This window comes from Microcoleus sp. PH2017_24_DOB_U_A, from assembly GCF_020738205.1.
In the GTDB taxonomy this organism is placed as follows: Bacteria; Cyanobacteriota; Cyanobacteriia; order Cyanobacteriales; family Microcoleaceae; genus Microcoleus.
Genome location: NZ_JAEQCT010000087.1, coordinates 1 through 57,671, shown reverse-complemented (window position 1 = coordinate 57,671; position 57,671 = coordinate 1). Strand labels below are relative to the sequence as shown.

At 45.5% G+C, this 57,671-nt stretch carries 54 protein-coding genes; 28 read left to right on the top strand and 26 right to left on the bottom strand.

Going from position 1 to position 57,671, the window contains the following annotated elements:
- Positions 1-131: 131 nt before the first annotated feature.
- Positions 132-266 carry a hypothetical protein gene (locus tag JGK07_RS23600; RefSeq protein ID WP_293180234.1) on the bottom strand — a complete coding sequence of 45 codons (135 nt, stop codon included), beginning with the start codon at positions 264-266 and terminating at the stop codon, positions 132-134.
- 667 nt (positions 267-933) lie between these two features.
- The gene (locus JGK07_RS23595; RefSeq protein WP_293198533.1) at positions 934-1,098 is read right to left on the bottom strand and encodes a hypothetical protein; all 165 of its coding nucleotides are present in this window, start codon (positions 1,096-1,098) and stop codon (positions 934-936) included.
- A 171-nt stretch (positions 1,099-1,269) separates the two neighbouring features.
- Here JGK07_RS23595 and JGK07_RS23590 point away from each other — a divergent pair, with 171 nt between their 5' ends.
- Positions 1,270-5,214: a PAS domain S-box protein gene (locus JGK07_RS23590; RefSeq protein ID WP_293180228.1), complete on the top strand. Its 3,945-nt coding sequence runs from the start codon at positions 1,270-1,272 to the stop codon at positions 5,212-5,214.
- A gap of 13 nt (positions 5,215-5,227) precedes the next feature.
- Here the strand turns inward: JGK07_RS23590 and JGK07_RS23585 are convergent, their stop codons facing one another.
- Both JGK07_RS23585 and JGK07_RS23580 read right to left on the bottom strand, forming a co-directional pair.
- Complete coding sequence (locus tag JGK07_RS23585; RefSeq protein WP_293225979.1) at positions 5,228-5,374, bottom strand: hypothetical protein; 147 nt, start codon at positions 5,372-5,374, stop codon at positions 5,228-5,230.
- 218 nt (positions 5,375-5,592) lie between these two features.
- The gene (locus tag JGK07_RS23580) at positions 5,593-10,041 is read right to left on the bottom strand and encodes a tetratricopeptide repeat protein (RefSeq protein ID WP_293225977.1); all 4,449 of its coding nucleotides are present in this window, start codon (positions 10,039-10,041) and stop codon (positions 5,593-5,595) included.
- A 208-nt stretch (positions 10,042-10,249) separates the two neighbouring features.
- On the opposite strand from JGK07_RS23580, the gene rpiA reads away from it, so the two are divergent.
- Positions 10,250-10,966, top strand: coding sequence for a ribose-5-phosphate isomerase RpiA (gene rpiA, locus JGK07_RS23575; protein WP_293180219.1), 717 nt, complete (start codon positions 10,250-10,252; stop codon positions 10,964-10,966).
- Between the two features lie 182 nt (positions 10,967-11,148).
- Here the strand turns inward: rpiA and JGK07_RS23570 are convergent, their stop codons facing one another.
- The gene (locus JGK07_RS23570; RefSeq protein ID WP_293219155.1) at positions 11,149-11,322 is read right to left on the bottom strand and encodes a hypothetical protein; all 174 of its coding nucleotides are present in this window, start codon (positions 11,320-11,322) and stop codon (positions 11,149-11,151) included.
- A gap of 30 nt (positions 11,323-11,352) precedes the next feature.
- Here JGK07_RS23570 and JGK07_RS23565 point away from each other — a divergent pair, with 30 nt between their 5' ends.
- Together JGK07_RS23565 and JGK07_RS23560 are read left to right on the top strand one after the other, a co-directional pair.
- Complete coding sequence (locus tag JGK07_RS23565) at positions 11,353-12,498, top strand: aldo/keto reductase (protein WP_293225975.1); 1,146 nt, start codon at positions 11,353-11,355, stop codon at positions 12,496-12,498.
- Between the two features lie 473 nt (positions 12,499-12,971).
- Entirely contained in the window at positions 12,972-13,727 is a 756-nt protein-coding gene (locus JGK07_RS23560; RefSeq protein ID WP_293192834.1) for a Fe-Mn family superoxide dismutase, read from the top strand.
- Between the two features lie 58 nt (positions 13,728-13,785).
- On the opposite strand, the gene rsmG is transcribed toward JGK07_RS23560, so the two are convergent.
- Together rsmG and JGK07_RS23550 are read right to left on the bottom strand one after the other, a co-directional pair.
- On the bottom strand, positions 13,786-14,511 hold the full coding sequence (rsmG, locus tag JGK07_RS23555) for a 16S rRNA (guanine(527)-N(7))-methyltransferase RsmG (RefSeq protein WP_363319733.1): 726 nt from the start codon (positions 14,509-14,511) through the stop codon (positions 13,786-13,788).
- A gap of 102 nt (positions 14,512-14,613) precedes the next feature.
- Complete coding sequence (locus JGK07_RS23550) at positions 14,614-15,285, bottom strand: ABC transporter ATP-binding protein (protein WP_293147764.1); 672 nt, start codon at positions 15,283-15,285, stop codon at positions 14,614-14,616.
- A gap of 389 nt (positions 15,286-15,674) precedes the next feature.
- Between JGK07_RS23550 and JGK07_RS23545 the strand changes: the two genes are divergently transcribed.
- From JGK07_RS23545 to JGK07_RS23535, 3 genes are all read left to right on the top strand, one after another.
- Positions 15,675-16,691 (top strand): Sll0314/Alr1548 family TPR repeat-containing protein, encoded by a 1,017-nt coding sequence (locus JGK07_RS23545; RefSeq protein ID WP_293225973.1) that lies wholly within the window; start codon positions 15,675-15,677, stop codon positions 16,689-16,691.
- Positions 16,692-16,762: 71 nt separating this feature from the next.
- Positions 16,763-17,215: a DUF3531 family protein gene (locus JGK07_RS23540; RefSeq protein ID WP_293180204.1), complete on the top strand. Its 453-nt coding sequence runs from the start codon at positions 16,763-16,765 to the stop codon at positions 17,213-17,215.
- Between the two features lie 239 nt (positions 17,216-17,454).
- Complete coding sequence (locus JGK07_RS23535; RefSeq protein WP_293192863.1) at positions 17,455-17,907, top strand: NUDIX domain-containing protein; 453 nt, start codon at positions 17,455-17,457, stop codon at positions 17,905-17,907.
- A 507-nt stretch (positions 17,908-18,414) separates the two neighbouring features.
- On the opposite strand, the gene JGK07_RS23530 is transcribed toward JGK07_RS23535, so the two are convergent.
- From JGK07_RS23530 to JGK07_RS23520, 3 genes are all read right to left on the bottom strand, one after another.
- Positions 18,415-18,780 (bottom strand): phage holin family protein, encoded by a 366-nt coding sequence (locus tag JGK07_RS23530; protein WP_293147768.1) that lies wholly within the window; start codon positions 18,778-18,780, stop codon positions 18,415-18,417.
- A 26-nt stretch (positions 18,781-18,806) separates the two neighbouring features.
- On the bottom strand, positions 18,807-19,898 hold the full coding sequence (gene ychF / locus JGK07_RS23525) for a redox-regulated ATPase YchF (protein WP_293180201.1): 1,092 nt from the start codon (positions 19,896-19,898) through the stop codon (positions 18,807-18,809).
- Between the two features lie 270 nt (positions 19,899-20,168).
- Positions 20,169-20,393: a gamma-aminobutyric acid A receptor, epsilon-like protein gene (locus JGK07_RS23520; RefSeq protein WP_293206303.1), complete on the bottom strand. Its 225-nt coding sequence runs from the start codon at positions 20,391-20,393 to the stop codon at positions 20,169-20,171.
- A gap of 364 nt (positions 20,394-20,757) precedes the next feature.
- On the opposite strand from JGK07_RS23520, the gene JGK07_RS23515 reads away from it, so the two are divergent.
- The 3 genes from JGK07_RS23515 to JGK07_RS23505 all read left to right on the top strand — a co-directional run bounded on the left by JGK07_RS23515 (position 20,758) and on the right by JGK07_RS23505 (position 24,363).
- Complete coding sequence (locus JGK07_RS23515) at positions 20,758-22,302, top strand: aminotransferase class I/II-fold pyridoxal phosphate-dependent enzyme (RefSeq protein ID WP_293206306.1); 1,545 nt, start codon at positions 20,758-20,760, stop codon at positions 22,300-22,302.
- Between the two features lie 120 nt (positions 22,303-22,422).
- The gene (cbiT, locus tag JGK07_RS23510; RefSeq protein ID WP_293147744.1) at positions 22,423-23,016 is read left to right on the top strand and encodes a precorrin-6Y C5,15-methyltransferase subunit CbiT; all 594 of its coding nucleotides are present in this window, start codon (positions 22,423-22,425) and stop codon (positions 23,014-23,016) included.
- A 429-nt stretch (positions 23,017-23,445) separates the two neighbouring features.
- Positions 23,446-24,363: a phosphatidate cytidylyltransferase gene (locus JGK07_RS23505; RefSeq protein ID WP_293192839.1), complete on the top strand. Its 918-nt coding sequence runs from the start codon at positions 23,446-23,448 to the stop codon at positions 24,361-24,363.
- Between the two features lie 516 nt (positions 24,364-24,879).
- Here JGK07_RS23505 and JGK07_RS23500 read toward each other — a convergent pair.
- Positions 24,880-25,671 (bottom strand): DUF2993 domain-containing protein, encoded by a 792-nt coding sequence (locus JGK07_RS23500; RefSeq protein WP_293192841.1) that lies wholly within the window; start codon positions 25,669-25,671, stop codon positions 24,880-24,882.
- Positions 25,672-26,018: 347 nt separating this feature from the next.
- The gene (locus JGK07_RS23495) at positions 26,019-26,159 is read right to left on the bottom strand and encodes a hypothetical protein (RefSeq protein ID WP_293180186.1); all 141 of its coding nucleotides are present in this window, start codon (positions 26,157-26,159) and stop codon (positions 26,019-26,021) included.
- 112 nt (positions 26,160-26,271) lie between these two features.
- Here JGK07_RS23495 and JGK07_RS23490 point away from each other — a divergent pair, with 112 nt between their 5' ends.
- Positions 26,272-27,066, top strand: a complete 795-nt coding sequence (locus JGK07_RS23490) for a pseudouridine synthase (RefSeq protein ID WP_293180183.1) — start codon at positions 26,272-26,274, stop codon at positions 27,064-27,066.
- A complete protein-coding gene (locus tag JGK07_RS23485; RefSeq protein WP_293180180.1) occupies positions 27,063-27,932 on the top strand; it encodes a RodZ domain-containing protein in 870 nt (289 codons plus the stop codon). Before JGK07_RS23490 ends, JGK07_RS23485 begins: the two co-directional genes overlap by 4 nt.
- 141 nt (positions 27,933-28,073) lie before the next feature.
- On the opposite strand, the gene malQ is transcribed toward JGK07_RS23485, so the two are convergent.
- The 6 genes from malQ to JGK07_RS23455 form a co-directional block, all read right to left on the bottom strand.
- Positions 28,074-29,582 (bottom strand): 4-alpha-glucanotransferase, encoded by a 1,509-nt coding sequence (gene malQ / locus JGK07_RS23480; RefSeq protein WP_293180177.1) that lies wholly within the window; start codon positions 29,580-29,582, stop codon positions 28,074-28,076.
- 617 nt (positions 29,583-30,199) lie between these two features.
- The gene (locus JGK07_RS23475; protein ID WP_265235804.1) at positions 30,200-30,325 is read right to left on the bottom strand and encodes a photosystem II protein Y; all 126 of its coding nucleotides are present in this window, start codon (positions 30,323-30,325) and stop codon (positions 30,200-30,202) included.
- A gap of 206 nt (positions 30,326-30,531) precedes the next feature.
- Positions 30,532-31,290, bottom strand: a complete 759-nt coding sequence (locus JGK07_RS23470; protein WP_293147654.1) for a MinD/ParA family protein — start codon at positions 31,288-31,290, stop codon at positions 30,532-30,534.
- A 556-nt stretch (positions 31,291-31,846) separates the two neighbouring features.
- Positions 31,847-32,041 carry a zinc ribbon domain-containing protein gene (locus JGK07_RS23465; protein ID WP_293291067.1) on the bottom strand — a complete coding sequence of 65 codons (195 nt, stop codon included), beginning with the start codon at positions 32,039-32,041 and terminating at the stop codon, positions 31,847-31,849.
- Between the two features lie 14 nt (positions 32,042-32,055).
- Positions 32,056-32,940 carry an RNA-guided endonuclease TnpB family protein gene (locus JGK07_RS23460; RefSeq protein WP_293291065.1) on the bottom strand — a complete coding sequence of 295 codons (885 nt, stop codon included), beginning with the start codon at positions 32,938-32,940 and terminating at the stop codon, positions 32,056-32,058.
- Positions 32,941-33,009: 69 nt separating this feature from the next.
- Positions 33,010-34,782, bottom strand: coding sequence for a CHASE2 domain-containing protein (locus JGK07_RS23455; protein ID WP_293192843.1), 1,773 nt, complete (start codon positions 34,780-34,782; stop codon positions 33,010-33,012).
- Positions 34,783-35,093: 311 nt separating this feature from the next.
- Here JGK07_RS23455 and JGK07_RS23450 point away from each other — a divergent pair, with 311 nt between their 5' ends.
- The 8 genes from JGK07_RS23450 to JGK07_RS23415 all read left to right on the top strand — a co-directional run bounded on the left by JGK07_RS23450 (position 35,094) and on the right by JGK07_RS23415 (position 40,974).
- Positions 35,094-35,261, top strand: a complete 168-nt coding sequence (locus JGK07_RS23450) for a DUF928 domain-containing protein (protein WP_293147650.1) — start codon at positions 35,094-35,096, stop codon at positions 35,259-35,261.
- Positions 35,242-35,385, top strand: a complete 144-nt coding sequence (locus JGK07_RS23445) for a DUF928 domain-containing protein (RefSeq protein ID WP_293147648.1) — start codon at positions 35,242-35,244, stop codon at positions 35,383-35,385. Before JGK07_RS23450 ends, JGK07_RS23445 begins: the two co-directional genes overlap by 20 nt.
- A gap of 258 nt (positions 35,386-35,643) precedes the next feature.
- Positions 35,644-36,381, top strand: a complete 738-nt coding sequence (locus JGK07_RS23440; protein WP_293180167.1) for a DUF928 domain-containing protein — start codon at positions 35,644-35,646, stop codon at positions 36,379-36,381.
- Between the two features lie 143 nt (positions 36,382-36,524).
- The gene (locus JGK07_RS23435) at positions 36,525-37,259 is read left to right on the top strand and encodes a DUF928 domain-containing protein (protein WP_293147644.1); all 735 of its coding nucleotides are present in this window, start codon (positions 36,525-36,527) and stop codon (positions 37,257-37,259) included.
- Positions 37,260-37,534: 275 nt separating this feature from the next.
- Positions 37,535-38,275, top strand: a complete 741-nt coding sequence (locus JGK07_RS23430; protein ID WP_293225680.1) for a DUF928 domain-containing protein — start codon at positions 37,535-37,537, stop codon at positions 38,273-38,275.
- Between the two features lie 47 nt (positions 38,276-38,322).
- Positions 38,323-39,117 carry an HAD family hydrolase gene (locus JGK07_RS23425; protein ID WP_293198125.1) on the top strand — a complete coding sequence of 265 codons (795 nt, stop codon included), beginning with the start codon at positions 38,323-38,325 and terminating at the stop codon, positions 39,115-39,117.
- 393 nt (positions 39,118-39,510) lie between these two features.
- Complete coding sequence (locus tag JGK07_RS23420; protein ID WP_293180158.1) at positions 39,511-40,728, top strand: DNA double-strand break repair nuclease NurA; 1,218 nt, start codon at positions 39,511-39,513, stop codon at positions 40,726-40,728.
- A 27-nt stretch (positions 40,729-40,755) separates the two neighbouring features.
- Positions 40,756-40,974 (top strand): hypothetical protein, encoded by a 219-nt coding sequence (locus JGK07_RS23415; protein ID WP_293180155.1) that lies wholly within the window; start codon positions 40,756-40,758, stop codon positions 40,972-40,974.
- Positions 40,975-41,150: 176 nt separating this feature from the next.
- Here JGK07_RS23415 and JGK07_RS23410 read toward each other — a convergent pair whose 3' ends face one another.
- A complete protein-coding gene (locus JGK07_RS23410; protein WP_293180152.1) occupies positions 41,151-43,196 on the bottom strand; it encodes an ABC transporter ATP-binding protein in 2,046 nt (681 codons plus the stop codon).
- A gap of 202 nt (positions 43,197-43,398) precedes the next feature.
- Here JGK07_RS23410 and JGK07_RS23405 point away from each other — a divergent pair, with 202 nt between their 5' ends.
- The 4 genes from JGK07_RS23405 (at position 43,399) to JGK07_RS23390 (ending at position 47,002) form a co-directional block, all read left to right on the top strand.
- Positions 43,399-43,932, top strand: coding sequence for a GNAT family N-acetyltransferase (locus JGK07_RS23405; RefSeq protein ID WP_293180149.1), 534 nt, complete (start codon positions 43,399-43,401; stop codon positions 43,930-43,932).
- A gap of 31 nt (positions 43,933-43,963) precedes the next feature.
- On the top strand, positions 43,964-44,149 hold the full coding sequence (locus JGK07_RS23400) for a GNAT family protein (protein ID WP_363319739.1): 186 nt from the start codon (positions 43,964-43,966) through the stop codon (positions 44,147-44,149).
- Positions 44,150-44,155: 6 nt separating this feature from the next.
- A complete protein-coding gene (locus tag JGK07_RS23395) occupies positions 44,156-46,258 on the top strand; it encodes a VWA domain-containing protein (RefSeq protein WP_293180146.1) in 2,103 nt (700 codons plus the stop codon).
- Between the two features lie 222 nt (positions 46,259-46,480).
- Complete coding sequence (locus tag JGK07_RS23390; protein WP_293192853.1) at positions 46,481-47,002, top strand: GNAT family N-acetyltransferase; 522 nt, start codon at positions 46,481-46,483, stop codon at positions 47,000-47,002.
- 159 nt (positions 47,003-47,161) lie between these two features.
- On the opposite strand, the gene JGK07_RS23385 is transcribed toward JGK07_RS23390, so the two are convergent.
- Complete coding sequence (locus JGK07_RS23385; RefSeq protein WP_293198117.1) at positions 47,162-48,481, bottom strand: lipopolysaccharide assembly protein LapB; 1,320 nt, start codon at positions 48,479-48,481, stop codon at positions 47,162-47,164.
- A 33-nt stretch (positions 48,482-48,514) separates the two neighbouring features.
- On the opposite strand from JGK07_RS23385, the gene JGK07_RS23380 reads away from it, so the two are divergent.
- The 4 genes from JGK07_RS23380 (at position 48,515) to hisC (ending at position 52,811) form a co-directional block, all read left to right on the top strand.
- Entirely contained in the window at positions 48,515-49,804 is a 1,290-nt protein-coding gene (locus tag JGK07_RS23380; RefSeq protein ID WP_293242912.1) for an esterase-like activity of phytase family protein, read from the top strand.
- 301 nt (positions 49,805-50,105) lie between these two features.
- Positions 50,106-50,960 carry an alpha/beta hydrolase gene (locus tag JGK07_RS23375; RefSeq protein ID WP_293242909.1) on the top strand — a complete coding sequence of 285 codons (855 nt, stop codon included), beginning with the start codon at positions 50,106-50,108 and terminating at the stop codon, positions 50,958-50,960.
- Complete coding sequence (locus JGK07_RS23370; protein WP_293242906.1) at positions 50,957-51,670, top strand: glycerophosphodiester phosphodiesterase family protein; 714 nt, start codon at positions 50,957-50,959, stop codon at positions 51,668-51,670. The genes JGK07_RS23375 and JGK07_RS23370 overlap by 4 nt, the downstream gene beginning before the upstream one ends.
- 94 nt (positions 51,671-51,764) lie before the next feature.
- Positions 51,765-52,811, top strand: a complete 1,047-nt coding sequence (gene hisC, locus JGK07_RS23365) for a histidinol-phosphate transaminase (RefSeq protein ID WP_293242904.1) — start codon at positions 51,765-51,767, stop codon at positions 52,809-52,811.
- Between the two features lie 104 nt (positions 52,812-52,915).
- On the opposite strand, the gene JGK07_RS23360 is transcribed toward hisC, so the two are convergent.
- The 6 genes from JGK07_RS23360 to JGK07_RS23335 all read right to left on the bottom strand — a co-directional run.
- Positions 52,916-53,383 carry a type II toxin-antitoxin system VapC family toxin gene (locus JGK07_RS23360; RefSeq protein ID WP_293203445.1) on the bottom strand — a complete coding sequence of 156 codons (468 nt, stop codon included), beginning with the start codon at positions 53,381-53,383 and terminating at the stop codon, positions 52,916-52,918.
- Entirely contained in the window at positions 53,377-53,694 is a 318-nt protein-coding gene (locus JGK07_RS23355) for an antitoxin family protein (RefSeq protein ID WP_293203443.1), read from the bottom strand. Before JGK07_RS23355 ends, JGK07_RS23360 begins: the two co-directional genes overlap by 7 nt.
- A gap of 345 nt (positions 53,695-54,039) precedes the next feature.
- Positions 54,040-54,840, bottom strand: coding sequence for a class I SAM-dependent methyltransferase (locus JGK07_RS23350; protein WP_293180119.1), 801 nt, complete (start codon positions 54,838-54,840; stop codon positions 54,040-54,042).
- 138 nt (positions 54,841-54,978) lie between these two features.
- Positions 54,979-56,619, bottom strand: coding sequence for a 2-isopropylmalate synthase (locus tag JGK07_RS23345; RefSeq protein WP_293180116.1), 1,641 nt, complete (start codon positions 56,617-56,619; stop codon positions 54,979-54,981).
- 214 nt (positions 56,620-56,833) lie between these two features.
- A complete protein-coding gene (locus tag JGK07_RS23340; RefSeq protein WP_006633075.1) occupies positions 56,834-57,355 on the bottom strand; it encodes an NYN domain-containing protein in 522 nt (173 codons plus the stop codon).
- A gap of 128 nt (positions 57,356-57,483) precedes the next feature.
- The coding region (locus tag JGK07_RS23335; RefSeq protein WP_293180113.1) for a hypothetical protein at positions 57,484-57,671 on the bottom strand (188 nt) is incomplete at its 5' end.

The following is a 57,671-nucleotide window of genomic DNA, read 5'->3' as shown; positions in this document are numbered from 1 at the left end:
TCAAGATAATTTGCAAATGAGTGCAATCTTGTCTATTGCCGATCGCCTTTTAGCTAACGGGCGCGGGAATCCCTCGCGCGATATCGTTTACAGATAGGTGTCGATCGCCTGCCAAGCAGTTTTGAGGTCTCCTACTCCCCAAAGCTACGGCACTCATCTGACCCAACAATTGCGATCGCCGCCCGGTTCATCCGCAGCCAGGGCAAATATCCCCAGCCGAAACCTAAGTAAGTCAGTCCCAACAGTAGATATTTGAATGTTATCATAGATACGTGACATACCCGACACTCATTATTGTAAACAAATAGAGTGCGGGCTTCCTCTTTCAACGGGAGAGCCTCGACGCGAGCAATCTCTAAGCTGGTCCGGCAGACTCCCTGTGTCCCAAGGAGTAGAATTGTTGATTTTTTCACCCATCCATCAGCTCTTTTACGGCAAGAAAGGGATTTTGGGGCTACCAGTCAGAAACTGATAGGTGGTGTCTAGCATTTATACAACGGAAAGTTCGCCCACCACGGCTACTCTTATCATCCCCGCTTATTTCGATTCTATCATGGATTCGCTATCGCTCAATTTGCTTGCTGCTCGTTTTCATCCCGTCACTCATCCTGTAAACGGATAGAGTGCGGGACTTCCCACTCGTATTAGTTAAAACAATTGATTGCCAATTTTTTCCATTGTCGGGGATACTACAAGTACACAGGGGGTAATTGCTGTTTTAACTGCTGACACGGCAACGCCACAGGAAATATCTCCCGCACGCAGACGGTCTAGCAACTACTGCAACCGCTAAGAGGGTTAAGATGTTCTTAATTGCCGAAACCCTTGTGGTTGATTGCAATGAAAGGTCTTCCCTCGAACGTCTTCCCTCGAACGTTTTCCGTCTTCCCTCGAACGTTTTCCGTCTTCCGTCTTCCTTCTTTCGGTCAACTATCAACTATCAACTATCAACTGCCAACTGCCAACTGCCAACTGCCAACTGCCAACTGCCAACTGCCAACTGCCAACTATCAACTGCCAACTGCCAACTGCCAACTGCCAACTGCCAACTGCCAACTGCCAACTGCCAACTGCCAACTGCCAACTGTCAACTGTCAACTCTTCCTTCTATACAAACACAGGGGTTGCATCGGAAGCGAAAACCAGCGCGCTGGAAAAGCTGTAATTTTGTTACAAGTTGTAACTTTTTCAAATAACAGGTTAAATTTAGTTTCACAAGAAAGTTAAATTCCAGAAAGTAAAATTAATTACAGTCGAGTTAAGCTAAAAGTGTTTGCTAAAAAAAATCATTCAAGGAACCCAGAAACCAACAATTCTCACTTGACAGGTACGGGGGACGATCTCGCGGCCACGAAAGTTTCGTCCACCAAACAACAAGTCGAACAGGATTGGTATCGAACTGTCTACGATAATTTTCCGGGCATTTACTTCGTCCTAGACGCTTTGGGAAGAGTTTTTTCCCTCAATCAATTCGGCGAATCTCGCCTCGCCTACAGGTCGCAGGAATTAATTTGTCATTCAATTTTTAACATATTTTACTGCCAAGATCAAGGGAAAATGCAGTCAGAATTTGCGAGATTGGTTCACCCGACAAAAGGTACGTCAAATCCAAAAGTCGCCTGTTGGGAAGGCTGTTTGACTCGCAAAGACGGCAAAATTATGTGGGTAAAAGCAACGGCGCGCGCTTTGCCTGCGGTAGAATGGAAAATAGACGAAAATACCGATAGTCACTCAGTTGCCAATTTCCAACGGCCGGTGGTACTGTTAGTTTGCGAAGAAATTAAGGCCGCTGCGCCGGTAGCACCGCCGCCAAATTCTCAGGACAATTGGCGCCGTTCAACTTTGGCGATCGCAAAATTAGCCAAAAGTCAACTTAAAGAACGCAACAATATAGAAGAATTCATCCGCGAAGTCACGGAAACCGCTGTCAGTATTGTCAACTGCGATCGAGCCAGTATTTGGCTGTACGGGGAAGACAAAACCCAGCTTCACTGTATCGACTTTTACGAACAAAATACCAAACTCCATTCCGTACAAATAATCATCACAGCGGCCGACTGTCCGGCGTATTTTCAAGCCTTAAAATCCGTAAATGCGATCGCAACGGTGGCAGCCGAAAATGACCCGAGAACGCGAGAACTGGCAAGTCTTTATTTTGCAGATCGGGGTACGACTGCCCTGTTGAATGTACCGATTTTGCTGGCTGGTCAAATGGCTGGAATAGTCAGCGCTGAACGCCGGGGTTCCAGCATCCAGTGGACGGAAGAAGAACACGAATTAACTACAATCTTAGCAGAATTTGTATCGTCAAGTTTGTTGGCTAGCGAAAGCTTAAAATTAGAAGCTATGCGGCGCGAACAGCAGCAAAATATGCTGAGTCAATACTACGACCAACTAGAAGAAAGAGTAGAAAGACGCACGGCAGAACTTAAAAAAGCTAACAAAAAACTGGAACAAGAAATAATTAAAAGAAAACAAGTAGAAGCAGAAATGCGCCGCCAGCACCAAGAACAGCAAATTATTTTTGATTCGGTGCCGGCGATGATTTGGTACAAAGATACGGACAGCCGCTTGTTGCGAATTAATCAAGCCGCCGCTGCATCGAGAGGTTTGCCCGCAAATCAACTAGAAGGCAAATCTTTTTATGAAATCTATCCAGACGAAGCAGAACAATATTATTTAGAAGATTTAGAAGTCATCAATTCTGGCGTTCCCAAATTGGGAAAAGTCCAACTGCTGCCAACTGCCACCGGTCACAAATGCTGGGTGCGGACAGATACAATACCTTACCGCGACGAATCAGGTCAAGTGGCTGGCGTTATCGTGTTTGCAGTAGATATTACAGATTTAATTAGAGTCGAAAGAGAACTGCGAGAAAATCGCGCTCGCCTTACTGAAAAAGTTGAGAAACGTACTGCTATGTATCGGCAGGCAATGGCCGCTCTGTATTCGGCAAATACGCAAATGCAACAGCTAATGAACAACAGCTATGCCGGGGAACACGGTAGCAGCACAGCAGCACAATTGCTCGAATGCGAAGCTTATTTTGAAGCAGTTGCCGTGGCTGATCGCGACACAATTTTGAGCGTCAGCAGGGATTTTGCCGAACTGTTCGGTTACGAACCTGCGGAAATGGTGGGAATGAGTTTGCTGGAACTGCTGTCGCCAAAATCTTACAAAATGGCACCACAAATGATTTCTGCACCCAGCAATACAGTCTGCGAAACGATTTTTCTCAGGCGGGACGGGACTGCTTTTCCTGCTGACGTGCGTAGCAAATTTGTAGTTTGCGAAGGTCGTTTGGTGCAGGTTAAAGCAGTGCGAAATCTCACGGAACGCAAATTAATGGCAGCAGAATTAGAACGATCGCGCTCTTTGTTGCACGCTACTATGGAAGCGACGGCAGACGGCATTCTGGCTGTTACTAATGCCGGAGAATTGATTAGTTTTAATGAAAAGTTAGTTCAAATGTGGGGGATTCATGAAGAAGTTAGAAACTCACTGGATAGAACGGTGCGGCTGACGTTTCTCACTAAGCAAGTTAAAGATCCGAGGGATTTTTTACAGAGAGTGAGAGAAATTTATAGCGATGCGGAGTCCGAAGGCTGCGATATTCTCGATTTTAAAGACGGCCGGACTTTTGAGCGATACACGCAGCCGATTCGAGTCGGACAAAATATTATTGGCAGGGTGTGGCGCTTCCGCGATATTACTTCTCGCGAAAAGGTGACGGCAATGTTGGGAGATTCTCAACGGCGCTTTCGGGCAATTTTTGATTCTTCTTTCCAATTTGTTAGCTTGCTAAAACCGGATGGCATTTTGCTGGAATCTAACCAAACTTCTCTAGATTTCGCGGGAATTAAGCTGCGGGATGTGGCAAATCGACCGTTTTGGCAGGGGCCTTGGTGGGGAGTTTCTCCGGAAGTTCGGGAACAGTTGCAAGAGGCGATTTCTCGATCGGCAAAAGGTGAATTTGTCCGCTATGAAGTGGAGGTTCAAGGGGTAAACCGCACGGCAACTATCGATTTTTCTCTCAAACCGGTGGCAGACGAAACTGGTAAAATTGTCTTGCTGCTACCGGAAGGTCGAGATATTACTGAAAGCAAGCAGGTGCAAGTGGCTCTGCGCCAGCAAGTTGAGCGGGAACGCCTGATCGCCGAAATTCAATCTCGCATCCGTTCTTCTCTGGATCTCAAAGATATTCTTAAGACTACAGTAGCGGAAGTGCGGGAGTTTTTGGCGACGGATCGGGTGATTATTTTCCGCTTCCGGCCAGATTGGAACGGGGATGTGGTGGTGGAGTCGGTGGGCGCAGGATGGATGCCGCTGATGGGGATGGCGATCGAGGATTGCTGTTTTGCTAATACTTATGTGGGACAGTATTTAAAGGGCAGAATTCGCGCTGTAGAAAACATTCAGGCTTCTAATTTTGCCGAGTGCCACGTCAATTTTTTGGCCGAGTGTCAGGTGAAGGCGAATTTGGTGGTGCCCATCGTGCAGCAGGGAATCGAACACCGTGACGGCAATCCTTCTTGTCAAGTGCCGAAGTTGTGGGGTTTGTTGATTGCCCACCACTGTTCGGCGCCCCGCGAGTGGCAGCCGTTTGATATGGATTTGCTGAGTGAGTTGGCTACTCAAGTGGCGATCGCGATCGAACAATCTTTACTTTACCAGCAGTTAGCTGCTGCTAACCAGCGGTTGGACGGGTTGGCGAATTTGGACAGTCTGACTCAGCTAGCTAACCGCCGTCGGTTTGACGAGGTGATTAATCGGGAATGGGAGCAGTCGAGCACTGCGGAACCGCTATCTTTGATCATGTGCGATATTGACTGTTTTAAACTTTATAACGACAATTACGGCCACCAAGCTGGGGATGCTTGTTTGCAACAAGTCGCGCGGGCGATCGGGGATGCTTGCGCCCACGCACCCGCAGAACGCCTTTATTTAGCTGCTAGGTACGGTGGCGAGGAATTTGGGGTAATTTTGCCAAATACGGATATCGCCGCTGCACAGGCTTTTGCTGAGGGAATCCGCAGGCGCGTCAAAGCTTTGGCAATTCCCCACCTCAAGTCTGTTGTCACCGATTGTGTGACTCTCAGCATGGGGGTGGCGACGATTGCTGAAGGTCAAAATTCGCCGAAGATGCTGATTGAAGCTGCTGATAAGGCGCTGTATCGGGCTAAGTCTGGCGGGCGCGATCGAGTTAACAGTTGACAGTAGTCAGTAGTCAGTTGGCAGTTGGCAGTTGGCAGTTGACAGTTGGCAGTTGACAGTTGGCAGTTGGCAGTTGGCAGTTGGCAGTTGAGGAATTACAAAAAAACGATCGCGCCAACCGGCATAAGGTTAGGGCGATCGCGGTACTATGAATCAGCATTTATATATCGGACTCGGCGCGGAATTTTTACGCATTTTCACGGATTTTGTTACAAAAATTTACTGAAGGTTGCGTACAAATATCTTGAAATCGCTTTTCTCTACCTGATATCTCTTTTTTTTTGAACCGCAGAGGGCGCAGAGGACACAGAGGAAGAGAAGGGAGAAAGAGTTCACAACTAATGACAACTGTCAACTGTCAACTGTCAACTGACTAACCTATTTAGCTAATAGTTTCTGAAACACCTCATACATATCTTTAGCCAACTGTTTGGGATTCCACAAAGGCGCAAGATTTTCAGACTGCTTAGACTTAATTAAATGCTCTTTCACCGCATTTCTCAAACCAGCATCGCGCCCAAACTTAACTCCCCACTGCGTGTATTCTTCCCAACTCCAAGCTGCACCCACATCGAGATTTGCACTTTTGAGAAAAGCATAACCCATTCGTGAAAGATATTGGTCGCCGGATCTCGTTACTACTGGCAAATTCGCCCACAAAGCCTCTAAATTGTGAGTCCCGCCGTTGTAAGGATAGGAATCTAACAACACGTCGGCTACATAATAAATAGCGCGATGTTCTTCTTCACTTCGGGTTTGGCCGATAAACTTAATCCGTTCAAAATCTACTCCCTGAATATCGCATTCTTCGCGGTATGTGCTATGAATTATATCCGGATCGCCTTGACCTTTGCGAATCAACATACTATCTGGTACTTGCTTAAGTATTCTAACTTGAGCTTGCACCATTTCAGGATTAGTTTTTCTGCCCGGAGCGACACAGAGATAAGCCATTTGATCCAAGCCAATCCCGAGGGCATTTCTAATCGCCTCTCGATTCACAGGAATGCTTTGCAGTTCGCCAATTGCTACCGAACAATTAGGCAATCTCACTAACTGTTCTAAGTAATTTTTGTCAACACCTGGGGGATGAGTGTGTTCGTCGCACAGAAAGTAGTGATTCTCCGAAATGTATGGCGCGTCGAACCCCAGCCAAGAAACGCAAATCCCCGCCGGATATTGGTACAAAACTTCGACATTTGTCGGTACTGTCATCGAGTCTAAGTCTATTAATACATCCAAATCGTCTTGGACTACTTCGGCGAAGATTTCGCCACCGTCAGCAAAACCGTTGGGATATTTTTTCGGCCAGTAAAACTTGCCGGCCATTTCTTCAAACCGCTGTGTAACTTCGTCTCGGTTGAGTTTACCTGTCACGTAAAGATGAACGTGGGGAGTGATGCGACTTAATTCGCGGATTAAGGCTTCGCTGCACCAGCCTACGGAGTGGCGGCGGAAGTGTTTGGAAAGGAAGCCGATTTTTAATGGCTGTTGTTTGGTTAAATAATTTGCGGATTTGATTCTGTTGGCTTGCTGTCGCTGCGGGACGGCTTTTTGGTAGTATTCTTTGGCAATTAGTCGGTAGAAACTGGCATTTTTTTCGCGGTTGTCTCGGAGGTGGGAAACTGCAAACAGGAAGATTTCGTAAAGCAGTTTGAGTTCGATGACGCTAAAGGTTTCGACTTTTTCGTAGCAGAGTTGTTCGATTTCTTCGAGTTTCTCAATTGCCTGTTTGCTGACTCCTGATTGGAGGTAGGAAAAGACGTAGGCTGTGGCTGACATGACTGGGGCATTTTCACCGCAGAATTCGCAGTATTTGTCGGCGACGCTGCGGGCTCTGGCTAGGTTGGTGGAGTGGCTTAGCAAGTCGCACAGTTGTTGGTGGGCTTCGCTGTATTTGGGGTTGCATTCGATCGCCTTTTCAAAATATGCGATCGCCTCCAACGGCTTATCTTGCTTCTGAATGTGTCCCATCCGGCAGTAAACCTCTGCCCAATCCGGTTTTAAGGCCAAAGCTTGCTGATAGCTGGCTAAAGCTTCTTCCAGCAGGCCCTGCATGGACAAACAACTGCCGATGTTAGCGTGAACTTCCGGCCAATCGGGCTTGATTTTCAGAGTATTTTGATAATTAGCAATCGCTGCTTCGTAGTTGTATTGCTGCATGAAAGAATTGGCTAAATTGAAGTGCAGCACTTCTAATTCGGGTTTTAAAGCAACAGCTTGCTGGTATGCGACGATGGCAGCATCGAGATTTCCTTGCTGCGATCGCGCGCTGGCGATGTTACCATAGGCCTCTGCCCAATCCGGTTTAATGGCGATCGCCTTTTGGTAGCTTTCGATGGCTTCGTCGCGCTTACCTTGACTAAACAGTCGGTTTCCTAAGTTGAAGTGGAAGTCGGCGCCGACAAGCTGCGGGTTGAGTTCGGATGTTCTCTGAAAACAGGCGATCGCAGCGTCGATGTTGCCATGTTTGTGATATACTTTGCCTAAATTCCAGTGAGCGCCCGCTAAATCTGGACTCAGGGCGATCGCTTGTTGGTAATGGGCGATCGCCTCTTCCAAACGACCCATTTTGAAATACATACTGCCGATGTTGGCGCGCACTTCCGCAAAATTTGGCTGCAATTCTAAGGCTTGAGAATACGATCGAATCGCAGCTTCCATTTTACCAACCGCTTGCAAAGCATTGCCTAAAGTTACATAAGCATGGGTATAATCAGGTCTAATTTTGATAGCTTGGTGGCACGCTGCGATCGCCTCTTGAATTTTCCCTTTAACTAAAAAGTTTTCTGCCAGTTTTTTGTACTGTTCTACTTCTTGAAAATTAGCAACTTGTGTGATATCTGGAACATTCAGCGAGGTAACTTGTTCGGAAACTTCAGCAGGGTTGGTAAACGGAGTATTTAAATTTTCAGGATTAGGTGCTGGTGGCAAATTGATACTCGAAGGCTGCAATCCATAGCCTTCATCTTTGTTGACAGATACTGGTTGTTGCTCGTCAGATTCTGTTTCTAATGCGAGAAATTTGCTATCGGTAGTTTCTTGCTGTTTTTGTGCGGTTAAACTGGATAAAATTTCCGCAGCGCTGGCATTTTCCGGTTGCAGTTGCAGCACTTTTTGACAGCAAGCAATAGCCGCATCTAACTTTCCTTGCTGCTGCAAAACGCTGGCTAGCATCAAATTCACCGAGCACAAACCGGGATTAATAGCAAGAGCTTGTTGGTAAGCCTTTGCCGCCTGTCCCAATTGCCCTAACTTGTAATACATACTGCCAAGATTCGCGCTGGCTTCTGCTAAATCCGGCTGAAGTTTTAAAGCTTGCAAATAAGCTTGAATTGCCATTTCTAGCTGGTTTTGGCCGTGCAGGGCATTGCCCGCTGTCAGGTACGCGGGAGCAAAATTCGGTTGAAATTTGATGGCGAGGTTGCATTGGGCGATCGCGCGATCGAATTCTCCTTGCAAAACATAAACTTCCGCCAACTTTTTATGAACTTCCGCATCTTTGGGATTGCACTCTAAAGCTTTCTGATAACTCTCGATGGCGCCACCGAGATCTCCTCTATCTTTCAGGCGATTTCCCTTGACAAAATATGTTTGAGCTGATTCTAAATCCACCAAAAACTCTTGGATCATTTGCTCTGCCACTCTTACAGGTTTTACACTAATACTATTCAGCCATTCTACCCACTCTCGGGCTCGCACAGACCAAGTAGACCCTCGATTGATATATTCTACCTGCTGTCTCAGATGAGTTTCAGCAATTGCACCGCCCGTACCCGTAAACTCTTTTAAAACTTCGACTGTCGCATCTAAAAACCGCCTTGTATATCCCTCCCAATCCGGTGTACCTGCACGCTTCCAATCAGTTACCGATGCCAAATTTTCCACCCCTGACATAGAAACTAGACGCGCAAATCCAGCCGTTGTTTCCGGCAAAGCTGCCAATTCACTCGTCACAATGCGGCAACCGCTAGCCATCGCCTCCATCACCGCAATCGATGACGTTTCTAAATAGCTATTCGGGTAAGCTAAAACCGCGACTGAACGCAGTTGCCGGACAAGTTCGGGTTGCGGTACAGAACCGACATACTCGACACCTTCTATTTCCTGACACTCTTCGTAAAGTTGATCGAAACAAAGCTGATTATCATTGTCGTCTATTTGGTGTACTTTCATGCTAGAAAATACTTTTAATCTGGTTCCGGGGACAGCTTGACGAATTTCGGGAAAAACATTTAATAAAATATCCAGTCCGCGAAATGGAGTGCTAGTGTAAGCTAGAATGGGCGGTCGAGATTTTTGAGATTGGATCGAAATATTATCGGCAAAAATGTTAGCAAAACAAGGTGCAATCGCATTTCTGAAAACATAACTGCGCTTGGAGTCAATCCCAAAACGAGTGTGAAATTGCTGGCGCTGCCACTCGCTGACAAAAACCAAAGCATCACAAGCATTAATTTCTAGCTCATTCTTGAAATCCTTAAGAAAAACAAAGCCTGGTTCGTTATGAATCCACAAAATCAATTTAGTGTGCGCGCCCAAAAAAGGCTTAATTTCCAGTGCCTTACCAACTATATTGACTACAACCAAAAAATCGAGCGATCGCAATAATTCCAAATTAGCACTGTCCGCCACCCGCAGCCTGCAATCAACCCCGCGCCACATCCCCGGTTCCGAAGTATTGTTGAGTAGAAATACCTCATTTCCCAGGGCTGCCAACGCCTCAGCTAAATAACAAATAGCCGACTGAGTGCCGCCCAAAGGTTCGCGGTAAGGAGTTTCAATGTTGTAATCCCAAGTGTAGGTATCGAGAAATCCGATTTTCATTATGGCAATTATCCGCCGATTTGTGAACTAGATTTTTTAACCACAGAGGGCGCAGAGGGCGCAGAGAAGAAAGAGAGAATTTCCCACTTGAAACAATTTGCGAGTGCCGTCTCTTCTGCTTTTTCCTCTCTGCGTTCTCTGCGCTCTCTGCGGTTAAATAAATCCATAATAAATGGTATAATCTTAAAGCTATTGAGGATTACCGAACATGACCACAGAACAAGACCCCGTAAAATTGATGAAACAGCAAGTTGGCTTTGCTGCTGCCGATCGCGTAAAATCTGGTATGATTGTCGGACTCGGCACGGGGTCAACTACAGCTTATACTATTCAAGCATTGGGCGATCGCATAAAATCAGGCGAACTCAAAGATATCAAAGGAGTTCCCACATCCTTTCAATCAGAAGTATTAGCCAAACAGTACGGAGTACCGCTGACAACCCTCGACGAAATTGACAGAATTGACGTAGCCATTGACGGCGCTGACGAAGTAGATCCGCACCTCAACTTAATTAAAGGTGGTGGCGCCGCCCACACCCGCGAAAAAGTAGTCGATTGTCTCGCTGCTCAGTTTATTGTAGTAGTTGACAGTTCCAAAATGGTAGATAAATTGGGTTCGACTTTTCGCGTCCCCATCGAAGTTATACCGATGGCAATTACCCCCGTTACTCGCGCCATTGAAAAATTGGGCGGCAAACCAGAACTCCGCATGGGAATCAGAAAAGCAGGCCCGGTAATTACCGACCAAGGTAATATGGTAATCGACGTTCAATTTGATAACCTTGACAATCCTGCGGAATTAGAAAAAACTTTGAATAACATTCCAGGCGTGTTAGAAAATGGCTTGTTTGTCAATTGTACAGATTTGGTTTTGGTTGGCGAAATTAAGGACGGCAAACCTGTAGTGCGGGAAATTTCTAAATAGTTATAGTAGGGTGAATCAGGAAGGAAAAGTTTAGCAGTCTACTCAAGAATATTCAGCCTGAAGCACCCTACGGTTAATTAGCTACTCAAGCTTTTTATATCATGTCCGATCGATTAACCGCATTAAAATTCGTTCGTAGTGCGGACTTAAGTCCGTACTACAAACCGTTTTTGTTATGGCAATCAAGAGGACATGATATTACCAATTCCCAATTCCCAATTCCCAATTCCCAATTCCCAATTCCCAATTCCCAATTCCCAATTCCCAATTCCCAATTCCCAATTCCCAATTCCCACCTCACTCACTTCAAAATTGCTATAATAGTATAAATTCGTATCTCTATTTTGATCGTGCAATATCGCAGATTCGGCCGCACAGAATTATCCATGCCCGTCTTTTCCTGCGGCGGCATGAGATATCACCACAAATGGCAAGATGTGCCAGCAAATGAAATTCCACCAGACAATCAACAAAATCTAGAATCGACAATTCGCTACTCAATAGAATGCGGTATCAATCACATAGAAACTGCTCGCGGTTACGGCACTTCTGAGATGCAGTTGGGGTGGATTTTGCCGCAGTTCCCTCGCGAAAAGTTGATAGTACAAACAAAAGTTTGTCCTCAAGCCAACTCCGAGGCATTTCGCGAAGAATTTGATAAATCCTTAGCTTATTTACAGCTAGAATACGTCGATTTATTTTCCATACACGGCATTAATACCTGGGAATTTCTAGAGGATTCTATGCGCCCGGGCGGCTGCTTGGATGTGGCAAAAAAATTGCAAGCAGAAGGCAAAGTTCGGTTTATTGGTTTTTCAACTCACGGCCCTACGGATGTGATTGTCAAAACTATTGAAACCAATCAATTCGATTATCTTAACTTGCACTGGTACTACATCAATCAAAATAATTGGCCCGCAATTGAAGCAGCCAAACGTCACGACATGGGCGTTTTTATTATCAGTCCTTCCGACAAAGGCGGTCAACTTTACAACCCGCCGCAAAAGTTGGTAGATTTGTGCTATCCACTGAGTCCGATGGTGTTTAATGATTTGTTTTGTTTGTCACACCCGCAAGTACACACTTTGAGTTTGGGTGCAGCAAAACCTGAAGATTTTAACGAGCATCTAAAAGCTGTAGAATTGTTAGATAAAGCTGATGAAATTTTGCCGCCGATATTAGCAAGGCTGGAAAATGCAGCAATTGATAAATTAGGAGAAGATTGGTTTAAGACTTGGGACTTCGGTTTGCCAACTATCGAAAATACTCCCGGAGAGGTTAACATTCGAGTGATTTTGTGGCTGTGGAATTTGGCGAATGCTTACGATGCGATCGACTATTGCAAGATGCGCTACAACCTTTTGGGTAACGCCAGCCACTGGTTTCCGGGCAAAAAAGCCGATCGCCTCGACGAATTAGACTTGCGCCGCTGTCTCGCCCACAGCCCCCACGCTGCGAAAATTCCTAGTATATTGCAAGCAGCCGATCGACTTTTTGGAGGCGAAGCCGTGCAACGCTTATCCCAAGAATAATATAAAAAACCCGGTTTCGAGACAGAAACCGGGTTTGTGAGCCGGAACACGTGAGACTTATGCACGCGTACCTCATTAGCCTATACTTGAGTTGTTCTTACCAACATCACCCATCCTTCTCATCCATTCGGGCGATAAGTCAGTAGTCATTAGTCATTAGTCATTAGTCAGCTCGCGAAGCCGAAGGGTAGTGATTAGTCATTGGGTGCATCTATCCGTAGGGGCGAAGCATGACCGCAGTCAATATGAGATGATAACTAATAACTTATATGCGGTCATGCTTCGCCCTCTTCCTTGCGCCAGATGCACCCTTAGTCATTAGGAAAGAAGAAGATATACACAGCAAGCTTGAGCGCGAGTTGTATTTTAAGTTTAATTAGGTATATTTACGATTTTATAATTTTTTTCCCAACTTCCTCCCCTTTTGCTTTAATCTGAGATAAAACAGTTAATAATTCACTTAGGGATCTTTTATGACACTCCAACGCCGAGATTTCTTGTATTTGCTAACAGCCACCGTCGGAGCTATTACCGCAGGTGCTTGCCAAGCGTCAGGCAATAGTGTAGCGCAAGCAAGTCCATCCCCAGAAAGCCCAAAAATAGCCCAAACTCCCGGGCCTTTTACACTACCGCCTCTGCCTTACGAATACAACGCTTTAGAACCGCACATCGATGCGCGGACAATGCAATTTCACCACGACAAACACCACGCAGCTTACGTTAAAAACCTCAACGATGCTGTCAATAAATACCCGAATCTTAAAAACGTGAGTGTTGAAAATATGCTCAAAGATTTGAGCAAAGTGCCGGAAGATATTCGCACAACTGTACGCAATAATGGCGGCGGACACCTCAATCACAGTATGTTTTGGGAAATCATGAGTCCCAAAGGCGGCGGCGAACCCACAGGAGCAATTGCCACAGCAATTAAGCAAAATTTCGGCAGTGTTGAGGATTTTAAAGCCAAATTCAACGAGGCTGGTACTAAGCGTTTTGGCAGCGGTTGGGTGTGGCTAGTTCGCAATAAAGCTGGTAAACTTGAGATTACAACTACTGGCAATCAAGACAGTCCTTTCAGTGATGGCAACTATCCCATTATGGGCAATGATGTTTGGGAACACGCTTATTATCTCAAATACCAAAACCTGCGTGCAGACTACTTAAAAGCGTGGTGGAACGTGGTTAATTGGGCGGAAATTAACAAACGCTACGAAAAGGCGATCGGTTAGTTTAACAAAGATACAGTGGCGGTTGTTTCAACCGCTATTGTATCTAAAATGGCTTCCGCTAGCGAATCGGGCGATCGAGCTTCTGTACAGTTTTCCGCAAATAAAGGCAGTGGCGCGCGCCCTGACTCGCAGGCGTGGTGAATGATTCGACTGACTCAAGCGTACCGCCCAAACGCTCGATCGCACTTTGCAACTCTTCCTCTTCCTCTACCGTCCAATTTCCCCGGTAAAGTACCGCCAAACCGCCGTTTTTCAGGAAAGGTAGCGCGTATTTAGCGCACAGAGAAGCTGCTCCAACTGCCCTCAGAAATGCGATATCGTAAGCTTGTCTGTGCTGCGGTTGTCGGGCAATTTCATCGGATCTGCCCAGCAAAGTCGTAGCATTTTTGATCCCTAAAGACGGCAAAACCGTGTCCAAGAAAGTAATTTTCTTGCGAGTAGAATCCAGGAGAGTGACTGATAAATGTGGAAGGGCGATCGCGATCGGCAAACCAGGAAAACCCGCACCAGTCCCGATATCGATCGCTTTGAGCGGGGACTCAACGGGAAAATCGTTATTTTCCGGCGAATTGTGATTAACCGGCAGCAGTCTCGCAATTCCCCGCAGAGAATCCCACAAATGTTTTTCCCAAAACTCGATCGGCTCAATAATTCGAGTTAAATTCAAGGAACGATTGCCTTCAACAATTAACTCATAAAGCCGCTGAAATTGTTGCTGCTGCGACTCATCCGGCTCCCAATTCAGCGTTTTTTGCCACAATTCATTCATTTGGGGTAACATCATAATTTCTGTCTGGTTCATCTTCTAATAACCATCGAAAGAACTAATGACAAAGTTTGCGACTTCTTAACCTCGCACAACTGTCAACTGTCAACTGTCAACTGCCTACTGACTCACACAACTTGCTTCCTTAGCCTCTAACTTCGCGCGATCGACCTCCTGCAAATCCCCGTGATCTAACGTCCAAAACTTATCAGCAACGCTCAACAAATCGCTAGCATCGTGAGTAACAATCAACAAAGTCCAGTGATTTTTCAACTTACCCAACAAGCTTACCAACTGTCGGCGCATCGACCAATCCAAACCCGCCGTCGGTTCGTCCAAAAGTAGCAAATGCGGCTGGCGAATTAGCTGCACCGCCAGGGCCACCCGGCGCTGTTGTCCGCCACTTAAAGCGTGGGGAGAAGCGCGCAGCGGCAAATGTGCCAACCCAACTTCTTTCATCGCTGAGTGAATTTGTTCTTGTCCCAATTCGGGATGTCCCAGTCGCAATTCTTCTAAAATTGTCCCCCCACAAAAATGTCTTTCAGGAAACTGGAACACTAAACCTCCTAACTGTTGCAAGTGTTCCGGTGTTAATTCTTGTTCGCGCCAGCGGATGTCGCCGCTAGTTTTTTCTGCTAAACCTGCTAATATTTCTAAGAGCGTACTTTTGCCGGAACCGCTACGGCCGACAATCAGCCCCATTTGTTGCGATGGCAGTTCTAAGTTGATATTTTTTAGAATAGCATTGGGACAGGCTGTAGGATGATAGACTAAGTTTTTTAGATAAAGCATTAACGTAATTGGGAATTGGGAATTGGGAATGGGGAATTGGGAATTGGGAATTGGGAATCGTGTATACCTCAGATCCTGGTTGTGCTATTAATAGTTAAGGTTGTTTTTGGCTGGTGCCGATCGCCCAAATTTATTTTACATAAATCTTTACAAAATTTTCGGTTTTTTTCAGCCTTGGCGTTTGATGTTTGACCTTTTTTATGGTATATTTTAACAATGATAATCTGTGCGATAGTATATATGATAATACACGCTCCCATTATTAAAATATACCGCAAGAGCCACAAAAAATCAAGCAAATTTAACTCTTTTTTGCTAGCGGCCCGATAGTCTGAGAACGTAACTCTCTTGTTTCTAGTTTACAGTATATTTCATTGACAAAATTGACTATGACGAAAAACCCTTTAGTATCGCCCTTCAAGCAAATGTTAAGTTCTAAACAGACAGTGCGGGCGATCGCCTGTGGAAGTGCGATCGCCCTGGGCATCTGCATAAACTCCGCAGTAGCAGGCGATCCCTTCCGCACGAGCAACCAGCAGGCGATCGGGCCCAACACCGAAACAGCCTTCAAAACAATGTTTCAGCAAGGAAACTACAAACAAGCAAAAGCCCAAGTTCAACAAGCACTATCAGCAGAACCAAACGAACCCCTAGCCTATGCAATGGCAGCCTCATTATCCTACATCGAGCAAGACTTAAACTCGATGAATACCTACGCTCAAAAAACCCGCGAAGTCGGCGAGAAATTGACCAAAACTAACCCCTTGCGCGGCAACATTTACACAGCAGCAGGTCACTTTCTAGAAGGAGCAAATGCCATAGCCAAAGAAGGAACAGCCAAAGGCGCGCCCCAAGCACTCAACAAACTGCGAGTAGTATTTCAATACCTAGATGCAGCAGAAAAAATAGCGCCGAACGACCCAGAACTCAACCTGCTCAAAGGCTACATGGACTTAATGTTAGCCTCAAACCTACCCTTTTCCAACCCCAGCGACGCCATTAAACGACTGGAAGAAAAAGCCTCGCCCCGCTACTTAGCCTATCGCGGCATGGCCGTAGGCTATCGAGACTTAAAAAAATACGATCGCGCTTTAGAATTTGCCAACAAATCTCTAGCAGAAACACCCACCAACCCCGAAATCCTTTATCTCAAAGCACAAGTCTTATCTGCTCAAGCCAAGACTCAATCCAACAACAAAACCATACTTGAGGAAGCCCGAAAAAACTTCGACGCCGCCTTAGCAAAACCAGATCAACTACCGCGCAGCTTAGTAGCCGAAATCTTCTTTCAGCAGTGCAAAACCCGCAACCGTCTCGACAGCAAATCTCGCGATTGTGACCCGATGCGCGATAAAATTAGAGATGCAGATGGAGTCTGGGGGCCGACGGCTTTACCACCACTCTAAACAGTTGACAGTTGACAGTTGACAGTTGACAGTACCATCTTGGCGGTTGTTATTAACAAGAGTAAAACTTGATGAAAGTAGAGTTTCGCGAATTTAATCCCTTTGACCTCTGGATTTGGCTAAAATTCAGCAACGTGCCTTCAAACGGCGAAAAACAGTATGTAGAAGAAGTGTTTGATTCTTGGTTCTTTTTGGGAAAACTGGGAGGATTTAATGCTGAAAATTTGCAAGTTCAAGATGAAGGCTTAGACATCAGCGATATGAATTACGATGTTAATCTAGCCGACCAAAGCATGATGGCTTTGATGCACAATATGGGAGAAATGGAGTATGAAGGTTCTTGGGCTCGCTGCTGGTTTGATTTGGGGACTAGCGATGCTATCGGCATCGATGTTTTAATTAATGTTTTCCAGCAACTCAGCAAAGAATTTGTGACGATTGAAGAACTAATTATCGGCGGTGAAAATATAGACTGGCCCGTTGAAAATACGAGGAAGAGAGAGGGTTTTGAGCCGGACAATTAACCGTTAGCACGACACGGATGATACGGATAATGACTAGAAATCTCTCATGATTCTTGTGGAACAGGCAGGATGCCTGTTCAAAACTGGCTTTTTATGAGATGTCTAATGATTGATGACTCATGACTGAATGGCTATAGCACTTCTCAAAAAGGTGAGGTATGACTGACAGCTTATATAACCGCTAAACAAAGAGGGCCCAAGCCCAACAACATACCTCATCTTTCTGAGAACCGCTATATATTATGCAAGGTAAAATTCGTGTAATTGTTTTAGGATTAATTCGATCGGGCGTTAGCGAAGCCCTCGAAGAGGATCGCATTTTCGTTTCCCAATTCAAAGATCCGGTAAAACAAGACACATTGTATCGAGCTCTGGGTGGAGGCGTAGAATTCGGAGAACACAGCCTCGACGCTTTGCAAAGAGAATTTAAAGAAGAAATTAAAGCCGAGTTAACAAATATCAGATATTTAGCTTGTTTGGAAAACTTCTTTATTTTTAATGGTCAAGCTGGACACGAATTAATACAACTCTATCAGTGCGATTTTGTTGACTCCAAATTCTATGAATTAGCAAGTTTAGATTTTGTAGACGGTAACTTGAAATGTACCGCATTTTGGATGCCTGTTCACCGATTTCGTTCGGGAGAATTGCACCTAGTTCCAGAAAGCTTTCTCCACTATTGCCAAGACTGATAACTATAGCCTTTATCAAAAAGATGAGGTATTCATGGGGATAGGGCATAGGCCTCCGTGGGCATAGGGGATAGGGCATACCTCAATACGGTTTACTTAAAGCTTTTTTAGGAATTTCATCTGACGATTTTCTAGGCAATACAGGCATTTTTTGCAAGTCAGATTCTTCTTAAGTCAACCGTATTGGGGCATACCTCACTTTTTTGAGAACCGCTCTAAAGCGCTCCAAATCCCAACAAGCAAATACATTAGAAGCAATTTTTACTCAAAATATGTGCAGTAGAGGCGGGTTTTCTCCCAAATACTTTGCCACAATTCACAAATATAGATAAACCCGCCCCTTTATTTTTGTCCGCGTTACCAGAAATAATTGGTTGAAAGCCTCTGGGTTTGGCGTAGAAATTAAAAGAAGACGATTCATTACTCCAATCCTCTTCCTTCCAGGAGGTAGAGATTGCTGTCAACTGTCAACTGTCAACTGTCAACTGTCAACTGAATGAACTTTCTCTACCTTACTCTGGGAAGCGTACCCAAAACCTGATACAGCAAAGAGTTAATGAAAGCGAGGGCTAGAGCACCAAGCAAAGCACTCCAAATTCCCCACCGCAATCTAAATCCTTCGACTAGCCAAGCCGCCAAGCCAAAGATAGCAGCGTTGATAACAATCATAAACAAACCAACAGTTACCAATAAAGCTGGAAAGCCCAAAACTACAAAAACTGGTCGCACTAAAGCATTCAGCAATCCAAAAACTGCCGCCGAAACCATCGCTTTGCCAAAACTGTCAATATCCACGCCTATGGGTAACTTGGAAATAATAAAAAAGCTCACAGATGTTACCAACCAAGCAATTACCAGCGAAACGATATCTATGTGCACGTGCTTATCTCCTTAAAAGACTAAACATTAAATCGGAACAACAGCACATCCCCCTCTTGTACAACATACTCTTTTCCTTCACTGCGAACTAAGCCTTTTTCCTTAGCTGCATTCATCGCACCGGTAGCCACCAAATCTTCATAAGCTACAGTTTCGGCCCGGATGAAACCCCGCTCAAAATCAGAGTGAATTACCCCCGCAGCTTGTGGCGCTAACATTCCTGCGATAATCGTCCAAGCGCGAGTTTCCTTCGGCCCGCTAGTGAAATAAGTCCGCAAACCCAATAATTCGTAAGTAGCTCGAATCAAAGATTTTAAGCCACCTTCTGTTACCCCCAGAGATTCGAGGAAATCAGCTCGTTCTTCCTCTGGTAGTTCTACCAATTCTGACTCAACTTGCGCCGAAACTATGACAACCTTAGCATTTTCTGCTTCTGCTATTTCCCGGACTTGTTCGACATAGCTATTTCCGGTTCCCAATTCGTCTTCAGACACGTTCGCTGCATAGATGATCGGCTTGTTTGTTAACAATTCTAAACCTTTAACTAATTCTGCTTCTTCGTCAGTTAAACTGGTCTGGCGTACTGGTTTTTCTGCATTCAAAACCACGACCAATTTTTCAAGGACGTTTACTTCTGCTTGAGCTTCCTTGTTGTTGCGGGCTTGTTTGCGAGTGCGATCGAGTCGGCGTTCAATTTGAGCTAAATCTGCTAAAATTAATTCGAGATTGATAATGTCAATATCTCGCTGGGGATCGACAGAACCGGAAACGTGAATGATATCATCATTGTCAAAACAGCGGACAACATGGACGATCGCATCTACAGCCCGAATGTGAGACAAAAACTGATTTCCCAGCCCTTCGCCCTGACTCGCACCCTTCACCAAACCTGCAATATCGACAAACTCCATCCGCGTGGGCACAGTTTGCACAGAATTGGAAATATTGCTCAGCACCTTCAACCGTTCGTCGGGTACTGCCACGATACCGGTATTTGGCTCGATCGTACAAAAAGGAAAATTAGCAGCAGTCGCCTTGGCATTAGCCACCAAAGCATTAAACAGAGTAGATTTGCCAACATTAGGCAGTCCGACAATTCCGGCGGTAAGCATAGCTATTTAGAAACATATCACTGTTTCAAAATATCATAAGTATCCGCAATATATTGGACAAGCCACCCCAAATCTCAAGCCTGTGTTCGGCTAAATATCTAACTTGAGGTAGATGGCTGAACGGTTCACAAGTGGTTTCCCAAAAAAGCGATCGCCCGAAACCTCTCCCTGTCCCTTATTTATCAACAAATTGGGTCCTTGGCAAGAAACTCGGTTTGGGCGATCGACCTTACAAATTCTGTTAAACTTCACTTTCAACTAAAACATCATTTAAACAGGTTCGGGGATTGTCTGAGGAATCGGCGAGGGTACAGTCTGGGGAATCGGAGAGGGTACTGTTTCCGGCACCGGTTCGGGAATTGGCTGCGGAATTGGCGCAGGTACGGGCTCCGGTACAGGGCTGGGAATCGGTGGCGATGAAGGAATCTCTGGTAGCCCCGGTTCAGTAGCGGGAATTTGCGGGCCTGGAAGCGGATCGGGAGTGGGATAAATCATGTTAGTGTTTAGCTCAGCTAATAGAGATGTTAAAAAAACAATTGGTCACCAATTCCAGCTATCTTTTAAAACAAAAACAACTGATTTGTGGTATTGGTTAATTAGAGTTAACAGACTTGAAAAATACCTTAAATTTATCTGCGTCTATTTGCGTCTATCTGCCTTCATCTGCGGTTGAACTCGCAATCAAATATTTATGAACGAGTCTATATATATTAAAAAAAAAACAGCGCCTAACACATCTATCTAAATAACCATAATTCACTGTTACGTCCGCCTAAAATTATGCCTTGAGTATTAGGGAAGATCCAGTGAGTCATCCCCAATCTCAAATCTCAAATCTAAAATTTAAAATGGTATAAGTGTGTCACCAGCAAACTCTCAACAACAAACACCCCTATTAGATGCGCTGCGCGATCGCACAAACCACCATCACAGCCCATTCTACGCCCCCGGACACAAACGCGGACAAGGCATTTCAGGGCCGTTAGTTGACTTATTCGGTGCCGCAGTATTTCGCTCAGATTTGCCCGAATTGCCAGAATTAGACAATCTCTTCAACCCAGAGGGCGTAATTGCCGAAGCTCAAAATTTAGCGGCTTCGGCTTTTGGCGCCGAACATACTCGGTTTTTAGCAAACGGTTCGACTTGCGGAATCATGGCGGCAATTGTCGCGACTTGCGGGCCGGGAGATAAAATTATCTTGCCTCGAAACATCCATCAATCGGCAATTTCTGGTTTGATTTTATCCGGTGCAATTCCCATTTTTGTCAATCCCGAATACAACCCGGATTGGGATATTGCCAACAGCATCACCCCAGAAGCAGCAGCAGCAGCCCTAAAACAACATCCCGACGCAAAAGCAGTAATGGTCGTCTACCCTACTTATCACGGCGTTTGTGGAGATTTGCGGGCGATCGCCAAAATTACCCATCAATACAACATCCCGTTATTAGTAGACGAAGCCCACGGCGCCCACTTTAACTTTCATCCAGACTTACCAGAACCAGCCCTATCCGCCGGGGCAGATTTAACAGTACAATCAATCCACAAAACCCTCGGTGCAATGACTCAAGCATCGATGTTGCACGTCAAGGGCGATCGCATAGATATTAAAAAATTAAATAGGGCATTGCAGCTTGTACAATCCACCAGTCCCAGCTACTTATTATTAGCATCATTAGACGCCGCCCGCCAACAAATCGCACTCCACGGGAAGGAGTTAATGATGCAAACTTTAGATTTAGCTGCAAAAGCGCGATCGCACATTAGTCAAATTCCCGGCTTATCAGTTTTAGAACCGTTAAATACGCCCGGTTTTGTCGCACTAGACAGAACCAGGCTAACAGTAAAAGTATCCGATTTAGGAATAACAGGATTTGCGGCTGATGAAATTCTCCACTCGCAACTCGCAGTCACCGCAGAATTACCAATGCCGCAGCATTTAACATTTATTATCAGCTTGGGAAATACAGCATCAGATATTGACAATCTGGTTAAAGGTTTCCAGAATTTAACTCACAATTTAGGAGGCGGGCACGGGGACGACGCCGGTACAACCGGGGGCGGGCAAGATGCCCACCCCACAAGAAAATTCACTCTTTGTGGAACAGGCATCTTGCCTGTTCTTGAGAATGGTGCAAGATCTCTGTTAGGATTTCCCACTCCCTCTCTCTGCCCCCGCGAGGCCTTTTTTTCCCCGGCGGAAACCGTAGGAATAGACCAAGCAGTCGATCGACTCAGTGCCGAACTCATCTGTCCCTACCCGCCAGGAATACCAGTTTTGATGCCCGGTGAAATCATTACCTCACAAGCCCTTGACTACCTGCAACACATCCTTGCAGCCGGCGGCAAAATCACAGGTTGCAGCGATCCCCGCCTCCAAACTCTCAGGGTTGTGCGAAAGTAAATATTAAGACTTGGGGATAGTGGGAAATGAGGGATAGTAGGAAATGGGAAAAATCTTCCCTCTTCCCTTTTCCCTCTTCCTTCTTCCTTCTTCCTTCTTCCTTCCATTAAAAATACAACTATGCTTTGGCCCTACGTCACTCCTGGTATCCCAGACGATTTATTTGAACGTTTACCGGGAATTCCCATGAGTAAGCGAGAAGTCCGACTGCTGTTACTCTCCCACCTGCGGCTGCAAGCAGATTCAGTGGTGTGGGACATCGGTGCAGGTACTGGTACCATCGCCGTAGAAACAGGTTTGCTGTGTCCCAAAGGTCGCATTATCGCCATCGAAAGGGATGAAGAAGTAGCAAGCTTGATTCGCCGAAATTGCGATCGATTCGAGATCAAAAACGTAGAAGTCATTGAAGGTAGCGCCCCTGAATGCCTCGAAAATCTCCCCGAACACCCCCACCGAGTCTGCATCGAAGGAGGGCGCCCGATTAAAATGATTCTCAAGGAAGTCTGGCGACACTTGCGCCCACAGGGTCGAGTTGTCGCCACAGCCTCGAATTTAGAGAATCTTTACGCCCTTTCCGAAAGCTTCGCCGAGTTGCAAGTCCGCAACATCGAGGTAGTCCAGTCCGCCGTCAACCGCTTGGAGACTCGGGGCTTGAGTCAAACCTTTGCCGCCGTCAATCCCATCTTTATTCTCAGCGGTGAAAAGTTGGATTAGTCGTTAGTCATTAGTCATCAGTCATTAGTCCTTAGACGGAAATATTCCCACACCACATCAAAGATGGTGATGTGGGCCCGGAGGCTGTATCACTGAGAATCAAACATTAAATGCAATTCTTAACCTTTTTTACGTTAGCTTAACGTTCATAATACTTATAATAAGGCCGACCTTAGCTGGAGCGATCGCCTGAGTTGAAATTTTGGATCGCCGGTTGAGGATGGGGGACGAACCTGTGCCTTAACCATCCTTGTATCCTTGTATCCTTGTATCCTTGCATCCCAAATCGACCGAGCCCGCCCAAAAAACAAAATTTTAGACCATAGTTCCAACCCCCAGATTCATCTGTGGACTAAATCTAAAATCTAAAATCTAAAATCTAAAATCTAAAATCGACTGACCTGCCGTCTCCTGTGAGAAATTCATTTTATGCCTTGGTCTCGTATCCTGAGTGGAATAGTTGCGATCGTCCTTGCTTTGGGAATGATTATTATGGGGGGATGGTACTTCACCCTCGGCTTTGGCGTCATCGTGTACCTAGGTCAATTGGAATATTTTCAGTTAGCCCGAGCTAAGGGCATTGCACCTGCTGGCAAAACCACCTTAGTTGTCAGTCAAATTCTGCTGATTACTGCCGCCCTGGCGCCTCAACTCGTAGACGCCATGTTCCCCTTAGCCGGAACTTTCATCTGTTTCTATCTGTTGTTCCAACCGAAGTTATCGACGATCGCCGATATTGCCGCTTCTATTTTAGGATTGTTCTACGGCGGCTATTTGCCCAGCTATTGGATACGGCTGCGAGTCGGACTCGATCCTGCCAATGTGGCTACAACCCAATTTTCGCAATTAGTAGCAAGCAATTTGCCCGTTAACATTTACTCGTCCCAGTCTTGGACAAGTTCCAGCAGCATATCTTTAGGATTGACTTCGCTGCTGGTGGCTTTCCTCTGCATCTGGGCCGCTGACATTGGCGCTTATTTTGTCGGCAAATTCTTCGGCCGCACTAGCCTCTCCCACATCAGCCCTAAAAAAACCGTTGAAGGTGCCGTATTTGGAGTTTGCGGCAGTATCGCCGTGGCCGCCGCCTGGTCTTGGTATTTACAATGGCCGGGGTGGCCGTATACTGGGGCAGCTTTTGGTCTGTTGATTGGCGTTGCTAGCTTGTTGGGAGATTTAACTGAGTCGATGATGAAACGAGACGCCGGCGTTAAGGATTCGGGACAGTTGATTCCCGGTCACGGCGGCATTCTCGATCGCACTGACAGTTATGTTTTTACCGCACCCTTAGTCTACTATTTTGTGACTTTGTTATTGCCCGCGATCGACTCTTTTTTAATTAATCCGTAATTGGGAATTGGGAATTGGGCATCGGGCATCGGGCATCGGGCATCGGGCATATGAATTTGGAGGCAGATCAGAGCGTTCGGGTATGTATTCCCAGGCTCTTCCTGGGAACCAGTTACAGCCAACAAACAACAGACAACAGTCAACAGACAGGGAGCATCTCAGTTTTGCGGGTGCATCTCAATGCAAGCAAATATGTTTGTATGGGCTATAGCATGACCGTAGTCAATATGGGATTATAACTAATAACTTATATACGGTCATGCTTCGCCCTCTTCAAAAACCAGATGCACCCAGTTTTGCATTTATAATAGAGCGTCCCCGCTCGCGAGTACAATACGCGAACTCTTAAGCTCGTACTATTTTGCATTTATATTGCGAGCTTAAGAGCTCGCGAGGACAATACGCGATCTCTTAAGCTCGCAATATAATAAAAAAAATGCTTTTTACAAAAATGAGATGCTCCCCAACAGATAACAAACAACAAACAACAAACAACAGCCAACAAACAACAAATAACTAAGGCAAAACTCGAATTCCACCCCGACAAACAATCTCCCCCGGACTCAAAATCAACTCATCAATTGCAACTTCCTGTCCGAAATCAATTTTAAAATCCTTGAAATCACTGCTCTTGATTTCTCCATTGACTTCGATTTCCGGTACTTCAAACATCAATTCGCGACCGCTAGCAATCCGCAAACCAGTCCGCAATACAACAGGAATTTGCGTACCCCCAGCGCGCAAAATTGTCGCCACCAGCGTCAACTTCCCCGCCTCAATTTCGATCTGCGAATTTTCCAACTTCAGCGACTTTTCGCTATCTGTCAGCGGCAACATTGGCAGCAAAAATTCACTCAAAGCATCCGCCAGCAAAGGCGCTTTCAGGGACGCATTCAAATCCGCTTGAGAGAGCCTCAAAACGCCAGTCACGGGAACCGATTCGAGCAGGCGCAGTGGTTTGCCTTTGAGAGCTTGACCGAGGTTGATGCGAATCCCACAGCCCTCTAGGGCAACTTCTGTTAGGTGTAATCCTTTATACACGGCACCGCGAGCCGCTGCCGTTACTTTGGGGATTGCACCGCTGAAAATTTGTCGATCGCTCCCCTCAATTTTCACCTTCAACTCATCAACCTGCTGAACTTGCGATCGCAGCAACAACTGCACCGCCGGAGACAGCACCGAACTTGCGATCCGGCTGCCTTGGCTCGGCGGCGGTGTCTCCCCTTCCTCGTCGAGGTTGGCAGTCCCACCAGAGCTGGCCGCAGTAGCTATATTGTCAAATAAAAGAGAGTGGCGATCGACAGTCATAAACAATTTGAAAATTACAAACCTTAATATTCAAACACAAAAATTTAACTATTAACGAGCGCATCCCGTCTCACAAACCCGGTTTATACAAAGAAATATCGCCCTCAACCTCGGATTTTCCCTAAGAACGGGTTGATGAACCCACCTCGTGACATACTCCAGAAGCCGAAATCAGACATCAGCAACGCCTGAAGCAGAAAAAATCTCACCCTTCCCCCCTCAGGCTTTCTCCTGAGTTTGCCAGTTGTGCGATCCCGAGGGAAATTTCGCGATCGAGCGTATAAAATTAACCAGCAGTACTGGTTTTATGGTAGTGTTAGTTAATGGTCGTGTCAGACCCACACATTTTAAATCAGCAACAAACCAACGGTGCAGGCAATAGCCTCCCGCGAGTCTTTTCCTCGTAGTTTTTGCACAACATTCAGGGTTATGCCATAAGGACAATCTGCACCAGGCGCAACGCCCTGCAAGGATTGGTTAGCAAACATTAGAATTTCTTCCCAACCAGGAATTGAACATTGGTAGCATCGGTTAATCCATTAACCGTGTCGTATTTCCTCCCTCCACCGCTCGGGTGTTGGGGCTTTCCACATTCCCGTCATGTCTGATGAAAGGCTGCAAAAAATCCTCGCCCAGTGGGGCATTGCCTCTCGCCGTCTTGCAGAACAGATGATTGTAGCTGGACGAGTCCGGGTTAATGGCAATATTGTTCGTTTAGGACAAAAGGCGAATCCCGATCGCGATTTCATCGAAGTCGATGGAGTCCCAGTGAAACCAACAGATAGACCGGCAGAGGTCTATCTGTTGCTCAACAAACCCGCAGGCGTAGTTTCTACTTGCAGCGATCCCAGGGCGCGATCGAAAGTTCTCGACTTGCTGCCGCCCAAACTGCGATCTGGTCAAGGCATCCATCCCGTAGGACGCTTAGATGCAGATTCCACAGGCGCCCTATTGCTCACCAATGATGGTAAGCTGACATTTTGTTTGACCCATCCGCGTCACTCGATCGCCAAAACTTATCAAGTTTGGGTGCTCGGCGATCCCCCGGAACCCATACTACAAGCGTGGCGTCAGGGCATTATCTTGTCCGGTAGAAAAACATTACCCGCGAAAGTTAGAGTTATCGATCGCGCGAGAGACCAAACTCTGTTAGAAGTAATTCTATCAGAAGGGAGAAACCGACAGATTCGGCGCACCGCCGAGCAGTTGGGATATCCAGTGGTGCGCCTGCACCGCACAGCCATTGGCCCGATTCAATTGCAGCCCCCCGCAGGGCCGATATTGGCACCGGGCTGCTACCGACCCCTAGAAGATTCAGAAATTATTTTTTTATGGAATCTAGTCAACCTAACATCAATAAGCGTGCCAGTGAATCCCCAGGAGCACAGCATATGACAAAGAATTTATTGTTTTTATTCTCCCAAATAACTAAGAAGAAACTGCACTCCCAAGAGCCAGAAACTCCTCAGAAGAAATTAGCGGCAATAGGATCTCAACTCCGGGAGTACCGCGAACAGCAGTCGATTTCTTTGGACAGAGTAGCTGTCGTAACCATGATTCGGCGGAATCTGCTGCAAGCCATCGAAGACGGCCAACTCGACCAACTCCCCGAACCCGTCTACACTCAAGGTTTGATCAAGCGGTACGCCGAAGCAATGGGTTTGGACGGAACTCAGTTTGCCGACTTTTTCCCGATCGAACCGCCACCGCGATCGACCACCAAGCTATCCTGGCAGAATGGGCCACAATTGCGGCCGATGCACCTGTACCTTTTTTACACATTTCTAATTATCTGTTCAGTCAATGTCTTATCTCAGTTGATGGGCGGTTCTCTGACAACAAAAAACGGTACGGGAACCAAAGAACTAGCTCTTGAGCAAGAACAAGCTCGTTTAGCCCAGAGCGCCTCAAAAAATCAGAAAGCCGATAGTTACGATGCTGTGGAAGCAGCAAGAACAGGTCAAAGTTTAGATAAATCTGGCAATAAACCAGTCATGGTTAACGTCAGTTTAAAAGACGAATCATGGATGAAGATTGAAGTTGATGGCAAACCCGAGTTTGAGGGAACTTTGCCTTCAGGAACTGTCCGCACCTGGCAGGCCCAAAACAAATTGGTAGTTCTAGCTGGTAACGCCGGCGGTGTAATGATTGCTGTGAATAACGGACAAGCCGAACAACTCGGAGAATCTGGAGTTGCCAAACAAGTTGTTTTTACCGCCGACGAACTCAAGCCTTCAGCAAAGCCCAAAAATGAAGGATAATCGGGCATCGGGCATCGGGCATTGGGCATGGGACATAGTTAATAGTTAATAGTTAGTCGTTAGTAGTTAGTCGTTTCTCTAATAACCAATGCCCTATGCCCTATGCCCTATGCCCAATTCCCAATGCCCAATTCCCAATTTTCAATTTTTCTGGGGAGCGCGCCCGCAGATGTAAGTCATGGTTTTGAGCCGATCGCGCACCTCCCAATTCAAAGCTTCGCGCCGATACCGCCAGCCCCAATTTCCCTCTGCTTTCCCCGGAAAATTCATCCGCGCGTCGGTATCCAAACCCAACAAATCTTGAAAGGGCACGATCGCCAAATTAGCAATAGAAAACCAACCCATGCGGATTAAAGACCAGTGAATTCCTTGGGGATCGATGCAGCCCAAATAACGCAAAACCTCATCTCTTTCGTAGTTTTGCAGTTGATTGAACCAGCCAACAGTCGTGTCGTTGTCGTGGGTACCGGTGTAAACTACACAGTTACGAACATAATTGAAAGGCAAAAAAGGATCGCCAGGCCCCGCACCGAAAGCAAACTGCAAAATCTTCATTCCGGGAAACTCAAACCGATCGCGCAAAGCTTCCACTTCCGGAGTAATTACCCCCAAATCCTCAGCGATAATCGGCAAATTGCCGAACTTCTCGTTAATTACCTCAAACAAAGCCGTTCCCGGCGCATTAATCCACTCTCCGTCGATCGCAGTTTCCTGCCCGCGCTTCACCGCCCAGTAAGCATCAAATCCTCGAAAGTGGTCAATCCGAGTCACATCTACATAAGCGAAAATCGCCTCAAAACGCTGCACCCACCACTGAAAATTAGTTGCTTCCAAAGCCTCCCAATTGTAAACAGGATTGCCCCACAATTGACCTGTTGCGCTGAAGTAATCCGGCGGAACTCCCGCCATCAAAGCTGGTTCTCCAGTTGCTTCATCCAAACAAAACAAGTCCGGATGCGACCACACATCAGCACTGTCGTGAGCGACATAAATCGGAATGTCACCAATAATTTTAATGTCGCGCAGGTTCGCATAGCGTTTCAACTCAGTCCACTGGCGGAAAAACTCGAACTGCACGTATTTGTAGTAATAAATCTCATTATGTAGCTCCTGCCGCCACTTGTCTAGCGCCTCCGGTTGGCGCTGTGCAATTTCTGGTTCCCAAGTGTGCCAGCTCGTGCCGTTGAAGCTGTCTTTTAGTGCCATAAATAAGGCATAATCTTCCAGCCAACTCGCTTTGCTCTCGCAAAAAGCCGAGAATTCTCTTTGCTGCACCGGCGATGCTTTCGCTTTGAAGTTTTCGCAGGCTTTTTTGAGCAGGGGTATTTTGTGTGCGATCGCGCGATCGAATTCTACTGTATCCAGGGGAAATTCCGGCGAATGAGCTAAATCTTCATCGCTGAGCAATTGCTCGTCCCGCAGAATTTCCGGGCTCAGCATCAGCGGATTTCCTGCCATTGCTGAATAGCACGAATAAGGAGAATTGCCGTATCCAGTCGGGCCCAGCGGCAATATCTGCCAGTATTGCTGGTCGCTCTCTACTAAAAAGTCAATAAAGCGATATGCTTCTATTCCCATATCCCCAACACCAAATCGGCTGGGAAAAGATGTCGGGTGGAGTAAAATGCCGCTAGCTCGGGGAAAAAGCATAATCTATCTAAAGATATAGGAGTTAAACATTGACAATTTGACCGATATTCCCTAGAGGTTAAACTTCGCAGTTTGTAGGGCGATTTTCAGGGCAAATACTTTTGCGATTGTCTCATATTTTCTGCTGGAACGTGGCTAAATATTTGTGTCGCAATCTCATCACAAATGCTGAGGCGATCGCACCCAGTTTATGCACAAGTTTATTTATAACTTTTAAGTGGCTTTCGCTCTATCTGTCTGGAGTCGTACATTGCGATCTCCGGGCCAAACATCAAACAAGTTCCCAAACAGGATGCAACTATATGTCCGCGTTCCAAACCCTGATGCAGTAAGCGATCCGATTTTAGATTTTAGATTCTTCGACCGGAGCGAGCGAACAAGTTTTAGACTTTAGCTTTACTCCACATATTCATCACCGGAGCAGAAACAGGAGTCTAAAATTTTTGGTTTTCTGCACACTCATAGCTTCAGGGGCTTGTACAGGTTTTTGGGCGGGGTCATTGATAATCCAAAATGGCATTAGCCCTCCTGCTCCTGAGAGCCAATGCACAAATCAGCCGACTGTTTTTGTATCTCAACAAACAGTCGGCTGCAAAATTACGGTGAAAATGCTGAGCTTAAGTTTCCTTGTTCAACAATTTCTCAACTTGTTTGAGAGCTATAGTGCCGACATTGTAAGCAGCCCAGCCGCCCGCCAACAAAACCGGACTCAATACTATTAGTATGCGCCAGTCAAAATCCATGAGTTCTCCTCCTAAAGTTTTTTAACAAATTCTCATAATCTATTTGTATCTCATTTTGTCGCCATTCTCCTGACTCCTCAAGCAAATATTGTCGCCGAAAAAGTTCCTCCACAGCAAGGAGCGATCGCGCTTGCAGGACATCGCGCCCCAGTAATTGAGACTGCAACTCGCTCTCGTCAACCTTGATCCGCTGTCCTTACACCAAATTATCCCAAAATCTGCTTGGCAATCCCTTCCACCACTTGAGTTAGAGGGTCTTTAGGGAAGTGCAGGGCAAACACCCCCTTGCTGGCTAACAGCATCATCTTGTCGCTGTGGGGCAGCACCCCTCCAACTGGGATGTTGTAAATACTCTCTACTTGCTGCTTCAAATCCTCGAAATCCAAGGATTCTGGCGCTTTGTTGATCGCGATCAAAATCTTGGGAACTTCTAATTTGCGGGCCACATCTACCGTGACAGCCGTTCCCTGAAAATCTTGCTGATCCGGACGCAGAATCAGCAGCAGGATATCCGAAATCGTGATGCTGAGAAGGGTTTCTTCGTTGAGTCCTGGGTGCGTGTCAATAAATAGGTAGTCTAAGTTCAGAACGTCGATCAGTTCTTGAAAGCCGTCGGTAAGCAGTCCCACGTCGTAGCCTTCCCGCAAAACTCGCGCTATCTCCCCTGCTTTAATGCTCGAAGGAATCAGATAGAGGCTGCCGTTACGGGCTAATTTTGGCAGCAGCGAACTCACATTGTAAGCCGTATCCGAGATCGGACACCTGCCCCACAGGTAATCGTTGAGGCAGCGATCCATGTTGTTCTCGCTGAAACCGAACAGCACGTGAATCCCGGGCGATTGAATGTCTGTGTCCACAATGGCGACCCTGTTTCCGCCGCGAGCGATAATAGATGCCAGGTTTGCAGTCATGTTAGATTTGCCAGTGCCACCCCGGTAAGAGTGGACAGAGATGATTTTGGACATGATAGGCGTATTGCAAAGATTAAACAATTATCTCTTTAAGTCTAATCATTTATGGACTTTCAAGTTTTTGAGATGCTGGACTTTTATTTAGATTCAGTTGTTGATTTATGTCCTCTATAGTTGGGAACCCTGCTTAGCTACGAAGTCTGCCAATCAATCAGACTCTAGAAAAGAAGGCATTAATGAGAGGTAGATCGGATTGTAGTCTACAACCAAAAGTAATCTCAATAACCCGATAGGTAAAATAGATAGAAGGCGTAGTAATTCGGCCGCTAGGCTTAACACCGTCAAAACGGAATGTAAATCATATTTGACCGTAGATTCTACAACGATGACAGGGAGAAACGCGGACAATCAATTATTATGCAATTCACGATCGCATCATATATCATATCGATCGATCTTCCTTGCCGCTCAAATCCTCCTGGTCTGTTAAAGTATCAATCTTTTCCTGCTTCGTAAAACTTACCCAAACTTAACTAAAGCCATCTTTAGCTACAATGAAAGAGTTCACTTCCTGCGCTATTGGGTGGTCGGCCATCCCAAGATAAGCAGGCTATCCCCCAATAGCCTTGGGTTCCCAATTTAAAATATTTAAACTGGCATTAAGATCGCGGTCTACCGACAGACCACAAGCAGGACAATCATAAGTCCGAACGCTGAGTGGCATATCTTTTTTATGCCCGCAATTAGCACAAATCTTAGAACTGGGAAACCATCGATCTACCAGCACTAATTGGGAGCCATACATTTTGCATTTATACTCTAACTGTCGCCTGAATTCGTAAAATGTCGCCTGAATTCGTAAAAACCTAAGTCGGATATTGCCCCAGCCAGCTTGTGATTTGCCAGCATTCCGCTGACATTCAAGTCTTCAATCTTAATTCGCAAGAAAGTCTGGGCTAAGTAAGTCGTCAACTTGTGAAGGAAGTCTTTACGAATGCAGGCAATTTTTGCGTGAATTTGGCTGATTTTGTCGTAGGTTTTGCGTTGGTTGTTAGAACCTTTCACCTGCCTTGATGCTTGGCGCTGTAACCGTGCCAGCTTGGTTTTCGCTTGTTTTAGGGGTTTTGGTGCATCAAACACTTGATTGTTTGACAGGGTGGCGAAGGATTTGACACCTATGTCAATTCCTACAGAACTTTCTCTTTGTCGCATCGGTAAACGTTGGGCATCAACACAGAAAGAGACGAACCAGCGATTTCCTTCTTTTGAGAGCGTGAAAGTCTGAGAAACAAAACTGCATGAGAGTGGCTCGTGCAATCGGAATGTTCCCAGTGTGGGAATTTTAATAGTCCTGCCTGCACTTAACAAAACTTTGCCGTTTGACGAATCAACCGTGAATGATTGACCGTCACGGCGGCTGACAAATTTTGGATGACCGGCTTTCCCCAAACGATACCTCCCAAACGCATGACTCAAGTCAATCAAAGCGTTTTGGTAAACACGAGAAGACAACTGATTCATCCAAGTACATTCAGGTTGTTTCTTGACGTAGTTAGTGAGAACTTTCTTGATTTCGTTGATGACCTTTGAGTCGGAAAACTCACCTGCACCGTACATTTGGACTCGCAGGCTCAAACCCATGTTAAATACCACGCGCCGAAATCCTGCGTGTTTTGCCATCAAGGTCGCTTCTTGATTATTCAATTTGAGCGCTCGCTTGACGGCAAACATGGAACTGACTCTCAGCAATCAACTTTAGATAAGTTTAGCAAACTATTTGCCACTTAAGTCTTGCTCTTCGATCTTTTTGTCTGCGTTCCGGCGCTGCCGCATCTGCTTTGCCCTGGCTTGCAAATCGCTGAACCCCTCATCAGGTTGGGTTTCGCCAGAACTAGCACTCGCGCCAGGATCGATCGCGCTTTCTGTTTTTGAGTCGCTTTCCGATGCAGTCGCGGCGGCCCGCTGCTTCTGCTGTTTGGCTTTTAGCTGCAACTGAGCTAAGAATTCGTCTGCCTCGCTTTGGGCCTGGGGAAGAGCCGCAGCACCGAGCGTTATTTCTTGGGGATCCGACGGAGTTTTTTCAGAGGTATCTTTTTTGCTACTTTTGAGTTCATCTTTTTTGAGCTGCAATTCTTTAAAGAAATCTGATTCTACAATGTCTGCAACTTGTTGTTCTTTTTGGGCTTGGTCTATTTCGATTTTGAATACTTGTTTTACGCGATCGGTAATTGCTTTCCCGTATGCCGATTTATTAAATCTGTCTGCTGATACAATGCTGCCACCAGTTAGAATTAATGCTAAGGCTGGCGCTGCTACAGGCACCCACCCTCCCAACAGAAAAATCCCAAAACCGATCGCGCCACACCCCGACAGTATTGCTGCGAATGTCAGCGCCAGCTTCCATGGGTGAGCCATCCGCGATGCCATGGTTCCTCCCACAATTGACCATCCTGCAATCCACAGGATTTCTGCCCATTCCGGCCAAAACCAAAACATCGGTCTCTTGTCTAAAACAGCACTCAAAATTTGGCTAATTACTTGTGCGTGTACCACGATCCCCGGCATGAATTGGTTTTTTTGCTGCTGCCCACTGTAAGGAGTATAAAATACATCTTTAACGGTTTCTGTGGTGTAACCGATCAGCACTATTTTATCTTTAACTAAATTCGGACTGACTTTCCCTTGTAAAACATCGGTAATTGTGACTTTGTTTGCGACTTGGCTCCTGGAGTGATAATTAATTAGTATTTGATATCCCCTCGCATCGACATTGCTATATCCTCCGTCATTGCTTTTTAATTTTTTAAATTTGGTTTTTCCCAGCCATAAAGATTGATCTGCTGCCAGTCTGGGAAAAATTTTATACTTTTGCAGGTAGCGGAGTGATAGCTGGAGGTTGAAGGAAGTTAAAACTTGAGAATTGTCATTGCAAAGATGTTTTTCTACCGAATTATCGCCCTTAATTATCGGTGGTTTCATAAATAATAAAGCCCTGCGGAGTATGCCGCCCGGATCGATTCCAAAATCTGCAAATCCCACCCGGTTTGCTGACATTCCCGGAGGAGGGGGAGAACCGGGAGTGTCGGGGCCTCCGTCGGTGACTAAACATACCCCGATAATTCGATCGCTTTTTTGTAAAACTTTAGTTAATTCCTCACGCCCCTCTCCTAAAGGTACATCTCGCAGTACGTCTAAGCCGATGACTGTCGGCTGCATTTTTTCTAGTTTTTGTAATATTTCAGCTATTTTGCGATCGGATATCGGCCATTGCTTTAGTTTCTGAATATCTGCTTCGGTAATCCCCACAATTAGCAAGCGCGGGTCTGGCTTTTCGTCGGGACGCCATCTCAGCATTTGGTCGTAAGCGCTTAATTCTACTGGTTCCAGTATTCCTAGGTGTCTAGTCCCGACCAACGATAATGTTACTGCCGCGGTGGCAATTAATACAGAGCTAACAACTGTTAGTGATGGTTTATACAGTTGACTCAATTGAGCCGCTGCCGAACGAATTTTGTCAGATAGAAATTTGTTAGATATTTTAGTCATTGCCACAATATAAAATTTTGACTCGTTTCACCGAACAGCAGTTATGTTGCTTGTCGGCACCTACACGAGACTTCCTCCATCTTAGAACACCCGGAAACTCCGACCGATTTGTAACAAAACTTTACATTTCGCTACCAGCGAAATGTATATGGAATAACAGTCGCGACCTCGACCGCTGGATTTACCGTCCCCAGAATCCAGTTGCAGCTCCAATTAATTAATGTTATTGATTTGTCAAGGTTCAAATTCTGTATCTGCGGTGTGAGACTAGCTTCTCAAAAATATTGGTCGCCAGCAGGGAGAAAAAATTTATGTACCAAAAAACATTTAAAGTTGATGAATCCGGGATTGTTGAAATTAGCATTCTCGCTACGGGGGACAGCAACAAATCACTAGAAGTTGGCAAGCGTTACGTGCGATCGTTTTCGATGATTTGCGAACCAGACGCTCGATCGGCAGATGGCAGATACAGTTGTTAAAGGGTTCGTACAGCGCATCGCACCCCAGCCAACTCTCAATAGCGATTTGGCAAATCCCGACCCGATGACGTGGCTCGAAGTTTATGCTAAAAATGAGATTTGGTACGAAACTCTCGCTACTTGAACCCAAATGCGGCGACAGACACCGAGATATGCGAGACCCAGAGCCAAGTAGACCTAATTGTTTCAGTCCCAAGGACTGGAATCAGTGGTAGGTCAATCGCTGGTTGAGTCTCTTTAAAAATCGCTATTTATTGAACTTTTTTCCTTCTTTTGATGGCGATGCGAACAATCAAAACTTGACCGGATCGCGCCCGGGCTGAGAACTCCAGACTAACAGTAGAGACGCGATCTATAATATATCTATAAGGTTGGTGAAAAAATGAAACGTTTTCTACATTTTACTGCACTCGCGATCGCTGTATGTGCGATCGCACTTAGTGTCCCCAGTTTCCTGCCACCGATGCAGGCAGTGCCTGCACCAATGCTGCTGAGTCAGAATGTTAAATTTAAACCTCCCGATGTAGACGCCCCCGACAACAGGCAATCGGCGACGCATCGAGGGAATGCTTGTCCGCAGGATTTATCTATTGTTCCTTTAATACCTAAAAGCAATGATGGTTTAACCCTAGCCGAATCGCCAACATTCTTGGCCTATGTTTCTCACCCTTCGACTCAAGTGGAGTTTACATTGCAAGCTGACGATGGAAAAGGAATCGATGCTTATAAAACGACTTTCAAAGTTGACAAACCGGGGATAATAGAAGTCAGTATTCCCAACAAAGGGGAGGGCAAAAAAACTCTGGAGGTTAACCAGCGGTATCAGTGGTCGTTTTCCGTGGCTTGCAATGACGATCCGTCGGGAAATTATTTTGTTAAAGGGTTTGTGAAGCGCATTGAACCCGAGGAAACTCTCAAGAAAAATTTGGCAAATCCTGACCCTATGGCTAGGGCTATCGCTTATGCTGAAAATAATATTTGGTACGATACAATTGGTACTCTAGCCCAAATGCGGCGAGGATCACCCAATGATGCGAGTCTGAGGGCCGAGTGGAAGCAATTGTTGCAGTCCCAAAAACTCGAATCAGTTGCCGATCAACCGCTAGGTCAGTCTTTTTAAGCCTCCCTATTTCTCAAGGCTTTCTTTTGTCCTTCTTCTGAGGCTGTGAAGATTGACAAATTAAACCGATCGCCCGCTGCGATTCTTACTCCTAGTCTGGAGTAAAAATCCGAACCCTGATTTTATTCTATCTGGTGAAAAAAATGAAACGTTTTCTACATTTTACTGCACTGGCGATCGCTGTATTGGCGATCGCAATTACTCTCCCCAGCTTGTTTTCACCGATGCAGGCTGTCCCTGCACCAACTCCCCTGGGTCAGAATGTTAATTTCACACCCCCAGAGGTCACAGCCCCCGAGAACCGCCAAGGGGGAGCGCATCGAGGCTGTCAGTTGCAGGATGGTTTATCGATTACTCCCTTAATACCTGAAAGCAATATTGGCTTAACCCTAACAGAGTCGCCAACATTTTTTGTCTATGTTTCTCAACCGGCGGCTCAAGTAGAGTTTGTTTTGCTAAACGAAGATGAATCCGAAGTAGTCTACGAATCTAGTTTAAAAGTTGACAAAGCTGGAATTGTGGGAGTTAGCCTTTCTGACAAAGGTAAGACAAAAAATATTGAGGTTGGTAAGCGATATGTCTGGTCGTTTGCACTGGCTTGCGATCCTCAGGAACGATCGGGAGATTATATTATTAAAGGATGGATGCAGCGAGTTGAACCGCAAGGAACTCTCAAGAGCGCTTTGGCAAATCCCGACCCGAGGGCGAAGCTGATCGCTTATGCTAAAAATGGCATTTGGTACGAGACTCTGGCGACTTTAGCCCAAATGCGTAGTGTCGCACCCGATGATGCGCGGCTGAAGACTGAGTGGACGCAATTGTTGAAGTCCCAAAAACTCGAAGCAGTCGCCGATAAACCCCTAGTTCAGCCTCTTTAAGCGTCCCGATTTCTCAAGGCTTAATTTGTCCTTCTTATGAGAATCTGAAGATTGACAAATTAAGCCGATCGCCCGCTGCGATTCAAACTCCTAGGGATGATTCATTCAGTTGACAGTTGACCGCTTGACAGTTAAGAGCGACCTCTACCTCGAAGTCCGAGTATTGGAGTAATGAATAGTCTTCTTTTAATTTCTCCCGATCGGGCGGGCGGGCTTTAAACCAATTCTTTCTGGTAAAAATGCCAGGCCCAACATTCCTGCTATGCCGTTAAAAAATGAAACGTTTTCTAAATGGGGTTGCACTGGCGATCGCCGTATTTGCGATCGCACTTACTCTCCCCAGTTTAGTGCCACCGATGCAGGCTGTCCCTGCACCAATTCTGCTGAGTCAGAATATTAATTTTAGACCTCCAGATTTAATAACCCCCGACAACCGACGAGGAACACCTGCGTTCCTCTCCCCCTGTCCGGTGGATTTATCTATTATTCCTTTAATGCCTCCAACTAATATCGGCTTAACCCTCACAGAGTCGCCGACATTCTTTGCCTATGTCTCTCTCAATTCGACTCAAGTCGAGTTTATTTTGCAAACTGACGATGAAAAACTAACCGAGGTTTACAAAACTACTTTCAAAGTTGACAAGCCCGGGATAGTTGAGGTCAATATTCCTAAAAAAACCGATCGCCAAACATTTATTGAGGTTAAGAAGCGATATCAGTGGTGGTTTTTGGTGGCTTGCGATCCTGACGATCGCTCTTCGGACTATTATGTTAAAGGGTTCGTGCAGCGCATTGCACCGCAGGAAACTCTCAAGAACGATTTGGCAAATCCCGACCCTATGGCGAGGGCGATCGCCTATGCTAAAAATGGGATTTGGTACGATACTATTTCTACCCTAGCCCAAATGCGGCGACAAGCTCCTGACGATCCGATGCTGAAAGCAGAGTGGACGCAATTGTTGAACTCCCAAAAACTAGAATCGATTGCCTATAAACCGCTAGTTCAGTCTTTTTAATCGAGACTATTTAGCCAAATCTAAAATCTAAAATCTAAACTCGCTTGATGACTAATAACTCTCCAACAATTCTCGCCCTTGATTTTGACGGTGTAATTTGTGACGGACTAATCGAATATTTCCAAACCGCTTGGCGTACCTACTGCCAAATCTGGCAACCAGTCGAAATAGTCCCCGATGCAGATTTAGCTTTGAGTTTTTACCGAGTGCGGCCAGCCATCGAAACCGGTTGGGAAATGCCCCTGCTGATTCGCGCACTGCTGACAGGAATTACCGAAGAGCAAATTTTGCTAGACTGGCCAAACATTGTCCCGCAGTTATTGACCGAAAATAATTTAAAAGCCCAGTCTGTCGGCGCAATGTTAGACGGACTGCGCGATAATTGGATTGCTGAGGATTTAGCTGGGTGGCTGTCTTTGCACCGCTTTTATCCAGGAGTAGCCGATCGCCTGCACTCGTTACAGGATAGTTCGGTCAAAGTCGCGATCGTCACCACCAAGGAAGGCCGTTTTGTGCGGGAACTCTTGCAGCTAGCGGGCGTACAAATGCCGTCGGAGTTAATTTTTGGCAAGGAATACAACAAGCCGAAACACCAAATATTGCGGGAATTTTTGGCAGCTTCTGGCAAAGATACGACTATTTGGTTTGTGGAAGATCGGTTAAAAACTTTGGTCTCGGTGAAGCAGCAGCCGGATTTATCTCAGGTGAGGTTGTTTTTGGCTGACTGGGGTTACAATACTTTGACAGAACGGGAATCTGTGGCTCAAAATCCACCTGTTCAATTGCTTTCTCTGTCGCAGTTTGCCGGAGATTTTGTCGATTGGCTGCCTGACGAATGTTGATCTTAGACTTGTTGGGAGGGAGATTTTTTTTCGCTTAGCAGAGTCAAAAAAAATCCCCAAATTTTACACTTTTTTTGTTGACTTTTGCGGCGCTGGTATGGTATTTTTATATAATGGGATGGTTGCAAAAATAATATTTTTAAACATATTCCCATTATGATATAAATATAACAGGAATTCCCCAAAAAATCAAGCATACCGACAAAAAAAATCGATTTTTTTTTGTCGGTGACTGTAATAAAATAGGTTCGTAGTGAGGACTTTAGTCCTTATTTTCCAGGTTCGTAGTGAGGACTTTAGTCCTTCTTTCCAGGTTCGTAGTGAGGACTTTAGTCCTTCTTTTCCCGAGGACTTGCATTCCGAACGATCGCACCAATCTGAGACTTAAAACCAATGCTAGATTTAACTAAAGCAGCCAAAGCAATGCAGGGAATGAGCCAGCATTTGAATGTGGAGGCTTTGGCGGCTCGCCAGCGTTTGCAAGTGGCTCAGAATTTGCTGGAACAGGCGGCAGTGGGACAAGAAAAATTGGTAGAATTGCAAGAGAGTTGGAGCGATCGCACTTTATTCAATGCAGCCACGCCGATCGAGCCATTGTCCGATCGCACCTACATCACCGCACCGCCCGCCGCCCACACAGTCTTCGCCACAGACGGATCGCAAATTTCGCCCAGCCATCACGAAATCGCCTACTGCTACCTGATCAACGTCGGTACAGTCATGCTGCACTACGGGCAAAGCCGCCACCCAGTATTAGACAGCGTGCCCGAAGTTTTCTACAAACCCGAAGACTTGTATGCTTCGCGCCAGTGGGGAATTAGAACCGAAGAGTGGATGGGATACCGGCGCGCCGTTTCCGAAGCCATCGCCCTCGCGGAAATGGGCTGCAATTGGGCAAAATTTAACGACAATCAACTACCCGCGCCAACTTTGGCAATGGTAGATGGTTCCCTGATTTACTGGTTTTTGGAACAATTACCTAGCGAAGCGCGCGATCGAATTTTGCAACCAATTTTAGAAGCTTGGGACAAATTGCGCGTAGCAAAAATTCCCCTATTAGGATACTTGAGCGCTTCTCGCAGCACCGAAAGCTTATCTTTTTTGCGGTTTCAAGCTTGCACCCACGAAGTACCAGACTGCATGACAAACTGCCCCAACGTCGGATTTTCTGCCACCAGTGCTTTCGATGAAAAAGCACCTTGTCAAGAATTTGAACCCCTACGAGATTCCGTCTTGTGGGCCACAATCCTGCTACCCGGACAAAGAAGCCCGTTGTGGAAATCCCACGCTCGAATTTTAGATTTATACGGTCTCAATCCCATCTATTTTTGTTACGTTCATGTTGGCACAGAAATTGCTAGAATAGAAGTTCCGGAATGGGTAGCACAAGATAAGACAGAGCTAGATTTAGCCTTAGGAATGATGCTAGCTCAAGTACACAAAGGCGGCGGCTATCCCGTGACGCTAGCAGAAGCCCACAACCAAGCAGTAGTCACCGGAGGCGATCGAAGTAGCTTTTTTGCTTTGTTAGAGCAGCAAATGATTAAAGCAGGTTTAAAAAATGTCGGTATTTCTAATAAGGAAACCCGGAAGCGCGGTAGTATTGCTTGAATTAAAAATAAGAGTTAAAAATGTTATATGCCAATAGAGTTAATTATCTTAATTGCTTCCTTACTTGTTTCTTGGCTGGTATTTAATTGGGCTTTTAAAGTATTGAAAGCCAGCGTTGGTACAGCGATTGCTCTAGCAGCAATTGTGCTGGCGATGCAGTTATTGTTTGGTATCGGGCCAAATCAACTTTTTCAACACATCACTCACCTGCCACAAACCCTTGGGAAAATAATTTTTGGCAGGTAATCCGATTTTAGATTTCAGATTTTAGATTTCAGATTTGTTCTCTCATCTAAAATCTAAAACCGCAAATCTGCCGACTTTAGGAAAAATATTCCTTTCTCCTTACTTCCTTCTGTCAACTGTCAACTGTCAACTGTCAACTGTCAACTGTCAACTGTCAACCGTCAACCGTCAACTGTCTAACTTCCCAGCATTTGCAGCTTGTACAAACTAGCATACAAACCTTCTTGTTGCAACAACTCTTCGTGGCTGCCAGACTCTACTAACTGCCCGCGTTTGAGCACCAAAATGCGATCGACATTTCGGATAGTCGAGAGCCTGTGAGCAATGATTATAGCCGTTCTGTCCGCCATCAAACGCTCCAGAGCCTCTTGAATCAAAGCTTCCGTTCCCACATCCAAACTAGCAGTCGCCTCGTCGAGCACTAAAATACTGGGGTTGCGAATGGCGGCGCGAGCAAACGCTAACAACTGCTTTTGTCCCCCCGAAAGATTCGTTCCCCTTTCCCGCAATTGCGTGTCATAACCTTGAGGTAATTCTTCAATTAAACGAGCAACATTCGTCTTTTCTGCTGCTGCTCGAATCTCCTCCATCGAGTAACTTTCGCCAAGGCTAATATTGCTCTTCACATCGCCAGCAAATAGAAAGCCATCTTGAATAATAACACCTACGTGTCTCCGCAATTCTGCTTGAGGTAAATCGCGAATATCTATACCATCGATCAGAATCCGTCCTCGGGTGGGCTCGTAAAGGCGGCACAAGAGACGGATGATCGAACTTTTGCCTGCACCAGTAGGGCCAACTAATGCTACTTTTTCGCCGGATTTGATGGTAAAATTGAGGTCTTGCAGAACATATTCGTTTTCTTTGTAAGCAAACCACACATTGTCAAATTGGATTTCTCCGGATGCAGCTTGCTTTGATTGGGCATGAGCAACTAGGGATTTTTGATTGTTAGCTGATAGGCGATATTCAGAAGTTACAGGAGTTTGATTACTTTCTACCAATTCTGGCTCATTTGAAGATAAATTATAAGCAAGTGCCTCTGGATGACCGGCCATCAGCAACGGCGAATAATATTCCCTTCTTCCTGCTTCCCTCTTCCCTCTTCCTTCTTGCTTCTTCCCTCTTCCTTCTTCCTTCTTCCATTTTCCTTCTTCCTTCGCCCCGCTAATTGGATCTTTAATTTCGATCGGTTCGTTGAGAATATCGCTAATCCGTTCGACTGCGGTAAATCCTGCTTGAATAGCCGTAAATTTCTCGGCAAATTGCCGCAGCGGATCGAAGAGACGCTGAGCAAATAAAATGAATGCAGACAGAGTACCAAAGTTAATTGTACCTTGCAGAAGGCTTTGACCGCCCATCCACAAAACGGCTGCAATCGCCACTAAAGCAATCCATTCTAATGTTGCAGATACGGCTGAGTCGTAAAAGATAGTTTTATCAACTGCTTTAATGTAGCATTTATTGGTAACGTTAAACAATTCTGAGTTGAATCTTTCCCGGCGGAATAGCTGCACTACGCCAATACCCGTCAGGTTTTCTTGCAGTTGGGCGTTGAGATCGGAAAGTTCTTCTCTGGTGGTGTAATTTGCTATGCGAAATTGGTTCTGGAAATAAATGATTATGGCGGCAATTGGGATCATCATTAATACCAACATTAAAGCTAGTTGCCATTGCATGGTAAACATGAAAATGGCAATTACTAATATTGAAAATAAATCGCTGACAATCCCGATCGCCCCTGAGGAAAAAACCTCTCCCAAAGCTTCCACGTCACTGGTGAGGCGCGTCATCAATCTGCCTACTGGAGTGCGATCGAAAAATCGCACCGCTAGCGAGGTGACGTGTACAAACAAATCATTTCTAATATCAGTAGTAATAATTTGCCCTACTTTTGTGACTAAATATCCTTGAACTGATTGCAGTCCCAATCTAAATGTTATAGTTAGCATCAGCAAGACTGCCAAAACATTTAATGCAGTAGATAAAGGCAATCCCTGTAAAAATTGATAGGTAGGTTCTGCTCGAATTACCGAAATTGCCTGTCCGATCAGAATCGGTTGAATTGCTCCTGAGACTGCTAGCGGTACTAATAGTGCGATCGAAATAATCAGCAAGCGTTTGCTGCGGGTTGCGTAAGATGCCAACCTCAGGAATAACCGCCAGTCTGTATCGCGGCGGGGTTGGTTTTCGGTGTCTGCTACTGGTGAGGAAATGGTCATTCGATTTTAGATTTTAGATTTTAGATTTTAGATTGCAGAAGCGAGCCTGCTGGTAAATTAGGGGGCTTTTGCTCAGGATAGTGAGCTTTTTTGCTCCGCAGCTTGTAGCGCGGGTGGGCGCTGGAAGTTCGATCGGTCTTTAAGCAGAAAACCTGTAGAATATATCCAAGCAATAATTGTAGCAAATACAGTCAGTTAAATCATGGAATCTTCTACAGCTACAGTAAATTCTTTGTCCCGACAGATAGAAACACCTAGATTGTATCTGAGACAATTTACTCCAGACGATTTAGATGAGCTGTACCGCATCTACAGCGATGCGGAAGTGATGAAGTATCTGAGCGAAGGCGTCAGAAATAAAGAAGAAACAGCAGCAGATTTATTTCAGATAATCGGAGATTGGGAAAAACATGGTTTCGGTTTGTGGGCTGTTGTCAATAAACAAAATAACCAATTGATCGGCGACGGGGGGCTTCGCTTCTTAGGCAAAACATCTGAAGTAGAAGTCGGTTACGTGTTAGCAAAAGCGTATTGGGGGAAAGGTTTAGCATCGGAAGTTGCAGCGGCGACGCTCAAGTATGGATTTGAAGTATTGAAACTAGACAAAGTTGTTGCAGTTGCAGATACCGAAAACAGATCCTCGCGGCGGGTAATGGAAAAAGTGGGGATGAAATACCAGCATAATTTTGACGATTGCGGTCGCGATCGAGTATATTATGCGATCGCAAGACTCTAATATTTTACCTCAAACGAAACCCAACTAAAATATTTTTAGCCAGACAAAATTTGAAATATTAAAGTTGGAGAGAATAGTTGCGATCGCCCGCCCCCAAAATATCGCCTCCCAGCGGGTGATGCAGAAAGTTGGTTTCAAATATGAAAACAACGCTCGTTATTATGAAACTGATGTAGTATGTTATTCAATATCGCGATCGCAATATTCTCAGGAGTAAAAATCTATGCGTAAACTTTTGTTGCAAATAGTGGTGCTAAGTCCAGTAATTTTAACTTTTTGCTGGATGAATCCTAAAAGTGCGATCGCCCTGGAAGTCGATCGCCAAACCAACGCACCAACTCCCACAAATGTCTCTCAATCGGCTGACATTGCACCGAGTAGCTGGGCTTTTCAGGCACTACTATCCTTAGCAAAACGCTACAGTTGCCCGATTGTCGCCCCAGTTGGTACTACTTTAGGCGATCGACCTTTAAAACGCTCTGAGTTTGCGGTAAGTTTAAATAGTTGTTTGGTAAACGTCGATCGGGCGATCGCAGCAGGTACGCCAAAAGTCGGCCCAGAAGATTTAGCCATAGTCCAACGTTTACAGACTGAATTCGCCCCTGAATTAGCGACGCTGCGGGGTAGAGTTGACGCATTAGAAGCTCGTAGTGGTGAATTGGAACAAAATCGAAATCCCCCCCTTTCAGAACCCAATTCTGTACCTTTACCAGCGCCTTCTCCCCAAACAGCCCCTCAGCGAGTGAGACTTAACCTTGACAGTCGCACTTCTGGGAATCTTATAGGACAAGATACATTAAGAACTAGAAATTTTGGCGGCATTAATCAGCCAGTAACTCCACTACCATCACCTACAACCACAGCCTTGCCCGCCCAAACCCAACAATTCGATCGCGAAGGATACAACCGCATTTATGACAACTCCTATCAGCGGGCTAGCAACAACCCGCTTTCCACATTTGGCATCGATGTCGATACAGCATCCTACAGCAATGTCCGACGCTTTATCAACAGCGGCGTGATGCCGCCCAAAGATGCAGTGCGCCTCGAAGAACTAATTAATTACTTTACCTACGACTATCCGCAGCCAAAGGGCGATCAACCTTTTTCAATTAATACAGAAGTCGCCAATGCTCCCTGGAATCCCCAACACAAATTAGTCCACATTGGCTTGCAAGGAAAAAGCATTTCCACCAAAAATTTACCGCCGAACAATCTCGTATTTCTGATCGATGTTTCCGGTTCCATGAATTCGCCCGACAAATTGCCGTTAGTCAAAGCATCTTTGAAATATCTCGTCAGCGAATTGCGAGCCAAAGATAGCGTCACTATTGTAGTCTATGCCGGAGCCGCCGGGTTAGTCTTGCCTCCAACACCGGGCAACCAAAAAGAAAAGATATTAGATAGCATTGACAAGCTAGAAGCAGGTGGTTCTACCGCAGGCGGAGCAGGCATTCAACTAGCCTACAAAGTTGCTAAAGACAACTTTATTAAACAAGGAAACAACCGCGTTATTCTGGCAACGGACGGCGATTTTAATGTTGGCGTTTCCAGCGATGGCGAACTCGTGCGGATGATTGAAGAAAAACGAGAACAAGGAGTCTTTCTGAGCGTCTTGGGATTTGGTACTGGCAATTTGCAAGATGCAAAAATGGAACAGCTAGCCGATAAAGGTAATGGCAATTATGCTTATATCGACAGTTTGTTGGAAGCCAAAAAAGTGCTAGTCACTCAAATGGGAGGCACGCTATTTACCATCGCCAAAGATGTGAAAATTCAAGTAGAGTTCAATCCAGCTAAAGTTCAAGCTTACCGTTTAGTTGGTTACGAAAATAGAGTTTTGCAAAATCAAGACTTTAACGATGACAAAAAAGATGCAGGTGAATTAGGTGCGGGACATTCGGTAACAGCAATTTACGAAATTATTCCGGTTGGTGTCGCCAGCGATGTCAAATTGCCGGAGGTCGATCCATTAAAATATCAACCGAATCCAGCCACTGCTTCTACCTCTCAAACTGATGAATTGATGCAGGTAAAGTTGCGTTACAAAAACCCCAATGAGACAGTGAGTCAGTTAATTACGCAGTCAGTAATCGACAAACCTGTGAAACTAGAAAATGCCTCTGCTAACTTCAGATTTGCTGCTGCTGTAGCTGCTTTCGGGATGGTTTTGAGAGATTCTGAGTACAAGGGAGCAGCTAATTTCGATCAAGTATTGAGACTGGCAAGTCAGGCGAAAGGTGAAGACAAGGAAGGCTATCGGGCAGAGTTCATTCGTTTAGTTGAAAACTGCAAAACGCTAGTAGCAAAGATAGGAGTAAAGTAGTTTTGTAGGGTGTGAGTTACCTTGCTTTTACCCATCTATTTGTTACAAGCCTCGGGTGCATCTCACTTTATGCAAATATATTCGTAGGGGCGAAGCATTTCGGCAATAAATCTCTGGTTATGACTAACAAATTGTTTGCCGAAATGCTTCGCCCTTGCACTCATAGAGATGAACTCCCAGGATATGCCTTCAATTTTCCTGCTAGAATAGTGATTGTCCATCATGCAACAAATAGAAACGGCCAGATTGTATCTGAGACAATTTACGCCAGACGACTTAGACGATCTGTACCGCATCTACAGCGATGCGGAAACAATGAAATACTTGACAGGAGTTAGAACTAGAGAAGCAACAGAAAGCGCCATTCATGCTATGCTCAAACGTTGGGAAGAACACAACTTCGGAATGTGGGCTGTAGTACATAAAATAGATTGTAAAATGATTGGTCGCTGCGGGCTGGCTTTTCTGGACAAGACACCGGAAGTTGAGCTTGGCTATGCGTTTGATAAAGTTTATTGGAATCAAGGATTGGCGACAGAAGCATCTTTTGCTAGTCTAAACTATGGATTTAACATATTAAAGTTGGAGAGAATAGTTGCGATCGCCCGCCCGGAAAATATCGCCTCCCAGCGGGTGATACAGAAAGTTGGCATGAAATATGAAAAAAATGCTCGTTATTACGAAATTGATGTATTGTATTATTCTATTTTTCGAGAAACTTACAAGTCCGCAGTATCTTCGTAGGAAGAATCTGATTTTTGTAAAAAGCATTTTTCTTTGAGTGCTGTCCTGCTCGCGTATTGTACAATACGCGATCGGGGACAGCACTATAAATACCAAACTGAGATGTTCCCTAAATTACTCGCATCACAATCACAAATTAGCATTATTGTCTGCGGACAACTACGAAGTCCGTTGCAATTGCTTGTTAACCTTAATAATCTTCTTGTCAAAATACTCTTTTCTGTGTCCCAATCTTTTAGCCACTTCCAACCCCTTCTGATAAGCTTCCAATGCTTTCTTGTAATCCTTCATTTCCTGATAAACTTGACCGAGATTGTCGTAAGCACTCATCAATCCGTACCAATTGTAAGCCCGTTCTTCCAACAACAACTGCATTTGATAGATTCGCACAGTCGGTTCTAGCTGTTTTTGCGATCGATAAAGCAGTGCTAATTTATCCAAAGCTTCGCTAGCTTGGGCGTACTGTTGAATGGGGACGGCTAAATTGTAGGCTTCCTGATAGTATTGAGCTGCTAAGTTGATTTGACCTATAGTTTGGTAATCGGTGCCGATCGCAATTTTGAGCGGTGGTATCGCAGCCGGGTTTTGCAGGTTGACATACACAGATGCTAGTTTTTCCCGGGCTGCGATCGCCTTTAGGGGCTGTTTCGACTGTTGGTAAACGTAGGCTAACTGTCTCAGAGTATCCACCTCAGTCGGAGGAGTTACAGGCTGTGGTGGCGCGCCATTTCCCGCCGTTACAGCAGAATTTGGTACAGCAGCATTAGCAGCAAATACAGCGCGGTTTTCCTGAATTAAAGTTGCCAATTCCTCATACACGGGAGCCGCTTTATCGTAACTCAGCCAATTGATGTGAACAAGTGCGATCGCCTTTAAAGTCTGACCCTGAGCCAATATATCTTGATTTTGGCGCGCATTTTCGAGGATTTGTTGGTAAACTTCTACGATCGGGCCTTTAGCGCGCACCTGCCCAAAAGCCGCAGCCAAAACCGGAAGCAACTCAGTATTTACCGGCACTTGCGATTTAACTTGTTTGTGAATTGCTTGCAGCCGTTTAGTAATAAGCTGAAGTTCCAGGTTTTTATTGCTACTCCAAGCCACACTTCCCACCCGACTCAAAGCAGCAATTTCCGCCGCCGGGCCAAGATATCGGCGCAGTCGCAATTCTCGAAACCAAATATCAAAAGCACCAGCCCCATCTCCAGCTTGCAGTTTAGCCGCTGCTTCTAAGCTTAGCTTTTCCAAAGCTGCACTCAGATCCTCCCGCTGAGTGCTACTCAAAGATTCAGTAGCGGGTTTTAGGGGATCGGGTGTGGTAAGTTCTAGAGGATTAGGAGAAAATTGATCGAGGGGTGGTGGATTAGTTTGGGCGCTAGCAATTGAACCAGTACACAGCCAGAAAAGCAAGCACCCAATTGGCAAAGAATTTCTCATTCTTAAAATTTGGTTGCCACCATTCGGCAGCCCTGCACGAAACATCAAGTTTTGCATACTTACAAAACGGTATAAATTATGTCACAAAGATGGCACACAAGCCAACTGTTCAACAATAGCAACAAAATAAAACTTACCGCACTGAGCAATTATTGGAATTTACAGGCTTTGGGCGATCCTCTTCGTTGGCGTAGCCCCCGTAGGGGCGGGCTTCGCCAACGCATTTTGCGCCTATTCAGTTTAGCTCTAATTTTCCTAACTGTATGCACAGCTTGCGCGGCCCCTCCCGCCGTTGCTAGAGATCGCTCTTTTCCTGAAATATCCCTAGGCTTTTTGGGCGAGTACCAATTGCCAAAAATCAACTTTGAAGGATCGCCAGTCGGCGGTTTATCAGGCATCACCTACGACGCCAAAGGTATTAGTGGTGTTACTTCCAAGGCTTATCGTTTTTACGCCCTTTCCGACGACAAAAGCGAAAACGGAGAAGCCAGATTTTACAGTCTCCGACTCGATCTTAAATCCAGCGATCCAGCCAATATTAGCCTCGAAAAAGTTTCTGTTGAAGGCGTTACATCCCTCAAAAAAGCAGACGGTGAAACCTTCCTTTGGGGTTCCATCAATCCCGAAGGTATCGCCCTGTCTCCACGGAATTCAGTATTTGTCGCCAGCGAAGCCAGCCCTCCTTTTGTCGGAGAATTTGACCTCACTACCGGGAAATTGCGAGGAAATTTGCCAATTCCCAAGCGTTACATCCCCGATACCAACGATGAACAACAACAGCAAGGAGTCCAGAAAAGTTTAGGTTTTGAATCCTTGAGTATCGACCCAGAAACCTTTAGTCCGGGCGGTTTAGATCCGTTTAGGTTGTTTGCAGCGACAGCAGCGCCGTTAATTCAAGATTTAGACCCAGAACAGGCAAGCAAACTCCGTCTTTTACATTATATCATCGTCGATAAAACTCCGCAATTAGTCTCGGAAAATCTTTACCAGCTAGACGAAGTTCCGATGACTGTTTTGAACGAATTAACAGAATTGGTAACGATTGGTGGAGGTCAATTTTTGAGTTTAGAGCGTTCCTTTGGGATATCGGGATACGGTGCTAAAATTTATCAAGTAGCTGTTGGGGCGGCGACAGATACTTCTAGAATCGAAAGTTTTAAGGGGCAACTAGGAATGGTTGAACCTGTGAGGAAAAAGTTACTATTAGACTTGAATGAACTCGGAATTCCGCTGTACAATTTAGAGGGAATGACTCTCGGCCCGCGTTTGCCAGATGGTAGCCAAAGTGTGGTTTTGGTGAGCGATGATAATTTTGAGGAAGCTCAGAAAACTCAGTTTATTTTGTTGAGTTTAAAAGGTAAAATTTAGGATGATGATGGGGAGCATCTCAGTTTTGCATTTAATAGTGCGAGCGTCCCCGCTCGCGAGTCCTGCAATACTCGCGAGCGGGGACGCTCGCACTACAATAAAAAATATTTTTTGCAACAATGAGATGCTCCCTGATGATGTTTGGTATCAGCAACCTATTGGCTCGGAGTCATTGGTTTGCTAGCAAGTTTTTTGGTGAGCATTTTAGTCCTAGTTTATGGATGCGGACTAAAGTCCTCACTACAAACCTTTTGCGTATTCATGAAATTAGTCAAAAAATGGGTTTTTCAACTTATTCTATATGCCTGCACGCCACAGTTTAAAATTACCAGATATCGAACTTTTTTATCTAGAATGGAACTCACAAACAGGGACAGAAAAAGTTCCGCGTTTGCTACTGTTGCACGGTTTAGCAGATAGTGGGTGTGTCTGGACGAGCTTGGGCAATTACTTGTCGAACCGCTATCATATTGTAGCGCCAGATATGCGCGGCCACGGAGAGAGTGACAAACCGGAAACCGGCTATACTTTTGCAAGGGCGATCGCAGATTTGGAAGCTTTGATGGCACACCTCAACTGGCAAAATGCCCACATTGTCGGACATTCTTGGACGGGAAAACTAACATTAATTTGGGCGCGGCAAAATGGCGATCGCATTTCGAGTATGATTTTAGTAGACCCAATCTTCATCAGCAAACTGCCCGCTGTGATGAAACTCAGTCTACCAATAGTTTACCGGAAATTAGACTGTCTCAAATGTATGGGCCCGTTTGCAACTTTAGCCCAAGCCGAAGCAGCCGCCAAACAATCGGGAGAATACGCAGGTTGGAGTGAAGTGCAACAAATGATCTTCCAAAACCAAATCGAACAAAAATTAGATGGAAGTTGGGGAAGTAAATTTGTGATTCCCGCCAGAAATCAGATATTTACCGAAGTGATGGAAGTTGCCGGTTTAACGGAAAATATTGATATTCCTACTTTGTTTGTACAGCCGGAAACAGGCGTAAATCGCATGGATTGGCAAATGCAGCCCTACAAAACATACTTGCAAAATCTGACAATTGTCAAAGTACCGGGGAATCACTGGTGTTTTTTGACTCAACCGGATAGTTTCAATCAAACCGTGGCAGATTTTTTAGAGGGCGCAACACTGTGAATTTAGAAATTATTGCACATCGGGGATTTTCGGCGATCGCCCCTGAGAACACTTTAGCAGCATTTTCCAGGGCGATCGCCCGCAAAGCCGATTCGATCGAGTTTGACATCCAGCTATCGGCTGACGGTGTGCCCGTCGTTTTCCACGACGCCACGCTGGATAGAATCACCGGAGTTTCTGGTAAAGTCAGGGAAACAAACCTGTCAGACTTGCAGAAACTCAATGCTGGTAAATGGTTCAGCGATGAATTTTCACGGGAAAAAATCCCCACCTTCAAAGAAGCCTTAGCTATCCTCAAGAATGTTGACAAATTTCTCTATTTTGATGTCAAGCCTCACTGCGAATGGTCGGATACAGAAGTTGCGGAGTTTGTCAATACTTTGCACCGTGCAGGAATTCAAGAAAAATGCGTTATTACCTCGTTTAGCGACAAATTTCTCGGACAAGTGCGGCGGCTAAATGGCGATTTGGCGATCGGACACATCGTTGCTAATCTAGAAGCATATAAAACTCAATTGTCTCAAGCTGTCGCCCATCGCGATAACTTGATTACCAGCCTGTATCGTGTTTTATTGGAAAATCCCGCACTAATTCCAGAAACCCGCAATCAAGGAGTTGACATTGTAGCGTGGACAGTGGACGATCGCGCAAATATGCAAAAGTTAATTGATTTGGGTGTAACTCGGATTGTCACTAATTGTTTGATATGATTTGTATCACTTGACATCTTGCACCACGATCGAGAACGGGCAAGATGCCCGTTCCACAAAACTCATTGCCTGTTCCACAAAACTCAATTAATAGATGAATTATTTTCGCCAAAGCATCCACGAAATGTCCGGTTACGTACCGGGAGAACAGCCACCGCTTGGCACAAAAATTATTAAACTAAATTCTAATGAAAATCCCTATCCGCCTTCTCCAAAAGCTTTAAAAATGCTTCAGGAAATAGACCCAGAAATGCTGCGGCGCTATCCAGATCCAACTGGTAAAAGTTTCCGCATCGCCGCTAGTAAAGCTTTGGGGGTTCCTGAAGATTGGATTTTGGTAGGTAACGGTAGCGATGATTTATTAAATTTGATAGTTCGTGCTGTGGGCGAAGCTGGGAAACCCGTTGTTTGTCCCTCACCTACCTATGTATTGTACCGCACGTTGGCAGAAATTCAAGATGCAAAATTTGTCGAAGTTCCCTATCCAGATGACTACAAATTACCCGTTAATTTGCTAATAGCAGCTAAAGGTGCTGTGACATTTATAGCTTCGCCAAACAGTCCGTCGGGAACAGCGATATCTGTGGCAGATTTGGAGAAACTTGCTCAAGAATTATCCGGCATTCTGGTCATTGATGAAGCTTATGTAGATTTTGCCGAAAATAATGCTTTGGAATTGACCAAAAAGTACAGTAATGTTATAATTTTGAGAACGCTTTCCAAAGGTTATTCCCTAGCAGGATTGAGATTAGGTTTTGCGATCGCAAATCCGGCACTGTTGGCTGAATTAAATAAAATCAAAGACAGCTACAATGTTGATGCTATAGCCTATGCGGTGGCGGCGGGGGCGATCGCAGATTCAGACCACAAAACAGCCAACGCCGACAAAATCAAGGCTTCCAGAGCAAAACTAGCCGTTAGTTTCCAGGACTTAGGCTTTGAAGTTTGGCGATCGCAAACCAACTTTTTGTTAGTCAGGCCGCCCAACGGCGATGCAGAAAGGATTTATCAAACACTCAAAGAACGGGGAATATTGATTCGATACTTCAATCAGCCGCGATTGGACGATAAATTGCGAATTAGTATAGGTACAGAAGAACAGAATCAAATATTACTTAAAACCTTGAAAGAAATCCTCTAGATAACCAGGTTCGTAGTGAGGACTTCAGTCCGCATCAGGTTCGTAGTGAGGACTTCAGTCCGCATCTATCGGAGGACTCGCATTCCTCACTACCAACCGTTTGATTATGGATAATTATTAGGATTGTCGATCGCCAATCCGGCAGACTGAGCAATATTCAGCAGTCTGTTGTCAGCCGAAACAAAAACCAGTTGAGTTTCCGACACCGAAATGAGAGTAGATTGAAACCGCAAAGCTGATGCTAACTGCACAGAATCATAAGCCCGCAGCGGATGCTGAATCACCAATTCGGTGGCTGTTTCTATCAAAGTTGGATTTATATCTATGACTCGGTATTCATTTTCAAAATCCTCCCTAACTTTTTGCACAATTAAATCAAAGCGCTCCGCAGACAAACTTCCATCCCGCAGACGGCGTGCAAAGGCGCTGTGTACCTCCACCCAAGTAATCTGGCTAATAACTAAATCGCTGTTGGTAGCAGGATCAGTAATCGATAAAATCCAGTCACTGCCTATTTCAGGCACATATCGTTTGACTAAAGCGCTAGTATCGAGAAAATAAGCATTTACCACGGGCCACGATCCTCGATAATGATTTCTGACAGAGGCTTACCTGGTAGCGGTTCCATTTTTTTCATCAATTCGCGCCACTGCTGCTCGCGTTTGATTAATTCGCCTCGATCGAGCTTATTCTGTTTTTTGGGAAAACGCACCAATCCTCGTACATCCATCAACTTAATCGCCTTTTCGCGATCGTCCTTCAATTCTTCCAGCGAAACATCAGCTACAATGTTAATTTGTACAGTTGCCCCATCTTGGAAAGACACGGAACTCAAGGGTCGAAAAACTCCGTTTTCGTAGACAGCAGTAATAGTTTCTGGCATAATTAGCCTCTAAATTAAATGCTTAGACTTATTGTACTTCTTTTATAGCTTGAAGTAGGGTGCGTCAGCTACGATTATTTTTGCTACAAATAAACAATCTCAAAACTGACGCACCCGATCGCCAATGGTGCGTCAGAATCATACTTTCGGTGGTGATTTATCATCTCAAAACTGACGCACCCTACCACTAAAATCATCTTATACCAGTTTTTTATGAGGCTGCATAGAATTCCGATCCCCCCTAGCCCCCCTGGTTGTAGGGTGGGACAGGAAGCGCTCAAAGTCCCCCTTCTTAAGGGGGATTTAGGGGGATCGAGATATATGCAACTTCACATTAAATTGGTATTACTTCGTGGCCACCACAGCCAAATTCCAAGCCAACCGCTTCATCAAAGGCAACTTCTTCAAAAACCCATCCAACCCTTCCAAACGAGAATATTCCGGCTTCAATCTCTCTTGTTCGATAATAATCTTCTTCCAATAACGCTCATCATTCGGATGCACTTTTTCGATTAAATAAAAGCGCAAAAAGATCCACAACGATGTCAACCAAAACGTATCGTAAGCCGTCTCCGAAAACAAAGACTTGACAAGTTTGACAATATTAATGTCCAAAGGAGTTTCATCCTCAGTCCGCACCTCGGTCGCCATTCTGCGGTAAACATTAATCACCGGATTGTGCTTCATCGGGTCCCAAAAACAAGCTTTGCCGCCCGGTTTCAGGACGCGGTACATTTCGCGAATCGCTTTTTCTGGTTCCGGCAAATGGTGCAACAAATTGGAAGCGTAAACAATATCAAAACTGTTGTCTGGGAAATCCAGCGCCATGGCATTCACCGTACAACCTTCGATTGTTACGCCATTTATCTCTGCCAATTTCATGGCCACTTCCACCATGCCCTCAGAATAATCAGCCGCCACACAATGTGCACCTTTCTTCGCAAAATAAATGCTATTTTCTCCGGCGCCACAGCCTAAATCCAAGAGGCGTTTACCCGTGACATCGCCCATGTGCTGGACGATGAATCTATTTTCTGGGGCGGTGCAAGCTTCAAAGTAATCGTTGACACGGATGCCGTCAACATCGATTGTGGATGCCCAAGCATCGTGGAATTGTCGCTCTTTTTTTAAAGTTTCGTCTTGCATTTTTTTAATGTTTGTTGTTGGTAAAAAAAAATGAAACCGCAGATGAACGCGGATTAACGCAGATTTATTGAGATTTATCTGCTTCGATGGGCGTTCGCCTGCGGTGTATTTTAGCAAGGATGGCTGAGAATCAATTTATCAGCGCTGTGCTTCGGCGACAACTTGATTCGCGATCGCAGTTGGCTGTTCGGAGGATTTTTCAGGATTAGGCTGCAATGACACGTACAGCCGATTTAAGGCGCTGATGTATGCTTCGGCGGAGGCGACGATGATGTCAGTATTGGCTGAGTGTCCAGAAAATACTTTCCCTTCGTGGCGCAAGCGAATTGTTACTTCGCCGATCGCATCTATGCCCGCTGTTACCGATTGTACAGAAAACTCGATCAACTCGTTTGGTACGTTTACCACGCGGTTAATCGCCCTGTAAATCGCATCTACAGGGCCGGTGCCGATCGCAGCATCGGTCAATTCTTCGCCCGCCGGATTCCGCACAGTAACCGTGGCTGTCGGCCGCGATTTGTCCCCGCAGGAAACCTGTACCAATTCTAACCGGAAAAGTTCGGGAGCTTGGTGGACTTCGTTATTGGCGATCGCCTCCAAATCCCAATCGGTAATCTCTTTTTTCTTGTCGGCTAAATCTTTAAACTTGACAAAAGCCTTATTTAGCTCATCATCTGCCATTTCAAAACCCAACTCTTTCAAGCGAGTTTGAAATGCGTGGCGGCCGGATAATTTGCCCAAGATAATTTGATTTTCCGTTAAGCCGATCGACTCAGCGTCCATAATCTCGTATGTCAGCTTATTTTTCAGCACCCCGTCTTGGTGAATTCCCGACTCGTGGGCGAAAGCATTTGCTCCCACAATCGCCTTATTTGGCTGCACCAACATCCCAGTCAAATTGGAAACCAAGCGGGAAGTTTTGTAAATTTGGCGCGAGTCAATATTTGTCAGGGGTTCGTCAGAATCCGCAGGTCTTCCCAAGAACGGATTAAAATATTGGCGCCGCACGTAAAGCGCCATTACCAACTCTTCCAAAGCCGCATTTCCCGCCCGTTCCCCAATCCCGTTAATCGTGCATTCCAACTGTCTGGCGCCATTTTTTACAGCTTCCAAAAAGTTAGCAACCGCCAATCCTAAGTCATTGTGACCGTGAACCGAGATGATTGCCCGATCGATATTCGGCACATTTTCCTTAATTCCCCGAATCAAATCCCCATACTCGCTGGGAGTTGTGTAGCCCACAGTATCGGGAATATTCACAGTAGTCGCCCCGGCCTCGATCGCCCTTTCTAGAACCTGATACAAAAATTCGCGATCGGAACGACAAGCATCCTCCGGCGAAAACTCCACATCATCCACAAAAGACTTAGCATAATCCACCATTTCCGGCACAATTTCCAGAACCTCAGCCCGCGTCTTTTTCAGCTTATATTCCAAGTGAATATCAGACGTAGCCAGAAACGTATGAATTCGCGAATTTACCGCTGGTTTAATCGCCTCGGCTGCTGTTTTAATATCCGGCTTGCGCGCCCTTGCCAAACCGCAAATTGTCGGCCCATCTTCCGTCCCAACAGTCCGAGCTATTTTTTGGACAGCCTCAAAATCTCCCGTGCTAGTGAAAGGGAAACCTGCTTCAATCACATCCACGCCCAATCGCGCTAACTGACGGGCAATAGTTAGCTTTTCGTCCCCATTCAAAGATGCCCCCGGAGATTGTTCTCCGTCCCGCAAAGTCGTATCAAAAATAATAATCCGGTCTTGACTTGGTTGAGTTTTCATAGCTCTAAAAAAGTGTTGTCCTGATTTTTACTTGTCCCCTATTCTGGGCAATTAGTGCCAGTCACCAGTCTGGTGTTTCGCGCCCATAACGAATAATTAATAATCAATAACCCATAACGCCTGACTAATGACTGATGACCAATAACTAATGATTAATGAAATCGGACTGGTTCGGGTGTCAACTGTCAACTGTCAACTGTCAACTGTCAACTGACTAATAATCCATTTTCTCAATATGTTCCCGAATTTCATTTAGGTCTATATACCTATCAGTAGCATTTCGCAATTCTCTAGCAATCATTCCTTCGGTAGATACCACAGTAATGTGAGTATTTTTCGATCGCAGTAGCTCGATCGCCCTCTCAAAATCTCCATCCCCGCTAAATAGCACAACTTGGTCGTACTGATCCACCGTATTAAACATATCAACCACAATTTCTATGTCTAAATTAGCCTTTTGAGAATATCGGCCCGAAGCATCATCGTAATATTCCTTAAGAATCTTAGTGCGAACCGTGTAACCCAGACTGATCAAAGCATCTCGAAATCCCCTTTGATCTTGGGGGTCTTTCAAACCCGTATACCAGAAAGCATTGATCAAGATGACATTTGGCTGCGAAGTTTTGAAATATTCGAGCACCCTGCGTGGATCAAAAAACCAGCCGTTCTTTTGTTGAGCGTAGAACATATTGTTCCCGTCCACAAAAATAGAAAGGCGGTTCATTAAGTTTGTCATAGAACTTAGACCTAATAATTGTAGAAAGAAGTTAATCTAAATATCACATTTTAGCAATATGGAGCTAACTGAGGCAATAGATTAAACTTCAGAAAACTCCATCCCCCCAGTATTTCATATTTTTGCCTCTACCGCCAGAGGGCTCTTTTAGGGGTGCTTGGATTCGATCGACCAACCTTCAAAAACCCGACTCTCAGTAACTCGGTAGAGGCTGTGGTTTGAACCTCCCCAGGGCTAAAGCGACGGGGATTCGGGCCCACCCAAAAGGGCGACAGTGGGACATTCAAATATCCCTCTAGACCCTCAAGCTTGTGGC

What these genes read in the sequence shown, in the direction of transcription:
- JGK07_RS23470 (WP_293147654.1), bottom strand. Translation starts at nt 31,290, where the DNA reads ATGTCCAAAATCATCTCTGTCCACTCTTACCGGGGTGGCACTGGCAAA.
- cbiT (WP_293147744.1), top strand. Translation starts at nt 22,423, where the DNA reads ATGCTTTGGCCCTACGTCACTCCTGGTATCCCAGACGATTTATTTGAA.
- JGK07_RS23450 (WP_293147650.1), top strand. Translation starts at nt 35,094, where the DNA reads ATGTACCAAAAAACATTTAAAGTTGATGAATCCGGGATTGTTGAAATT.
- JGK07_RS23350 (WP_293180119.1), bottom strand. Translation starts at nt 54,840, where the DNA reads ATGCAAGACGAAACTTTAAAAAAAGAGCGACAATTCCACGATGCTTGG.
- JGK07_RS23430 (WP_293225680.1), top strand. Translation starts at nt 37,535, where the DNA reads ATGAAACGTTTTCTAAATGGGGTTGCACTGGCGATCGCCGTATTTGCG.
- JGK07_RS23520 (WP_293206303.1), bottom strand. Translation starts at nt 20,393, where the DNA reads ATGATTTATCCCACTCCCGATCCGCTTCCAGGCCCGCAAATTCCCGCT.
- JGK07_RS23475 (WP_265235804.1), bottom strand. Translation starts at nt 30,325, where the DNA reads ATGGATTTTGACTGGCGCATACTAATAGTATTGAGTCCGGTTTTGTTG.
- JGK07_RS23545 (WP_293225973.1), top strand. Translation starts at nt 15,675, where the DNA reads ATGACGAAAAACCCTTTAGTATCGCCCTTCAAGCAAATGTTAAGTTCT.
- JGK07_RS23345 (WP_293180116.1), bottom strand. Translation starts at nt 56,619, where the DNA reads ATGAAAACTCAACCAAGTCAAGACCGGATTATTATTTTTGATACGACT.
- JGK07_RS23490 (WP_293180183.1), top strand. Translation starts at nt 26,272, where the DNA reads ATGTCTGATGAAAGGCTGCAAAAAATCCTCGCCCAGTGGGGCATTGCC.
- JGK07_RS23465 (WP_293291067.1), bottom strand. Translation starts at nt 32,041, where the DNA reads ATGTATGGCTCCCAATTAGTGCTGGTAGATCGATGGTTTCCCAGTTCT.
- JGK07_RS23585 (WP_293225979.1), bottom strand. Translation starts at nt 5,374, where the DNA reads ATGCTGATTCATAGTACCGCGATCGCCCTAACCTTATGCCGGTTGGCG.
- JGK07_RS23550 (WP_293147764.1), bottom strand. Translation starts at nt 15,285, where the DNA reads ATGCTTTATCTAAAAAACTTAGTCTATCATCCTACAGCCTGTCCCAAT.
- JGK07_RS23420 (WP_293180158.1), top strand. Translation starts at nt 39,511, where the DNA reads ATGCTAGATTTAACTAAAGCAGCCAAAGCAATGCAGGGAATGAGCCAG.
- JGK07_RS23580 (WP_293225977.1), bottom strand. Translation starts at nt 10,041, where the DNA reads ATGAAAATCGGATTTCTCGATACCTACACTTGGGATTACAACATTGAA.
- JGK07_RS23500 (WP_293192841.1), bottom strand. Translation starts at nt 25,671, where the DNA reads ATGACTGTCGATCGCCACTCTCTTTTATTTGACAATATAGCTACTGCG.
- JGK07_RS23435 (WP_293147644.1), top strand. Translation starts at nt 36,525, where the DNA reads ATGAAACGTTTTCTACATTTTACTGCACTGGCGATCGCTGTATTGGCG.
- ychF (WP_293180201.1), bottom strand. Translation starts at nt 19,898, where the DNA reads ATGCTTACCGCCGGAATTGTCGGACTGCCTAATGTTGGCAAATCTACT.
- JGK07_RS23495 (WP_293180186.1), bottom strand. Translation starts at nt 26,159, where the DNA reads ATGTTTGCTAACCAATCCTTGCAGGGCGTTGCGCCTGGTGCAGATTGT.
- rsmG (WP_363319733.1), bottom strand. Translation starts at nt 14,511, where the DNA reads ATGATGTTACCCCAAATGAATGAATTGTGGCAAAAAACGCTGAATTGG.
- JGK07_RS23340 (WP_006633075.1), bottom strand. Translation starts at nt 57,355, where the DNA reads ATGACAAACTTAATGAACCGCCTTTCTATTTTTGTGGACGGGAACAAT.
- JGK07_RS23355 (WP_293203443.1), bottom strand. Translation starts at nt 53,694, where the DNA reads ATGCCAGAAACTATTACTGCTGTCTACGAAAACGGAGTTTTTCGACCC.
- JGK07_RS23485 (WP_293180180.1), top strand. Translation starts at nt 27,063, where the DNA reads ATGACAAAGAATTTATTGTTTTTATTCTCCCAAATAACTAAGAAGAAA.
- JGK07_RS23405 (WP_293180149.1), top strand. Translation starts at nt 43,399, where the DNA reads ATGGAATCTTCTACAGCTACAGTAAATTCTTTGTCCCGACAGATAGAA.
- JGK07_RS23425 (WP_293198125.1), top strand. Translation starts at nt 38,323, where the DNA reads ATGACTAATAACTCTCCAACAATTCTCGCCCTTGATTTTGACGGTGTA.
- JGK07_RS23565 (WP_293225975.1), top strand. Translation starts at nt 11,353, where the DNA reads ATGCCCGTCTTTTCCTGCGGCGGCATGAGATATCACCACAAATGGCAA.
- JGK07_RS23375 (WP_293242909.1), top strand. Translation starts at nt 50,106, where the DNA reads ATGCCTGCACGCCACAGTTTAAAATTACCAGATATCGAACTTTTTTAT.
- malQ (WP_293180177.1), bottom strand. Translation starts at nt 29,582, where the DNA reads ATGCTTTTTCCCCGAGCTAGCGGCATTTTACTCCACCCGACATCTTTT.
- JGK07_RS23440 (WP_293180167.1), top strand. Translation starts at nt 35,644, where the DNA reads ATGAAACGTTTTCTACATTTTACTGCACTCGCGATCGCTGTATGTGCG.
- JGK07_RS23395 (WP_293180146.1), top strand. Translation starts at nt 44,156, where the DNA reads ATGCGTAAACTTTTGTTGCAAATAGTGGTGCTAAGTCCAGTAATTTTA.
- JGK07_RS23410 (WP_293180152.1), bottom strand. Translation starts at nt 43,196, where the DNA reads ATGACCATTTCCTCACCAGTAGCAGACACCGAAAACCAACCCCGCCGC.
- rpiA (WP_293180219.1), top strand. Translation starts at nt 10,250, where the DNA reads ATGACCACAGAACAAGACCCCGTAAAATTGATGAAACAGCAAGTTGGC.
- JGK07_RS23505 (WP_293192839.1), top strand. Translation starts at nt 23,446, where the DNA reads ATGCCTTGGTCTCGTATCCTGAGTGGAATAGTTGCGATCGTCCTTGCT.
- JGK07_RS23445 (WP_293147648.1), top strand. Translation starts at nt 35,242, where the DNA reads ATGGCAGATACAGTTGTTAAAGGGTTCGTACAGCGCATCGCACCCCAG.
- JGK07_RS23415 (WP_293180155.1), top strand. Translation starts at nt 40,756, where the DNA reads ATGCCAATAGAGTTAATTATCTTAATTGCTTCCTTACTTGTTTCTTGG.
- hisC (WP_293242904.1), top strand. Translation starts at nt 51,765, where the DNA reads ATGAATTATTTTCGCCAAAGCATCCACGAAATGTCCGGTTACGTACCG.
- JGK07_RS23380 (WP_293242912.1), top strand. Translation starts at nt 48,515, where the DNA reads ATGTCACAAAGATGGCACACAAGCCAACTGTTCAACAATAGCAACAAA.
- JGK07_RS23600 (WP_293180234.1), bottom strand. Translation starts at nt 266, where the DNA reads ATGATAACATTCAAATATCTACTGTTGGGACTGACTTACTTAGGTTTC.
- JGK07_RS23540 (WP_293180204.1), top strand. Translation starts at nt 16,763, where the DNA reads ATGAAAGTAGAGTTTCGCGAATTTAATCCCTTTGACCTCTGGATTTGG.
- JGK07_RS23455 (WP_293192843.1), bottom strand. Translation starts at nt 34,782, where the DNA reads ATGACTAAAATATCTAACAAATTTCTATCTGACAAAATTCGTTCGGCA.
- JGK07_RS23390 (WP_293192853.1), top strand. Translation starts at nt 46,481, where the DNA reads ATGCAACAAATAGAAACGGCCAGATTGTATCTGAGACAATTTACGCCA.
- JGK07_RS23560 (WP_293192834.1), top strand. Translation starts at nt 12,972, where the DNA reads ATGACACTCCAACGCCGAGATTTCTTGTATTTGCTAACAGCCACCGTC.
- JGK07_RS23385 (WP_293198117.1), bottom strand. Translation starts at nt 48,481, where the DNA reads ATGTTTCGTGCAGGGCTGCCGAATGGTGGCAACCAAATTTTAAGAATG.